Source organism: Micromonospora sp. CPCC 205558, from assembly GCF_036902955.1.
Lineage (GTDB): Bacteria > Actinomycetota > Actinomycetes > Mycobacteriales > Micromonosporaceae > Micromonospora.
Genome location: NZ_JBAKHR010000012.1, coordinates 170824 through 226366, shown reverse-complemented (window position 1 = coordinate 226366; position 55543 = coordinate 170824). Strand labels below are relative to the sequence as shown.

At 72.0% G+C, this 55543-nt stretch carries 48 protein-coding genes, 2 pseudogenes and 1 riboswitch (1 of these 51 cut by a window edge); of the genes and pseudogenes, 25 read left to right on the top strand and 25 right to left on the bottom strand.

Going from position 1 to position 55543, the window contains the following annotated elements:
• Window positions 1-227: HNH endonuclease (locus tag V6U86_RS17000; protein WP_334504334.1), on the top strand; the 227-nt coding region annotated here is incomplete at its 5' end.
• A gap of 50 nt (window positions 228-277) precedes the next feature.
• On the opposite strand, the gene V6U86_RS16995 is transcribed toward V6U86_RS17000, so the two are convergent.
• Window positions 278-1432, bottom strand: a complete 1155-nt coding sequence (locus V6U86_RS16995) for a helix-turn-helix domain-containing protein (protein WP_334504352.1) — start codon at window positions 1430-1432, stop codon at window positions 278-280.
• 31 nt (window positions 1433-1463) lie between these two features.
• On the bottom strand, window positions 1464-1661 hold the full coding sequence (locus V6U86_RS16990) for a hypothetical protein (protein ID WP_334504331.1): 198 nt from the start codon (window positions 1659-1661) through the stop codon (window positions 1464-1466).
• 207 nt (window positions 1662-1868) lie between these two features.
• Between V6U86_RS16990 and V6U86_RS16985 the strand changes: the two genes are divergently transcribed.
• From V6U86_RS16985 to glgB, 4 genes are all read left to right on the top strand, one after another.
• Entirely contained in the window at window positions 1869-2141 is a 273-nt protein-coding gene (locus V6U86_RS16985; RefSeq protein ID WP_334504329.1) for a winged helix-turn-helix domain-containing protein, read from the top strand.
• Window positions 2142-2198: 57 nt separating this feature from the next.
• Window positions 2199-2612, top strand: coding sequence for a hypothetical protein (locus V6U86_RS16980; protein ID WP_334504327.1), 414 nt, complete (start codon window positions 2199-2201; stop codon window positions 2610-2612).
• A gap of 177 nt (window positions 2613-2789) precedes the next feature.
• Window positions 2790-4955 (top strand): alpha-1,4-glucan--maltose-1-phosphate maltosyltransferase, encoded by a 2166-nt coding sequence (locus V6U86_RS16975; protein WP_334504325.1) that lies wholly within the window; start codon window positions 2790-2792, stop codon window positions 4953-4955.
• Window positions 4943-7045, top strand: a complete 2103-nt coding sequence (gene glgB / locus V6U86_RS16970) for a 1,4-alpha-glucan branching protein GlgB (RefSeq protein WP_334504323.1) — start codon at window positions 4943-4945, stop codon at window positions 7043-7045. The genes V6U86_RS16975 and glgB overlap by 13 nt, the downstream gene beginning before the upstream one ends.
• 27 nt (window positions 7046-7072) lie before the next feature.
• Here the strand turns inward: glgB and V6U86_RS16965 are convergent, their stop codons facing one another.
• Window positions 7073-8113, bottom strand: a complete 1041-nt coding sequence (locus tag V6U86_RS16965; RefSeq protein WP_334504321.1) for an App1 family protein — start codon at window positions 8111-8113, stop codon at window positions 7073-7075.
• 168 nt (window positions 8114-8281) lie between these two features.
• Here V6U86_RS16965 and V6U86_RS16960 point away from each other — a divergent pair, with 168 nt between their 5' ends.
• The 4 genes from V6U86_RS16960 to V6U86_RS16945 all read left to right on the top strand — a co-directional run bounded on the left by V6U86_RS16960 (window position 8282) and on the right by V6U86_RS16945 (window position 12706).
• Complete coding sequence (locus V6U86_RS16960) at window positions 8282-9964, top strand: ArnT family glycosyltransferase (RefSeq protein ID WP_334504319.1); 1683 nt, start codon at window positions 8282-8284, stop codon at window positions 9962-9964.
• A gap of 65 nt (window positions 9965-10029) precedes the next feature.
• On the top strand, window positions 10030-10827 hold the full coding sequence (yaaA, locus tag V6U86_RS16955) for a peroxide stress protein YaaA (RefSeq protein WP_334504317.1): 798 nt from the start codon (window positions 10030-10032) through the stop codon (window positions 10825-10827).
• Between the two features lie 107 nt (window positions 10828-10934).
• Window positions 10935-11687, top strand: coding sequence for a hypothetical protein (locus V6U86_RS16950; protein WP_334504315.1), 753 nt, complete (start codon window positions 10935-10937; stop codon window positions 11685-11687).
• Window positions 11688-11749: 62 nt separating this feature from the next.
• Window positions 11750-12706: a TAXI family TRAP transporter solute-binding subunit gene (locus V6U86_RS16945; protein WP_334504313.1), complete on the top strand. Its 957-nt coding sequence runs from the start codon at window positions 11750-11752 to the stop codon at window positions 12704-12706.
• A 9-nt stretch (window positions 12707-12715) separates the two neighbouring features.
• Here V6U86_RS16945 and V6U86_RS16940 read toward each other — a convergent pair whose 3' ends face one another.
• The 3 genes from V6U86_RS16940 to V6U86_RS16930 all read right to left on the bottom strand — a co-directional run bounded on the left by V6U86_RS16940 (window position 12716) and on the right by V6U86_RS16930 (window position 15210).
• Complete coding sequence (locus V6U86_RS16940) at window positions 12716-14146, bottom strand: sensor histidine kinase (RefSeq protein WP_334504311.1); 1431 nt, start codon at window positions 14144-14146, stop codon at window positions 12716-12718.
• A 9-nt stretch (window positions 14147-14155) separates the two neighbouring features.
• Window positions 14156-14812: a response regulator transcription factor gene (locus V6U86_RS16935; protein ID WP_334504309.1), complete on the bottom strand. Its 657-nt coding sequence runs from the start codon at window positions 14810-14812 to the stop codon at window positions 14156-14158.
• A gap of 86 nt (window positions 14813-14898) precedes the next feature.
• Complete coding sequence (locus V6U86_RS16930; protein ID WP_124778196.1) at window positions 14899-15210, bottom strand: hypothetical protein; 312 nt, start codon at window positions 15208-15210, stop codon at window positions 14899-14901.
• A gap of 113 nt (window positions 15211-15323) precedes the next feature.
• Between V6U86_RS16930 and V6U86_RS16925 the strand changes: the two genes are divergently transcribed.
• Window positions 15324-15662: a DUF952 domain-containing protein gene (locus V6U86_RS16925; RefSeq protein ID WP_334504305.1), complete on the top strand. Its 339-nt coding sequence runs from the start codon at window positions 15324-15326 to the stop codon at window positions 15660-15662.
• A gap of 142 nt (window positions 15663-15804) precedes the next feature.
• On the opposite strand, the gene V6U86_RS16920 is transcribed toward V6U86_RS16925, so the two are convergent.
• From V6U86_RS16920 to V6U86_RS16910, 3 genes are all read right to left on the bottom strand, one after another.
• Entirely contained in the window at window positions 15805-17562 is a 1758-nt protein-coding gene (locus tag V6U86_RS16920; protein ID WP_334504303.1) for a CDP-glycerol glycerophosphotransferase family protein, read from the bottom strand.
• 229 nt (window positions 17563-17791) lie between these two features.
• Window positions 17792-19909: a DUF6077 domain-containing protein gene (locus V6U86_RS16915; protein WP_334504300.1), complete on the bottom strand. Its 2118-nt coding sequence runs from the start codon at window positions 19907-19909 to the stop codon at window positions 17792-17794.
• Window positions 19910-20032: 123 nt separating this feature from the next.
• Entirely contained in the window at window positions 20033-20671 is a 639-nt protein-coding gene (locus V6U86_RS16910) for a TetR/AcrR family transcriptional regulator (protein ID WP_334504298.1), read from the bottom strand.
• Window positions 20672-20851: 180 nt separating this feature from the next.
• Between V6U86_RS16910 and V6U86_RS16905 the strand changes: the two genes are divergently transcribed.
• The 4 genes from V6U86_RS16905 (at window position 20852) to V6U86_RS16890 (ending at window position 25920) form a co-directional block, all read left to right on the top strand.
• A complete protein-coding gene (locus tag V6U86_RS16905; protein WP_334504295.1) occupies window positions 20852-21745 on the top strand; it encodes an ABC transporter permease in 894 nt (297 codons plus the stop codon).
• Between the two features lie 34 nt (window positions 21746-21779).
• The gene (locus V6U86_RS16900; RefSeq protein ID WP_334504350.1) at window positions 21780-22556 is read left to right on the top strand and encodes an ABC transporter ATP-binding protein; all 777 of its coding nucleotides are present in this window, start codon (window positions 21780-21782) and stop codon (window positions 22554-22556) included.
• A gap of 145 nt (window positions 22557-22701) precedes the next feature.
• Entirely contained in the window at window positions 22702-24219 is a 1518-nt protein-coding gene (locus V6U86_RS16895; protein WP_334504292.1) for a bifunctional cytidylyltransferase/SDR family oxidoreductase, read from the top strand.
• 30 nt (window positions 24220-24249) lie between these two features.
• The gene (locus V6U86_RS16890; RefSeq protein WP_334504290.1) at window positions 24250-25920 is read left to right on the top strand and encodes a CDP-glycerol glycerophosphotransferase family protein; all 1671 of its coding nucleotides are present in this window, start codon (window positions 24250-24252) and stop codon (window positions 25918-25920) included.
• A 4-nt stretch (window positions 25921-25924) separates the two neighbouring features.
• On the opposite strand, the gene V6U86_RS16885 is transcribed toward V6U86_RS16890, so the two are convergent.
• From V6U86_RS16885 to V6U86_RS16865, 5 genes are all read right to left on the bottom strand, one after another.
• Window positions 25925-26671, bottom strand: coding sequence for an alpha/beta fold hydrolase (locus V6U86_RS16885; protein WP_334504288.1), 747 nt, complete (start codon window positions 26669-26671; stop codon window positions 25925-25927).
• A gap of 127 nt (window positions 26672-26798) precedes the next feature.
• Window positions 26799-27641 carry a C39 family peptidase gene (locus tag V6U86_RS16880; protein WP_334504285.1) on the bottom strand — a complete coding sequence of 281 codons (843 nt, stop codon included), beginning with the start codon at window positions 27639-27641 and terminating at the stop codon, window positions 26799-26801.
• Window positions 27642-27873: 232 nt separating this feature from the next.
• Window positions 27874-28015, bottom strand: a riboswitch (cyclic di-AMP (ydaO/yuaA leader).
• A 285-nt stretch (window positions 28016-28300) separates the two neighbouring features.
• Window positions 28301-29071 carry a hypothetical protein gene (locus tag V6U86_RS16875; protein ID WP_334504283.1) on the bottom strand — a complete coding sequence of 257 codons (771 nt, stop codon included), beginning with the start codon at window positions 29069-29071 and terminating at the stop codon, window positions 28301-28303.
• Window positions 29072-29204: 133 nt separating this feature from the next.
• Window positions 29205-29663 carry a hypothetical protein gene (locus V6U86_RS16870; protein WP_334504281.1) on the bottom strand — a complete coding sequence of 153 codons (459 nt, stop codon included), beginning with the start codon at window positions 29661-29663 and terminating at the stop codon, window positions 29205-29207.
• Window positions 29664-29756: 93 nt separating this feature from the next.
• A complete protein-coding gene (locus V6U86_RS16865) occupies window positions 29757-30989 on the bottom strand; it encodes an acyltransferase family protein (protein WP_334504279.1) in 1233 nt (410 codons plus the stop codon).
• A gap of 299 nt (window positions 30990-31288) precedes the next feature.
• On the opposite strand from V6U86_RS16865, the gene V6U86_RS16860 reads away from it, so the two are divergent.
• Together V6U86_RS16860 and pseI are read left to right on the top strand one after the other, a co-directional pair.
• On the top strand, window positions 31289-32452 hold the full coding sequence (locus V6U86_RS16860; RefSeq protein WP_334504276.1) for a glycosyltransferase family 2 protein: 1164 nt from the start codon (window positions 31289-31291) through the stop codon (window positions 32450-32452).
• Window positions 32453-32585: 133 nt separating this feature from the next.
• The gene (pseI, locus tag V6U86_RS16855) at window positions 32586-33638 is read left to right on the top strand and encodes a pseudaminic acid synthase (protein WP_334504274.1); all 1053 of its coding nucleotides are present in this window, start codon (window positions 32586-32588) and stop codon (window positions 33636-33638) included.
• Between the two features lie 77 nt (window positions 33639-33715).
• Here pseI and V6U86_RS16850 read toward each other — a convergent pair whose 3' ends face one another.
• The 4 genes from V6U86_RS16850 to V6U86_RS16835 are packed head-to-tail and all read right to left on the bottom strand — an operon-like array spanning window position 33716 to window position 36461.
• A complete protein-coding gene (locus tag V6U86_RS16850; RefSeq protein WP_334504272.1) occupies window positions 33716-34132 on the bottom strand; it encodes a hypothetical protein in 417 nt (138 codons plus the stop codon).
• 52 nt (window positions 34133-34184) lie between these two features.
• A complete protein-coding gene (locus V6U86_RS16845; RefSeq protein ID WP_334504268.1) occupies window positions 34185-34940 on the bottom strand; it encodes an SDR family NAD(P)-dependent oxidoreductase in 756 nt (251 codons plus the stop codon).
• Window positions 34933-36213, bottom strand: coding sequence for an AMP-binding protein (locus V6U86_RS16840; RefSeq protein WP_334504266.1), 1281 nt, complete (start codon window positions 36211-36213; stop codon window positions 34933-34935). Before V6U86_RS16840 ends, V6U86_RS16845 begins: the two co-directional genes overlap by 8 nt.
• On the bottom strand, window positions 36210-36461 hold the full coding sequence (locus V6U86_RS16835; protein ID WP_091401397.1) for an acyl carrier protein: 252 nt from the start codon (window positions 36459-36461) through the stop codon (window positions 36210-36212). The genes V6U86_RS16840 and V6U86_RS16835 overlap by 4 nt, the downstream gene beginning before the upstream one ends.
• Window positions 36462-36504: 43 nt before the next feature.
• Between V6U86_RS16835 and V6U86_RS16830 the strand changes: the two genes are divergently transcribed.
• On the top strand, window positions 36505-37071 hold the full coding sequence (locus tag V6U86_RS16830) for a GNAT family N-acetyltransferase (protein ID WP_334504260.1): 567 nt from the start codon (window positions 36505-36507) through the stop codon (window positions 37069-37071).
• 103 nt (window positions 37072-37174) lie between these two features.
• On the opposite strand, the gene V6U86_RS16825 is transcribed toward V6U86_RS16830, so the two are convergent.
• Window positions 37175-38911, bottom strand: a complete 1737-nt coding sequence (locus V6U86_RS16825) for a hypothetical protein (RefSeq protein WP_334504257.1) — start codon at window positions 38909-38911, stop codon at window positions 37175-37177.
• 359 nt (window positions 38912-39270) lie between these two features.
• Here V6U86_RS16825 and pseB point away from each other — a divergent pair, with 359 nt between their 5' ends.
• The 7 genes from pseB to V6U86_RS16790 all read left to right on the top strand — a co-directional run bounded on the left by pseB (window position 39271) and on the right by V6U86_RS16790 (window position 46743).
• Complete coding sequence (pseB, locus tag V6U86_RS16820) at window positions 39271-40254, top strand: UDP-N-acetylglucosamine 4,6-dehydratase (inverting) (RefSeq protein WP_334504254.1); 984 nt, start codon at window positions 39271-39273, stop codon at window positions 40252-40254.
• A complete protein-coding gene (locus tag V6U86_RS16815) occupies window positions 40251-41408 on the top strand; it encodes a DegT/DnrJ/EryC1/StrS family aminotransferase (protein ID WP_334504252.1) in 1158 nt (385 codons plus the stop codon). Before pseB ends, V6U86_RS16815 begins: the two co-directional genes overlap by 4 nt.
• A 10-nt stretch (window positions 41409-41418) precedes the next feature.
• Window positions 41419-42267 carry a hypothetical protein gene (locus V6U86_RS16810; protein WP_334504249.1) on the top strand — a complete coding sequence of 283 codons (849 nt, stop codon included), beginning with the start codon at window positions 41419-41421 and terminating at the stop codon, window positions 42265-42267.
• Window positions 42257-44083: a class I SAM-dependent methyltransferase gene (locus tag V6U86_RS16805; protein WP_334504246.1), complete on the top strand. Its 1827-nt coding sequence runs from the start codon at window positions 42257-42259 to the stop codon at window positions 44081-44083. The genes V6U86_RS16810 and V6U86_RS16805 overlap by 11 nt, the downstream gene beginning before the upstream one ends.
• Window positions 44080-44841, top strand: coding sequence for a glycosyltransferase family protein (locus tag V6U86_RS16800; protein WP_334504243.1), 762 nt, complete (start codon window positions 44080-44082; stop codon window positions 44839-44841). The genes V6U86_RS16805 and V6U86_RS16800 overlap by 4 nt, the downstream gene beginning before the upstream one ends.
• A complete protein-coding gene (locus tag V6U86_RS16795) occupies window positions 44838-45950 on the top strand; it encodes a PseG/SpsG family protein (RefSeq protein WP_334504347.1) in 1113 nt (370 codons plus the stop codon). Before V6U86_RS16800 ends, V6U86_RS16795 begins: the two co-directional genes overlap by 4 nt.
• 157 nt (window positions 45951-46107) lie before the next feature.
• Complete coding sequence (locus tag V6U86_RS16790; protein ID WP_334504241.1) at window positions 46108-46743, top strand: alpha-ketoglutarate-dependent dioxygenase AlkB; 636 nt, start codon at window positions 46108-46110, stop codon at window positions 46741-46743.
• A 64-nt stretch (window positions 46744-46807) separates the two neighbouring features.
• Here V6U86_RS16790 and V6U86_RS16785 read toward each other — a convergent pair whose 3' ends face one another.
• Complete coding sequence (locus V6U86_RS16785; protein ID WP_334504238.1) at window positions 46808-47380, bottom strand: peptidoglycan-binding domain-containing protein; 573 nt, start codon at window positions 47378-47380, stop codon at window positions 46808-46810.
• Window positions 47381-47469: 89 nt separating this feature from the next.
• Window positions 47470-47808 (bottom strand): peptidoglycan-binding domain-containing protein, encoded by a 339-nt coding sequence (locus V6U86_RS16780; RefSeq protein WP_334504236.1) that lies wholly within the window; start codon window positions 47806-47808, stop codon window positions 47470-47472.
• A 371-nt stretch (window positions 47809-48179) separates the two neighbouring features.
• On the opposite strand from V6U86_RS16780, the gene V6U86_RS16775 reads away from it, so the two are divergent.
• Complete coding sequence (locus V6U86_RS16775; RefSeq protein WP_334504234.1) at window positions 48180-50924, top strand: AfsR/SARP family transcriptional regulator; 2745 nt, start codon at window positions 48180-48182, stop codon at window positions 50922-50924.
• A gap of 46 nt (window positions 50925-50970) precedes the next feature.
• On the opposite strand, the gene V6U86_RS16770 is transcribed toward V6U86_RS16775, so the two are convergent.
• From V6U86_RS16770 to V6U86_RS16755, 4 genes and pseudogenes are all read right to left on the bottom strand, one after another.
• Window positions 50971-53670 (bottom strand): DNA topoisomerase (ATP-hydrolyzing), encoded by a 2700-nt coding sequence (locus V6U86_RS16770; protein ID WP_334504345.1) that lies wholly within the window; start codon window positions 53668-53670, stop codon window positions 50971-50973.
• A 30-nt stretch (window positions 53671-53700) separates the two neighbouring features.
• Window positions 53701-54516: pseudogene (locus V6U86_RS16765) on the bottom strand (LAGLIDADG family homing endonuclease); the annotation flags it as partial.
• Window positions 54502-54759 (bottom strand): annotated as a pseudogene (locus V6U86_RS16760) (DNA gyrase subunit A); the annotation flags it as partial. The pseudogenes V6U86_RS16760 and V6U86_RS16765, both read right to left, overlap by 15 nt.
• Before the next feature lie 47 nt (window positions 54760-54806).
• Window positions 54807-55543 carry the 3' end of a DNA gyrase/topoisomerase IV subunit B gene (locus tag V6U86_RS16755; RefSeq protein WP_334504232.1) on the bottom strand. 1321 nt of this gene lie beyond the right edge of the window, so only the last 737 of its 2058 coding nucleotides appear in the window; the start codon falls outside the window, past its right edge; it ends in the stop codon at window positions 54807-54809.

Genomic DNA, 55543 nt, shown 5'->3' with positions numbered 1-55543 from the left:
ACCGCCCGCCCCGCTGGTGCGACGGCCACCACATCCGGCACTGGGCCGACGGCGGCACCACCAGCCTCGACAATGCCGTCCTGCTCTGCGGCCACCACCACCGACACCTGCACCACGGCGACTGGGCCGTCCAACTCGGCCGCGACGGCCACCCCGAGTTCGTCCCACCCGCCTGGCTCGACCCGGAACAACTCCCCCGCCGCAATCACTACCACCGACGCAGATAGCCAACGGGGCAGCTGCCCGTTTGCGCGGGGCGCGGGGCGCGGGGCGCGGATCAGGCGACACCGAGCGTGGCGGCGAGCTGGCCCAGGCCGACCGGCGCGTCAGTGGACCGCCACACGACCGCGACCAGCTTCCGGGCCGCCGGCCGGTCGTGCACCTCCCCATGGGCGGTGCGCTCCGCGTCGAGCAGCGTCCGACCCGCCCGGAGCATGTCGCCGACCTGGGCGTACGCGCGGGCCACGTCGAGGAGGTACGCGGCCCGATGTTCAAGCGGGATCCACCGCCACTCGTCTCCGGCCACCAGCCGCTCGTGCCGCGCCATCGCCGTTGGACTGTCACCGAGGGCCACCTCGACAATCACGCGGGCTGCCTCGACCGCCGCCCGGGAAAAGCTCCCGCCGCCGTCCGTGCCGAGGTCCCGGCTGATCGTCTCGGCCTGGTCGAGTGACTGGTGGGCGAGTTGTTCATCTCTTCCGCCTGCGGCGGCGAGGGCGACCTGAAGGAGCAGCGTCCCACGCAGCGCCACGCTGGCCGAGGACCCGACGCCGAGCTCGTGCGCTCCGATGCGGTCGGCGGCGGCGACCGCCGCGTCCAGGGCGGACCGTCGTCGACCCCGAGACCGCAGCGCCTGACTCAACGGCACGGTGGCGGTGCCGGCCAGCTGGGGGTCGTGGGTCGCCAGGGCGACACTCATGCCACGGTCGGCGGCCAGCCAGGCCAGCTCGCCCTGGTCGACCTTGATCAGCACCAGGGCGATGAGCGCGTACACCGACACCAGCAGCCCGTCCATCGTGCCGGGGTGAGCTGCCCGCGCTTCGCGCACGTCGTCGAGCAGGCCGGGCAACAACATCAGCAGTGCCGAGTACCGGGCATGCCGATAGCTCTGCTCGGCATGCGTCAGCCGGGTAGCCACCTCCTCGGCCAGTGGCGGTCGGTCCGTGCCCGGCAGGTGGTACCGGGCCAACGCCGTCCGGATCCCGTCCACCCCGGCGACGACCGGCGTCGGCCGTGTGGGCCGCGCCCCCAGCAGTACCTCCACGTCGATGCGCAGCGTCTCAGCGACCTCCCGCAGGTTGGACACCCGCTCCAACCGACGTACCCCACGCTCGACCTTGTCCACCCAACTCTTCGACTTGCCGAGCCGGTCGGCGAACTGCTGCTGCGTCATGTTCCGCCGCACCCTCCACTGCGCGACCCGGCGACCCACCGGCAGCTCGTTCACCGCCGGCCCGTCGCGCTCACCGCACGACCCCAACCACCAACAGCACGAGTACGACCACAGCGATCACGAGTCCGTAGGCGTACTGCCGCCGGGTGAGCGGTGCCCGCGTCGGCCGGGGCGGACCAGGCACCCGATCCCCGTCCGGCTGCGCAGGCCGCGCCCCGGCGATCGGGTACGCGGGCGGCAACGGCCCGTCCGGCAAACGTTCGTCCAACTGTGCCTCCTAGCGGCGCGACGGAATGGTGGCTGATGGAGGTGGTGGGTGCTGGATCGGCGGGTGACGGAGTGCAGGTCAGGGTGGGTGACACGGGGGTACCACCCACCCTGCCCACCTGGAGGTGCTCCGCTGCTGACGAGAGAACCTTCAAGGCCAACTTAGAGTGCAGTGAGTACAGAGTCAACACAGGATGCACAGAGTGTCATGTTCGATGACATGCTCAGTGGGCTGACGAGAGGTGGCCCCGCCATGCCGAGACAACCTGTATACGAGCAGGTCATCGATGACGTGATCCGCTCGATCCAGTCCGGCACGCTCCAGCCCGGCGACAAGTTGCCGTCCATCGCCGAACTCGGCGAGCAATACAAAGCCAGCGCCACGCCCATCAGACTGGCCCTGCGGATCTTGGATGAGCGGGGCTGGATCGAGGTGCACCAGGGCAAGGGGTCGTTCGTGGCACCGAACCAGCCCGCCTGACTCCCTGGGCGCCCACTCGCGGGTATTCGCTCGACGCCGGCATGGCCGGCTGCCACCATGCTGAGCGATGCTGGACGACAGGGCGAGCACGCCACTTCTCGCGACGTGGGCGGACGTCGATCCGGCGCGGCACCCGTTCGACCCGGTCGAGATGTCGGTGGCGGTCCGAACGTTGGCTCCCAGCTCACCCTGCAGTGGTTCCTCACCGCCGCCGGCATACCGTCGGAACGGGCGCAGGCGCTGGTCTTCGGTGCGCTCAAGCGTTTCGGCTGGTGGGCGCCGCTGACCGCGGTGGAGATCGGCGAGATCGCCGAACGGGTCGCCCGAGACGCGCTCAGCCCCACCGGGATCGTGCCGACCGGCCGAATCGACAACTGGCCCGACACGTGGCCACATGGTTGGCCGTCCTGGCGGGCGACGAACACCGGCTGGGGCGCCGGGTCCCCCTCCGACCGAGGGCACTCCGCCTGAAGTCACCTCGCCGGCACCGCGACGATCCGTACAACTTCGGGGAAGTTGCCGCGTCGACGAGGCCTTGAGGCAGCAACTTCCCCGAAAGTGCGCGGATCTTGCCGCGCGCCCCAGGGGGCGGGGCGGACCGGCGTGCTTGGCCGCGCGCGAACGGATCTCGCGCAGTAGGTTGGCGGGGTGACTGGACGGTTCCCGATCGAAGACGTCTCCCCCGTCGTCTCGTGCGGGCGGTACCCGGCAAAGGCGGTGGTCGACGAACCGGTTCCGGTGTCGGCGCGCGCCTACCGGGAGGGGCACGACGCGCTCGGCTGCAACGTGGTGTGGCGCGGCCCGGACGGCGAGCAACGGCCGTTCACCCGGATGCGTCCCGGCGAGCCCGGCCAGGACCGCTGGCACGCCACCATCGCGCCGGACGCCGTCGGTTCGTGGACCTTCTCCGTGGAGGCGTTCCAGGACCCGTACCTGACCTGGCAGAACGCGGTAACCAAGAAGATCGCCGCCGGGCAGGGGCCGGAGGACCTGGCCAACGACCTGGCCGAGGGCGCGCGGGTGCTCGCCGCCGCCCGGGACCTCGTCCCGGCCGCTGACCGGCCCCGGGTCGCCGACGCGCTCACCGCCCTGGCGGAGACCGACCTGCCGCTGCCGCAGCGGGTCGACCCGGCGCTGGCCCTGGCTGACCTGCTCTGGGAGCACCCGGTGCGGGAGCTGGTCACCGCCGGTGACACGTACTCGATCTGGGTTGACCGCAAGCGGGCGCTCTACTCGGCCTGGTACGAGTTCTTCCCCCGTTCCGAAGGGGCGGCGGGTGGCCGGTCCGGCACCTTCGCGACCGCCACCGAGCGGCTGCCGGGTGTCGCCGCGATGGGCTTCGACGTGCTCTACCTGCCGCCGATCCACCCGATCGGCCGAGTCAACCGCAAGGGCCGCAACAACGCGCTCACCGCCGGGCCGACCGACGTGGGCTCGCCGTGGGCGATCGGCGCCGCCGAGGGCGGCCACGACACGATCCACCCCGATCTGGGTACGCCGGCGGACTTCCGGGCCTTCATCCAGGCGGCGGCGGCGCACGGCCTGGAGGTGGCGATGGACCTGGCGTTGCAGTGCGCGCCGGACCACCCGTGGGTCACCGAGCACCCGGAGTGGTTCACCACCCGGGCCGACGGCAGCATCGCGTACGCGGAGAACCCGCCGAAGAAGTACCAGGACATCTACCCGGTCAACTTCGACAACGACCCGGAGGGCATCCGGGCCGAGGTGCTGCGGGTGGTGCTGCACTGGGTCGGCGAGGGCATCCGGATCTTCCGGGTCGACAACCCGCACACCAAGCCGTTCGACTTCTGGCACTGGCTGATCGCCGAGGTCAAGGCGGTCGATAAGGACGTGCTGTTCCTGGCCGAGGCGTTCACCCGGCCGGCCATCATGCACGGCCTCGGCAAGATCGGCTTCACGCAGTCGTACACCTATTTCACCTGGCGCACGACGGCCGCCGAGATGCGGGCGTACTGCGAGGAGCTGATCGAGGCGGCCGACTACATGCGGCCGAACTTCTGGCCGAACACCCCGGACATCCTGCACGAGTCGTTGCAGCACGGCGGCCCGCCGATGTTCAAGATCCGGGCGGTGTTGGCCGCGCTGCTCTCCCCGTCCTGGGGTCTTTACGCCGGCTACGAGCTGTTCGAGCACGTGGCCCGGCCGGGCGCCGAGGAATACCTGGACAACGAGAAGTACGAGCTGCGCCCCCGGGACTGGGCCGGCGCGGAGGCGCAGGGCCGCTCGCTGGCGCCGTTCCTGGCCACCCTCAACCGGGTACGCAACGACAACCCGGCCCTGCACCACCTGCGCAACCTGCGCTTCCACGAGATCGACAACCCGGCGCTGCTCTGCTGGTCCAAGCACGACCCGGAGACCGGCAACACGGTCATCGTGGTCTGCTCGTTCGACCCGCGTGTGGTGCAGTGGGGCAACACCACCCTCGACATGCCGGCGCTCGGCTTCGACTGGCACGAACGGTTCACGGTGCACGACGAGCTGACCGGCACCAGTTACGACTGGGGTCAGCGCAACGCGGTACGCCTCGACCCGTACCTGCAACCCGCGCACGTGTTGACCGTGCGTCGCCCGACCCCGCCGAGCGTGCCGCAGCCGGCGGGCAGCGAACCGGCTGACCTCACCGTCGCCGAGGTGCCGGACGACCTCTCCGGCGGCACCGCGCCGACCGCCCCGGTGCCGACGCCGCCCCGCCGCGCCCGCCCCGTCCCGACCCCTCCGCGCCGGTCCACCGCCGGCCGGTCCGCCCCGGCGCCAACCGACGCCGCACCGAAGGACGCCCGATGGACCAGCTGATCTCCGGCGCGACGCACGACCCGCACGCGCTGCTCGGCGCGCACCCCGCCGACTCCTCGACGACGATCCGCACCCTGCGCCGGGGCGCCGGCGACGTGGTGCTGCTCGTCGGCGACGAGCGGCACCCGATGAAGCGGGTACACGACGTGGGCGTCTTCGAGGCGCAGGTCGACGCCACCGTGCTCGACTACCGGGTGGAGGTCGACGGCACCACTCACGACGACCCGTACCGCTACCCGCCGACCCTCGGCGAGCTGGACGTGCACCTGATCCGCGAGGGCCGGCACGAGCGGCTGTGGGAGGCGCTCGGCGCACGGGTCTTCGACGAGGGCGTGGCGTTCAGCGTCTGGGCGCCAAACGCCCGTGGGGTGCGGGTGGTCGGCGACTTCACCGGCTGGGGCCCCGACGACGGCTGGCCGATGCGGTCGCTCGGCTCCAGCGGCGTGTGGGAGCTGTTCGTCCCCAACGCCCGGGTCGGGGCCCGCTACAAATACCGGGTGCTCGGCGCCGACGGCCAGTGGCGGGACAAGGCCGACCCCCTGGCCGCGTACGCGGAGGTGCCGCCGGCCACCGCCTCGGTGGTGCACCACTCGACGTACCGGTGGAACGACGCCGACTGGCTGGCCCGGCGGGCCGAACGGCAGCCGCACCAGGAGCCGATGAGCATCTACGAGGTGCACCTCGGCTCGTGGCGGCCCGGCCTGGGCTACCGCGAGCTGGCCGAGCAGCTCACCGCGTACGTCACCGAACTGGGCTTCACGCATGTGGAGTTCCTGCCGGTGATGGAGCACCCGTTCGGCGGCTCCTGGGGTTACCAGGTGACCGGCTACTACGCGCCGACCTCCCGGTTCGGCGACCCCGACGACTTCCGCTTCCTCGTCGACCGGCTGCACGCCGCCGGCATCGGCGTACTCCTGGACTGGGTGCCCGCGCACTTCCCCAAGGACGAGTGGGCGTTGGCCCGGTTCGACGGCACCCCGCTCTACGAGCACCCCGACCCGCGGCGCGGCGAGCACCCCGACTGGGGCACGTACGTCTTCGACTTCGGCCGCAACGAGGTCCGCAACTTCCTGGTCGCCAACGCGCTCTACTGGTGCGACCAGTTCCACGTCGACGGGCTGCGGGTCGACGCGGTCGCCTCGATGCTCTACCTGGACTACTCCCGCAAGCACGGCGAGTGGGCCCCCAACCAGTACGGCGGCCGGGAAAACCTGGAGGCCATCGCGTTCCTGCAGGAGGTGAACGCGACCGTCTACAAGCACCACGCCGGCGTCGTCATGATCGCCGAGGAGTCCACCGCCTGGCCGGGCGTCACCCGCCCGACCGCCGAGGGCGGGCTGGGCTTCGGCTTCAAGTGGAACATGGGCTGGATGCACGACACCCTGCTCTACACCTCGAAGGACCCGATCTACCGCCAGCACCACCACCACCAGCTCACCTTCTCGCTGGCGTACGCCTGGAGCGAGAACTACGTGCTGCCGATCAGCCACGACGAGGTCGTGCACGGCAAGGGCTCACTGGCCGGCAAGATGCCCGGCGACACCTGGCAGCGGCTGGCGAACGTGCGGGCGCTGCTGGCGTACAAGTGGGCGCACCCCGGCAAGCAACTGCTCTTCATGGGCTCCGAACTGGCCGACGACCGGGAGTGGAGTGAGGAACGCGGCCTCGACTGGTACCTGCTGCACGACCCGGCCCGCGCCGGCGTGCAACGGCTCGTCGGCGACCTCAACCGGGTCTACCGGGACACCCCGGCGCTCTGGGCACAGGACACCGATCCGGCCGGCTTCCGCTGGATCGCGGGCGACGACGTCGCCAACAACACCGTGTCGTTCGTCCGGATCGCCCCGGACGGCTCGACGCTGGTGTGCGTGGCGAACTTCTCCGCCCAGCCGCTGCACGACTACCGGATCGGCCTGCCGGCCGGCGGGACGTGGACCGAGGTGCTCAACACCGACGCGCACCACTACGGCGGATCGGGGGTGGGCAACCTGGGCGAGGTGCGGGCCGAAGACGTGCCGTGGCACGGGATGGTCGCCTCGGCGGCCCTGCAGGTGCCACCGCTGGGCGTCGTCTGGCTCCGTCGAAGCTGACGCGGCCGGGCCCCACGAGGGGCGCGGTCAGACCAGGCCGGCGTCGCGCAGCAGCTGCCACAGCCCGGCGCCGTCCGGTGCGGAGAGCCACTTCTGCCCCACCGGCCCCGACGAGGGGCGGCCGGCCGGGGCGGGCAGGCTACCGGCCAGCACCGACTGGGTCGGGGAGAGCCTGCGGATCGCCACCCCGGCGACGTTCTCCGGGTGGGCGGCGGCGAACTCCCGGTAGATCTCCTGGTCGTGCTGGCCGTCGTCGCCGACCAGCAGCCAGCGCACGTCGGGGAACTCCTTGGCCAGCCGGGCCAGCGTGGACCGCTTGTGTTCCATGCCGCTGCGGAACCAGCGGTCGGCGGTCGGGCCCCAGTCGGTGAGCAGCAGCGGCCCGGCCGGGTAGAGGTGCCGGGACAGGAAGCGGGTCAACGTGGGCGCCACGTTCCACGCGCCGGTGGACAGGTAGAAGACCGGGGCGCCGGGGTGCGCGGTGACCAGCCGCTCGTAGAGCACCGCCATGCCGGGCACGGCCGCGCGTGCGTGCTCGTCGAGCACGAACGTGTTCCAGGCGGCGAGCAGCGGCCGGGGCAGCGCGGTCACCATCACCGTGTCGTCGATGTCGGAGAGGATGCCGAACCGAACGTCGGGGTCGAGGATGCGCACCGGCGCGTCGACCGGCTCGGCGTCCGGGACGCAGAGCCGGACGGTGCCCCAACCGGGTGGCAGGTCGGCCTCGACCAGCGTGTCGACGAAGCCGCTGCGGTCGGCCCGCGCCTCGTGGCACACCCCGCCGGCCTCGATGGTCACGGTGACGTGCTTGGCGGGCAGTGTGGTGAAGCTGCGCCAGCCACGAACCTTGTCCAGCCGACCCCGCTGGCGGGTGTCCGGACGACCCAGCAGCACCCGACACATCACCCGCACCCAACCCGGCGCGCCATAACCGGTGTACGCGACGATGTTGATCCGCCAGCCGGTGCGCCGCAGCCGGCGCTCCACGAGCTGGTGCACGGCGTCCTCGATCCGCGCTGCCCGGTGCAGGTTCGGAACGGCCAGCTGGCCGGCGGGAGTGGGTGGCACGCGCCAACCCTGCCACACGTCGACAGCCACGGCCACGCGAGCCGACGCGGGCGATCCGGCCCGGCCACCGTTGCGCTGGTCCCGCTTCACCCGGGCTGCGCCGATCCACCTCGGCGGCCCGGCCAGACGTGAAACACTCCGGTCGGGACGACGACGGGGGCGTTGGTCGTGTCGCATCCAGAGCAGCACCGCGGGCGACGGCGTCCGCGACTCGACCGGCCGGCGCTCGTCGCGCTGCTGTTCGGGCTCGCCGGTGTCGGCTACCGGCTGGTCCTGACGTTGTTCACGGTGCCGGTGTCGAACAGCGACGAGGCGACCTTCGGCCTCGCCGCCCTGCACATCGCCCAGGGCCGGGAACACCCGATCTTCCTCTACGGCCAGCACTACATGGGGGTGTTGGAGTCGTACCTGGCCGCTCCCCTAGTGGCGGTGGCCGGGCCGAGCTGGCCGGTGCTGCGGCTGCCGATGCTCGTGCTGTACGCGGTCTTCCTCTACCTGATCCACCGGTTGACCCGCCGGCTCTGCACACCGTGGTTCGCGGCCTTCGTGGTGGGTCTGCTCGCGCTCGGCCCGGAACGGGTGGTGCGCGACCAGCTCACCGTCGTCGGTGGGCGGCCGGAGGTGAAGCCGGCGGTGCTGCTGATGCTGCTGATCACCGTGGGCTTGGCCGCCGGCACGGTCCACCGCCGCCGGCTCGCGATCGGCCTGTTCGGGCTGCTCGTCGGGGTTTCTGTCTGGTCGGACTGGCTGATCCTGCCGTACCTCGCAGCGGCCGGGCTGGCCCTGGTCTGGGCGGTACGGCGGGAGCTGTTCGGCTGGGCCGGTCTGCTGCTGGTGGCGGGGGTGATCGTCGGCGTGGCCCCGATGATCGTCGACAACCTACGGGCCGGGCCCGGTGACGACTCGCTGTCGGTGTTCCGGGAGGTCAGCACGAAGGCCGGACCGCAACCGCCCTGGTCCGACCGGATCCGGGGCGGCCTGCTGGAGGGGGTGCCGCTGGCGCACGGGCTCTGCCCGGTGGGCGGCTGCGGACGCTGGCAACAGTGGTTCGGCGTGCTGTACCCGGTGCTGCTGGTGGCCGGCGCGGCACTCGCGGTGCTCGCGTACCGCCGCGCCGCCGGAACGCGCGGGGAGCGGGTCGGCCGCGCGGCCGAGTCGCGCGGGGAGCGGGTCCGCCGCGCCGCCGGAGCGCGCGGGGAGCGGGTCGGGCCGGTCGTGCAGCTCGCGCTGATCGCCGGCGCGGCGTTGACACTGCTGTCGTACGTGCGTACTCCGCTCGCCGCGACCAGCCCGCTGGACAACGCCCGCTACCTGTCGGTGCTGCAACTGTCGCTGCCGGCGGTGCTCTGGCCGCTCTGGGTGGCGGCGCTGACCGCCTGGCGGGGCACCAGCAGCGTGCTGGGGCGACTCGCCGGCGCGCTCTCCGCCGCCGTGTTGGCCGCGCTGACCGTGACCACGTTGGTGATCACCGTGCTCTTCGCGGCCACCGGGACCGCGGCGTCGCGGACCGAGGAGCGCCAGGCCCGGGAGTTGGCCGCCGCGCTGCGCGCCGACGGACCCCACGAGGTGTACGGGGACTACTGGACCTGCAACCGGTTGATCTTCAACACGGATGAGTCGGTGGTCTGCGGGGTGCTCGACGGGGACCTGTCCCCCGGGCAGAACCGCTACCGGCCGTACTGGCGGCAGGTGGGGCGGGCCGAGCGGCCGGGCTACGTGGTGGCTGTCGACTCGCCGATGGACCGGCGGTTGCGGAGACTGCTCGCCGACCGGGGTGACGCCGCACCGGTGCGGGAGGTCGGCGGCTATCGCGTGTACCACCCCGACACCCCGGTACGGCCCTGGCGGTAGGGGCTGGTCGTACGCTGGCCGGGCCGGCGCGTGGGGCGCCGCCGTTTCGCCCGTCGAGGAGACCCATGCTCATCCTGCTGCCGCCCTCGGAGGGGAAGGCCGATGCCGGCACCGGACGCCGCTGGGCCCCGGACCGGCTGTCGTTGCCCGAGCTGAACCCGGCCCGCGAGCGGGTGCTGGACGCCCTGGTGGCGTTGAGCGCCGGCCCGGACGAGGAGGCCGCGCGGGCGGCGCTCGGCCTCAGCGAGGGCCAACGGGGCGAGCTGCGGCGCAACGCCCGACTGCGGGAGGCAGCCACCGCGCCGGCCGAGCGGCTCTACACCGGGGTGCTCTACGAGGCGCTGGATCTGGCCTCCCTGCCGGTCGCGGCGCAACGGGCGGCCCGCCGGTCGATCCTGATCAGCTCCGGGCTGTGGGGCGCGGTCCGGCTGGCCGACCGGATCCCGCCGTACCGCTGCCCGATCGGCGCTCGCCTGCCCGACGTGGGGGCGCTGTCGACGTACTGGCGCAGGGAGTTGACGCCGGCGCTGGACGGGGCCGCCGGGCGGGGCCCGGTGCTGGACCTGCGCTCCGGCGCGTACGCGGCCACCTGGACGCCGCGCGGGGGGCTGGCCGAGCGCACGGTCACCGTGCGGGTCCTGCACGAGCGGCAGGTCGACGGAGTGCCGGTCCGCTCCGTGGTCAGCCACTTCAACAAGGCCACCAAGGGGCGGCTGGTCCGCGACCTCCTCGTCGCCGGCGCCCGCCCGCGTACCGCCGCGGAGCTGGTCGGCACCCTGCGGGAGTTGAAGCACACCGTGCTGGAGCAGACCACCGCCGCGGGCCGGGTGCGGCAGGTGGATCTGGTGGTCACCGACCTGTAGCGGGCTCGGCAGCCGCAAGATTTGCTCAAGGCTGGGCCGGATCGGTTCCCTAACGGCGTGGCAGAAGCCACGGTAGGGCAACCAAGACTCCGACAAGGGAGCCTCCGTTGACCCGCGAACCCGCTCTGCTCGACCGGCCCCACCCCTCGACGCCCCCCTCCCCGCTGGACTGCTTGACGCTGGGCGACGCGTTCGAGGCTGCCTGCCTGCAACGTTGCACACCACCGCCGACCGCCGCCCGACCGAGCGCGGTACGGGCCGAGCACACCCCCGGGGTGGAGTTCAACCGGGAGGACGCCGCGCAGCGGATGCGCCAACTGCTCGCCCGGCTGGACATCCCGGTCACCCACGAGGTGGCCGTCGGCGGCCTGCGCCGCCGCTACGAGCTGCACCGGCTGTGGGTGCCCCGGGAACACCAGGTCGCGTACACCCGGATGTTGGACGCGGGCTGGTGGCAGGGGCGACGTGAGTTGCTCAGCGGGCCACTGCCCGGCGCCTCGCCGGCCCGCCGCCGGTTGGTGACCCGGCTGGCGGAGTCGGCCTGGCGCTCGGCGCTGCTGGCCGCCGGGCGGCACGTGCGCCGGCACATCCTCGGTGTCCGACTCACCGACCGGGAGCTGGCCGCGGTGCTGATCCGGAGCGCGGCCGTGCTCGACGTGCCGGCCCGGCTCCGCCCCGGCACCGGCTGCTTCCTGGTCAGCGTGGCCGACGGCCCGGACCGGCAGCGGATCCTGCGCAGCGCGGCGTTGGAGCCGGCGCGCAGCCCGCTGGCCCCACCCGGGATGGCGACGGCGCGCGGGGTGAACCCGGTGTCGGCGCGGGACGCGGTCAGGGTGCCGGCAGGCCGCGCCGCCTGCTGACCGGCGCCGACCGTCCGGACGTCGCCGACCCGGGCTTGCGCGCACCGGTCCGACGGCGCACAGTGCAGCGCGTGAGTCGTACCTCGTCCAGCCGCGCCGGCCTGGCCGCCCTGTGGACGGTGCTGCTGATCGCGAACCTGGCCATCGCCAGCTGCCGGGACACCCCGACGCAGCCGACGACGATCCGGATCGCCACCGGCAGCCCCACCGCGGTCTACTACGCGTTCGGGCAGTCCCTGGCGGCCATCCTCAACCGGGAACTGCCCGACGTACGGGCAAGCGTGGTGATCACCGCCGCCTCGGCGGAGAACGTCCAACTCGTCGGCTCCGGCGGGGCCGAGCTGGGCTTCACCCAGGCCGATGTGCTGCCCACCAGCACGGCGGGAAGTTCCAAGGTCGACGCCATCGCCCGGGTGTACGACGACCAACTGCACCTGGTCACCACGAGCGGCGGCCCGGTCCGCACGGTCGCCGACCTGCGCGGCCGGCGAGTCTCCGTCGGCGCGCCCGGCTCGGGCACCGAGATCACCGCGACCCGGGTGCTGGAGGTGGCCCGCCTCGGTGGCGACGAGGTGCTCCGCGAACGGCTCGGTCTGGACGACTCGGTGACGGCGCTGCGGTCCGGGCGGATCGATGCGTTCTTCTTCTCCGGCGGGTTGCCCGTCCGGGGCATCGAAAAGTTGGCCGACGCCAGCGCCGTCCGGATCGTGGACCTCAGCGAGTGGACCGAGCCCCTGCGCGCGCGCTACGGCCAGGTCTACGTCTCCCGGGACATCCCCCGCTCCGTGTACGGGGTGGACGCGGTGACCACGGTGGCCAACCCGAACTACCTGATCGTCCGGGCCGGCCTGCCGGAGCCGTTGGTCCGTGAGGTGACCCGGCTGCTGATGGACCGCCGCGCCGAACTGGCCGCCGCACATCCGGCGGCGGGACGGATGAGCCCCCGCTCGGCGATCGTCACCGCACCGCTGTCGCTGCACCCGGGCGCAGCCGCCTGGTACCGCGCCACCAAACCGTGACGGCCGGGCTCAGCGCGCCGGACTGGGCCGTAGGTCGGCGGCCGGTTCCTCCTCCGCCGGCTCCTCCGGGAGGGCCGGCGCCGGAAACCACAGGGCGGCGATCAGCCCCCGCGACTCCCCCGGGCGCATGGTGAGCCGCCCGTCCGACGCGTCGACCAGCACGGCGGCGATGGTCAGGCCGAGCCCCGCGCCGTCCACGTTCTGCGCGTCCGGGGCCCGCCAGAACCGCTCGGTCGCCTGGCCGAGCTGACTCTCGGTCATGCCGGGGCCGGAGTCACGAACCTCCAGCGCCACCCCGCCGTCGCGGCGGGCCACCGTCACCGTCACCGCCCCGCCCGCCCCGCTGAACTTCACCGCGTTGTCGATGAGCGCGTCCAGCGCCTGGTCGACGGCGGTCGGCACGGTCTGGGCGTACACCGGGGCGTTGGTCGTGGCCAGCCGCAACGCGACCGACCGGTGCCGGGCCAGCGGCGCCCAGGCGGCCACCCGGGAGGCGGCCACCGCGGCGGCGTCCACGGTGACCCGCTCGTTCTCCTCCCGTTCGGCCCTGGCGAGGGTGAGCAGCGCGTCGAGCACCAACGCGAGCCGGTCGGTCTCCTCCAGGGCCAGGCGGTGCTCGGACCGACCGTCCGGGTCGGTGAGGCTGGGCCCCAACTCCTCCACCCGCAGGCGCAGCGCGGTGAGCGGGTTGCGCAGTTGGTGGCTGGCGTGCGCGACGAAGGCGCGCTGCCGGTCCATCACGTCGGAGACCACGTCGGCCATGTGGTTGAAGCTGGCCGCGAGGCGGCGCAGCTCCGGCGGCCCCAGCCGGTGCTGCACCCGGGCACCCCGGTCGCCCTCGGCGATCTCGTGGGTGACCGCGTCCAACTCGGTGACCGGGCGCAGCACCCAACCGGCCAGCCCGAACGCGGTGAGCACACACGCCAGCACGGCGAGCAGACCGGCCAGGGCGAGCAGCAGCCACCACGCGACGACAACTCGGCGGATCGGGTCGGCCGGGGTCACGATCACCACCGCGCCGAGCACCTCACCGCCGTCGTTGATCGGTACCGCCACCACCACCGGGTCGGTCGTCCAGGGCCACACCGACTCCGGGGCGCTGGTCTGCTGCCCGGACAGCGCGACGTCCAACACCGTGGTGGTCCCCGGGCTGGGTTGCCACCTCGGCGACGAGACCGGGATGTTCCGATCCCGGTCGACGATCGCGGCGCCGATCGCGTACAGGTCGTCGTAGCTGTCCAGCTCCGACTCGATCGGGCCGGGCCCGCCATCGCGCAACGCCGGCCCGGCCAGCGAGGCGAACCGGGTGGCGTCGGCGAGCCGGTCGGCGCGGACCCGTTCGGTCTCGCGGCTGGCCATGGTGATGGCGAGTGGGGTCTCCAACGCGATGAGGACGAGGACCATCAACAGCAGATAGCTGATCACCAGGCGGCGGCGCACGTCAGCACCTCACGCGTCGCGCAGCCGGTAACCGACGCCGCGCACCGTCTCCACCAGGCGGGCGTCGCCGAGCTTGCCGCGCAGCGACCCGACGTGCACCTCGACGGTGTGCCGGTCGGCCCAGGTGGTGCCCCAGGCGTCGAGCAGGATCCGATCGCGGGGAACCGCCACCCCCGGCTGGCGGGCCAGGGAGAGGAGCACGTCGAACTCCTTGCGGGTCAACGTGACGGCGCGGCCGTCGACGCTCACCGTCCGCGCGGCCACGTCGATGCGTACCGACCCGGCCTCGATGAGGTGTCGCTCGGGCGCGGCGTTCGCGGCGCGGCGCAGCACCGCCTCGATCCGGGCCTGCAACTCCACCATCGAGAACGGCTTGACCACGTAGTCGTCCGCGCCGAGGCGCAGACCCAACACCCGGTCACGTTCCTCACCCCGGGCGGTCACCGCGATGATGCCGAGTTGGCTGCTGCGCCGACGCAGCTCCCGGCACAGGTCGGTGCCGTCCCCGTCGGGCAGGGTCAGGTCGAGCAGCACCAGGTCGCACGGGGCGGCGGAGAGCGCGGCGGCGACGGTGGCCGCGTGCTCGACCTCGTACCCCCGGCGGGTGAGAGCGGAGGACAGCGCGGCGGCCACCCGGCGGTCGTCCTCCACCAGCAGGATGCGCACCCGTGCCCCCGTCCATCGCAGCGCTGTTCTGCGAATGGTGGCAGAAGCGCGCGCGAACCGGGAGACCGCCTGCCCGTGCGCGCGGGCTACAGACCGAAGACGTCGTCGGCGGTGGCGTCCCGGACGCCGTCGGTGAACCCGCGGAAACCCGGGTCCTCGTGGCTGGCCGGCACGCTGGTGACGGTGACCCCGCTGGCCTGGGTGACCGCGTCGACCAGCGGCGGGTAGTCGATCTCGGCGTCTCCGAAGGCGTCGTCGTCCGCCTCGGCCAGGTTGATCACGTGCTGTACGTCGTCGGACGGAGTGTCCGGGTCCTCGGCCCACTCGCCGCCGGCCCGGTAGCACTCGTCGTACAGCGCACGCTGGCTGTCGGTCCAGTCATCGTCGTAGCTCTGCATCGCCCATCCCTCCGCGGCCTCTGACCTGAGCATGCCCGGCGGGAGGCGACGGGCGCGGCGGTACCGGCGAAAACCGGGCGAGCGCGCCGACGGCGGCCCCGTACGCTGCTCTGGTGATCTACAAACTGCTGCCGAGCACGGAATGGGACGACGCCCTCGCCGCCGGCGCCTTCACCGGCTCCGCCGTGGACCGGCAGGACGGTTTCATCCACCTCTCCGCCGGCGACCAGGTGGTCGAGACGGCTCGGCGGCACTTCACCGGCGCAACCGGGTTGACCCTGCTCAGCGTCGACGAGGAGCGACTGGGCGACGCGCTGCGGTGGGAGCCGTCGCGCGGCGGTCAACTCTTCCCGCACGTCTACGGCCCGCTACCGGTCACCGCGGTGGTGGCGGCGCGGGTGTTGCCGGCGGATCTTCCGGCCGCCGACGCGGTGGCCGCCCTGCTCGGCTGACGCGGTGGCCGCCCTGCTCGGCTGACGCGGTGGCCGCCCTGCTCGGCTGACACGGACGCGCCCGACCCGACAGTGTCGGGCCGGGCGCGATGCCGTAGAGACGGGGCTCAGCGGCAGAGCCGGTCGCTGCCGTACGCGGGGCTCAGCGGCAGAGCCGGTCGATCTCCTGCTGGAAGCGGTCCATCGGGTTCGCCTCGGCGGGGCCGAGCAGATAGGTCTTCAGGTCCCGGCGGGCCTCGGTCATCGGGTCGTCGCCGGCCCGGGTGACCGTCACGATCTTCTCCAGCTCACCGCAGTCCTTGGAGAGCAGGTACGCGGCCCGAGCCGTCGGGTACTCGCGGCGGAAGTCGTCCTCCGACAGACCGGCCGGGTTGGCCACCACGTACGGCCGCTGGCTCTGCACGAAGTCGGACACCACACTGGACACGTCGCTGATCAGCAGGTCGGTCTGGTTGAAGCAGTCGAACAGCGCCGGCGTGCGGCCGGTGACCACCAGGTGCGCGGTACCGTCCAGCGAGGACGCGTCCGGGTCGCCGCCGGCAGCCCGGATCGCCGTGACGATCCGCTCGTGCACGGCCTTCGCCGCCTTCGACCGCGACCCGGTGAGCGGGTGCGGCTTGTAGATCAGGCGAACCCGGGGATTCGTGGCGAGCAGCCCCTTGACGATCCGCTCACCCATCAGCACCAGCGAGGTGTGGTACGGGTCGTCGTCGAGCCAGCCCTCCCAGGTGGGCGCGTAGAGCACAGTGAACGGCCGGTCCACCGACTCGGCGCCGAAGGTGTGCACCCCGGCGAGCTGCGGCCGACCGATCTCGACGATGTCCGCGTCGAGCACGCCCACACCGGCTCGCGCGTAACGCTCCCGGCCGGCGAGACCGGCGACCCAGACCTCGTCGTACACCTTGCTGTAGGGGTTGACGCTGGCCTGCTTGTCGCTGTCGCCATGCCCGACGAAGACGTGCTTCGTACCCGGCTCGCGGAGCATGTGGATGTTCGCGCCGACGTTGGCGGAGTAGAGCGCCGCGCGGATGCCGCCGAGGTCGAGGTTCATGAAGTCGACCCCGGCCGGTACGCAGATCACCGGCAGCCGGGTGTCGGCCAACTCCAGGAACGCCTCCCGGCTGCGCATCAGCACCACCGCGCGCTGCTGCAACGCCTCGGTCGGGGCGAGCCACATGTTCGCCTGGTAGACGTCCTTGGCGGGGCCGGCGAAGTAGAGCGCCACCTCCGGCCGGTAGTCGTCCATCCAACGCTGGACCGCCGGCAGCAGCGGACCCTGCCCCGCGCCCCGACCCCGCAGCCAGGTCAGCGCGACGATGGCGCCCACCAGACCGGTCGCCACGACCGCCACCGCACCGGCCACGAAGAACGGTGTCGGATCGTGTTGCACCGCAGCGGCCACGCCGGCCGGCACCAGCAGCAGGTTGAGCAGGGGCATCCGGTCACCGGCGACCGCCGCCGCCCAGGCTGGCGGCTGGGGTGCGCTCGACAGTGGACCCAGCTCGATGTTGCGCACCATGGCGGAGAGCGGGTTACGACGTTCAATCATTGTGGAGAACGCGCCGGCGAAGACCGACACGACCCACACCGCGGCCGGCAGCACGAGCAGCAGGGTCAGCTCGCCGCCGCTGAGCCGCACCTCGGCGACGACCAGCAGCACTGCGGCGAGGTCCCGGGTCAGCTGTCGGTACGACCAGTGCAGGCCCACCTTCTCCAGCAGGACCTGCGACTGCGGTGACCAGCGGGCGACGGCGAACTCGCCGATGATGGCGGCCAGCCCGGCGACGGCGAACAGGCCGACCCCGCCGAATACGCCAGCGACGAGCATGACCAGGTAGGCCAGTACCAGTAACGCACTCTGGGCGGCCACTCCGAGGCGTCCTGTCAACGTGCCGAACAAACGAGTTCGCTCCCTACGAGATTTCGTTGCGGGCGGTGCCCGTGATGGACCGACGTCACTCCCCCGTCGCGCAGCGGCTCAGTCGCGGCCGGCTGCGTGTGACTGCGACCTTAACGCGAGGGGACAGCTCGGTGTCGCTCGGGTATCCGGCATCATTTCGGGCAAAGTTCCGAACCGGGACCCGCCCGACCCCAGCGCGGGGGTCGGGCGTCCGGTGCGGGCAGAGCGCTCAGCCGGCCCGCCGGAAGCAGGTCATCGCGCCGGGCGAGTCGCGCGTGGCGAACTCCTGGTAGCCCAGCTCCGGCACGGTGTCGCGGGCGTACCGGTTGCCGTTGTAGACGCAGATGGTGCCCACGTCCAGGCGGTCCAGCGCCGGCGCCAGCTCGGCCGGCGCCGGGCTGGTGGTGCCGTCCGCGAAGTCGGCGAGCAACAGTCGGTCCTTGGCGAACTGGGAGTTGAGGTCGTATTCGACGAGGTAGAAGTCGCGGGGCAGGACAACCCGGACCTCGCTGGTGACGATCGGCGTGGTGCGCATGATCGTCTGAGGGGCGAGCAGCAGACCCGGCGGGCGGTCCAGATCCTTGATCCAGAACGCGATCGCCTGACGGTGCGGCAGGAGCTTCCAGGTGGGGCGGCTGCGCACCTCGACCCAGCTCTTCGACGACCACATCGGGGTGGCGAACAGCGCGAACGAGGCGACCAACAGCACCGCGATCCCGCCGGACGCCGCCCGGCGCAGCGCCGGGGTCGGTGCCGGCACGCGCACGGTGCAGAGCAGACCGATCAACGTCGGCAGGGCGAGCAGCCACGGCACGCGCCAGAGCACCACCGAGATGCCGCTCAACGCGCTCAGCACCTCCAGCACGCCGGGCACGAACATGACGCTCAACGCCAGGGTGCCACCGGCGGCGAGCAGCGCGGGCGTACGCCGGCGGGCGAGCAACGGACCGCACCACAGCGCGAGACCACTGATCACCCCGACCACACCGAACAGCAGGGTCCGCCGGTAGGTGTGCGCCGCGTCGAAGAATTCGTCGTCCGCACCGGTCGCGGCCATCCCGCCGAGCACCAGGCGGGAGACCACCAGCGAACCGATCGGGTACGCGAGGGCGGCGACCGCCGCGACGACGGCCGCCTTCCAGCGGCCGACCAGCATCATGGCGAAGCCGGCGGCGCCGACCAGCAGCGGCAGGATGATCGCCGCGGTGTTGGTGAGCCCGATCGCGGTGATCGAGAGCGCCACGATGAGCAGCAGGCTGCGCCGCGACCGGGTGTCGAACCACTCGGTCAGGTAGAGCCACATCAGCGGGATGACGGCCGAGACGAACACGCCCTTGCCCTCGTGCAGCCGGAGCAGGTGGAACGTGCCCAGCGCGGCGTCGCCACCGGCGACGAGGTACAGGTACGCGATCGCCACGGTGAAGGCGAGCAACGGACGGCGTGGGGCCCACCGGTGCGTCAGCCGCCACAGCGCCAACGCCGCGACCACCGCCATGATCGGCAGCAGCACGTACCAGAGAGCCGAGCTGGCGTGGATGCCGACCACGTTGGCGAACGCGCCGTCGAAGGCCTCGATCGACGGGATGGGTGGCTGCGAGCCCATGGCCGGCAGCACGTTGTCGGAGAAGAGGAAGTCGTTGAGCGGGATCAGGTCACGCTCGGCGATCCACACCGACTTGCCGACGTAGTAGACGTCGTCCGGGGTGTTGCGGGACATGAAGAACGAGGAGATGCCGACCAGGACCGAGACGACCAGCGCGTACGCCGACTGCGCCGTGGTGGGCGCCGGGGCGGCCGGGGTGGACACCGGGCCGCGCAGCCAGGCCTGACGGACCAGCAGGAGCCCGCCGACGGCCGCGACCAGACCGGCCACGGCCGGGATCCACCAGGAGAGGTTGAGGCGGGTGCCGGCCGCACCGGCGGAGACGGCGGCCACGGCGGCGGCGACCAGAACCCCGATCAGCAGACGACGGTCGGCGGCGGGCCGGGCGCCGACGGGCGCCTCCTGACCCGCCGGGGCGCTGTCGGTCGGAGTGCTGTCGGCCGGGGTGCCGGCGCGACGGCGGGCGCGCAACACGGCGACGACCGCGAGCACCACACACGCCAGCAGCCAGATCCGGAAGGTCACCGACGGGCGCAGGTCTCCCAGCAAGGCCAGGTGGTAGAGCACGGTGTAGAGCGCGAACGCGATCACGGCGCCGTCGGTGAGCACCGCCGGGGCGACGGCCACCAGCGCGCGTACCCGGGACAGCCCCACCCGAGCCTTGGCGGGCCGGGATTCCTGCCCGGTCGGGGACGTCGGATCCGGTTCGGCGGGCGCTACGGCGATGCTGTCGACGTTGGCCACGGGCGTCCTTACTCGTCAGACGGATGAGGGCCTCGGCACGGTGAGGGCCGGGTGTCAAGGGGGCAGCGTAGCGGAATCGGGCAGAGGGGCCGCTGCTACCGGCGGGCGGGTGTCGGGGGCCGGTCAACCCGATCTAGGAGCCGCCCGGGGGCGGGGCAGTGCGCTGTCGGCGCCGAGCCCGGCCGCCACGGAGTCGACGAGCTTGTCGAGGTAGCCGTCGGTGAGCGGGAGCCGGGCGATGGCGAGCCGCCAGTAGAGCGGCCCCACGATGAGGTCGATGGCGGCGTCCAGGTCGGTGTCGGCGGGCAGTTCGCCACGCTGCACGGCACGGGTGACCAGGCGACCGCCGATCTCCTGCTGCCGCGCGTGCAGCACCTGGCGCAGGGTCGCGTCGATCGTGGGGTTGCGAGCTGCCTCGGCCAGCAGGTCCGGGATGATCTGCGACGCCAGCGGGTGCCGGAGCGCGTGCGCCACCGCCTGGAACAGCAGCGCCAGATCACCGCGCAGCGTGCCGGTGTCCAGCGCGGGGAGCTTGCCGTGGGCCGCGGCGGCGACGATCTCCAGCACCAGGTCGAGCTTCGAGCTCCACCGTCGGTAGATCGCCGTCTTGCTGACGCCGGCCCGGCGGGCCACCGCCTCGATGGAGAGCCGGCCGTAGCCGACCGCGGCGAGCTCCTGCATCAGCGCGCGACGGATCGCCGTGGTGATCTCGCCGCGCAGCACCGCCGCGCCGGCCGGTGCCCGCCTCTTTTCAGCCGTCATCGAGGGCTCTTATCGCAGGTCACGCCGGATAGCGTAGCGCAACGACGGTACGGTTGCGTCCCGACGTGTTTCGGACTACTGTCCTCGCAGCGACGAGGCGGCGCCCCGCGCAAATTTCCCACTAGGATGCGATCGTCGCGAGCAACCCCCGTCTGCACGAAAGATCGGAGCGCCATTTCCATGGCCACCACCGCGCTGGTCGACCCCGACACGGGCCTGACCCAGGCGCAGCTGGCCGCTCGGCACGGGCTAAGGGTCGCCGGTGAGCGCCCCAGCCTCGTCGAGTACAGCCGCCGACTATGGGCCTACCGGCACTTCATCGCCGCGTACGCCAACGCCAAGCTCGTCGCCTCGTACAGCAACGCCAAGCTGGGTCAGCTCTGGCAGGTGCTCACCCCGCTGACCAACGCGGCGGTCTACTACCTGATCTTCGGGGTGGTGCTGGCGCAGAACAGCATCCCGAACTTCATCGCCTACCTGACCACCGGGTTGTTCATCTTCAACTTCACCCAGAGCGCGGTCCTGGCCGGCACCCAGTCGATCAGCAGCAATCTGGGGCTGATCCGGGCGCTGCACTTCCCCCGTGCCAGCCTGCCGCTGTCCACCACGATCACCCAGTTCCAGCAACTGCTGGCCTCGATGGTGGTGCTGATCGGCATCGTGCTGGTCACCGGCGAGCCGCTCACCTGGGAGTGGTTGCTGCTGGTGCCGGCCCTCCTGCTGCAGGCGGTGTTCAACGCCGGTGTGGTGCTGATCGTGGCCCGACTGGGCTCCAAGTCGAGCGACCTCAAGCAGGTGATGCCGTTCATCATGCGCACCTGGATGTACGGCTCCGGCGTCCTCTACAGCGTCAGCCTCTTCGAGCGGCTGCCCGGCTGGGCGACGACCCTCGTTCAATACAACCCGCTGCTGGTCTACATCGAGCTGGCGCGGTACTCGCTGCTTGAGGAGGCACCGTTGCTCAACGAGTCGCTGACCCAGCTCTGGCTGGTCGGCGCCGGTTGGGCGCTGGTCGCCGGCATCGGCGGTTTCATCTACTTCTGGCGCGGCGAACAGGAGTACGGCCGTGGTTGAGCACTTCGACGCCCGCCCCGAGGCGAGCGCGACGATGACCCAGACGCTGGAGCGCATCCCGACAGTGGTCGTGGACGACGCGCACATCATCTACCGGGTGCACCAGGGCGCCGCCGGTGGCACCACGCCGGTGGCCGCGCTACGCCGGCTGGTGAAGCGCACCCACGCGCCGAACGTCCGGGAGGTGCACGCGGTCAAGGGCGTCTCCTTCACCGCGTACCGGGGCGAGGCGATCGGGCTGATCGGCAGCAACGGCTCCGGCAAGTCCACCATCCTGCGGGCCATCGCCGGCCTGCTGCCGGTCAACCGGGGCGCCATCCACACCCAGGGGCAGCCGTCGCTGCTGGGCGTCAACGCCGCCCTGCTCAACGACCTCTCCGGGGAGCGCAACGTCGTCCTCGGCTGCCTGGCCATGGGCATGCACCCCGACGACGTGGCCAAGCAGGCCGCCGGGATCATCGACTTCTCCGGGATCAACGAGCGGGGTGACTTCGCCAGCCTGCCGATGCGGACGTACTCGTCCGGCATGGCTGCCCGGCTGCGGTTCTCCATCGCCGCCGCCAAGAAGCACGACGTGCTGCTGATCGACGAGGCGCTGGCCACCGGCGACAAGGGCTTCCGCAAGCGCAGCGAGCAGCGGGTGCGGGAGCTGCGGGAGGGCGCGGGGACGGTGTTCCTGGTCAGCCACCAACTCTCCTCCGTACGAGACACCTGCGAACGGACGATCTGGCTGGAATCGGGCGTCATCCGGATGGACGGCCCCACCGACGAGGTCATCCGGGCGTACGAGACGTACGCGAACAGCAAGTAGGGTTCCACGAACGTCCGGCATCGACACGGCACCTGAGGACCGCGTCGCCCGCGTTGGGGCGGCGCGGTCCGCGCGTTAAGGTTCATTCCGTCGCCGCTCGGGCGGAACTTTCCGTTAACGCATCCCTGAGAGTGAGGATCCGGCAATGACGCAGGACCAGACCACTGGCCCGGACGCCGAAGCGGAGACCCCGACGCCGTGGCGGCCCTCGCGGACAGTGGCGGTGGTCTTGGCCGGAGGCACCGGGACCCGGCTGGGCCTCGGCATCCCGAAGCAGCTGCTGAAGATCGCCGGTAAGCCGATCATCGAGCACACCCTGGCGGTCTTCGAGGCGGCCCCGGAGATCGACGAGATCATCGTGCTGATGGCCACCGGCCACGTCGACGACGCCCAGCAGATCGTCGAGAAGGCCGGCCTACGCAAGGTCACCAAGGTGATCGAGGGCGGCGACACCCGCAACGCCACCACCCGGATCGCGCTGGACGCGGTCGGCCCCCAGGACTGCAACATCCTCTTCCACGACGCGGTGCGCCCGCTGCTCAGCGGCCGGATCGTGCGCGAGTGCGTCAACGCGCTCTGGAGCTACGATGCCGTGGACGTGGCCATCCCCTCCGCGGACACGATCATCCAGGTCGACGAGAACGACTGCATCACCGACATCCCGGTGCGCTCCCGGCTGCGCCGGGGCCAGACCCCGCAGGCGTTCCGCTCCCCCACGATCCGTGCGGCGTACCGGATCGCCGAGGACGACCCGGACTTCGCCGCCACCGACGACTGCGGCGTGGTACTGCGCTACCTTCCCGGCACCCCGATCAAGGTGATCGACGGTTCGGACGAGAACATCAAGGTCACCCACCCGGTCGACGTGCACCTGGCGGACAAGCTCTTCCAGCTCGCCGCGGCGCAGGCGCCCCGGCTGACCGACCACCGCAGCTACAGCGAGGAGCTGACCGGCCGCACCATCGTGGTGTTCGGCGGCAGCTACGGCATCGGGCACGAGCTGACCGAGCTGGCCCGGCGCTACGGCGCTCAGGTCTTCCCGTTCAGCCGTTCCAGCACGGGCACCCACGTGGAGCGGGCCGAGGACGTCGAGGCCGCGCTGACGACCGCCTTCGAGGCCACCGGCCGGATCGACCACGTGGTGGTCACCGCCGGCATCCTGGAGAGGGGCGCCCTCGCCGAGATGGACGAGGAGACCATGGACCGGGTGCTCCAGGTCAACTTCGTCGGCCCGGTGACCATCGCCCGCCAGGCCCTCCCGTACCTCCAGCAGACCAAGGGTCAGCTGCTGCTCTACACCTCCAGCTCCTACACCCGGGGCCGGGCCCGCTACGCGCTCTACTCGGCCACCAAGGCCGCCCTGGTCAACCTCACCCAGGCGCTCGCCGACGAGTGGGCCGACGTGGGCGTCCGCGTCAACTGCATCAACCCGGAGCGCACCGCCACCCCGATGCGGACGCGGGCCTTCGGCGAGGAGCCGGAGCACACCCTGCTCGCCGCGGAGGCCGTCGCCCAGTCGTCGCTGGACGTGCTGATCTCCGACCTGACCGGTCAGGTCATCGACGTACGCCGGGCACCCGGTGACGGGCCCACGCCGAACGTGCCGGCCCAGCCCGGGTCGGGTCCTCTCGAGGCACCGACCGACGTGACGTCCGCGAACTGACACCGGCGGCGGAACCACGAACGGAGCTACATGCGCGGCGACCTGGTCCGAAAGCTGGCCGCCCGGTGCCTGACCATCGGGTTGGCCGTGCTGGCGTTTGTCGTGCTGGCGCTCACCGGCGCCACCGGCTGGGGGCTGGCACTGGCCGTCGCCGCGCTGGCCGCCACTGCCGCCGAGCAGCGGATCCGGCCCGGCGCTGACCTCGTAGCGGAGACCACGTTGATCGCCGCGGCGGTCCTGGTCGGTTACGCCCGGCGGCTGGACGACGGGCTCAACCTCGCGCTGGTCACCACCGGGCTGGTCCTGCTGGGGCTGGTGCTGCTGGTGGGGCCGCTGCGCACCGCCGGCAGTCTGGAGATCCGGGCGGCGAACCTGCCGGTACGCGCCTGGACGCCGCTGGTCGCCGACCATCTCGGCACGGCTCTGCTCGGGCTGCTCGCCGCCCTGGCGCTCGCCGCCGCGCTCGACCTGCCGGCCGGCGTGGCGCTGGCCGCCAGCCTGCTGGTCGGCGCGGGAGCCGGTGCGGTAGCACTGGACCTGGCCCGGCGGCGGTTCCGGCCGAGGGCCACCGGCGGGCCGGTGGCCGCCGCGCTGCGCCGGCACCAGCCGGAGTTCCTGCTCTACTTCTCCGCGCCTCCCGGGTCGGAATACCAGGTCACCATGTGGCTGCCGTACCTGGAACGGATCGGCCGGCCGTTCCTGGTCGTGCTGCGCGAGCCGGAGTTCCTGGCCCCGATCGCGGCGGCCACCGACGCGCCGGTGGTCTACTGCCCCACCCTGGGGGCGTTGGACGAGGCGTTGGTGCCGAGCCTGCGGGCGGCGTTCTACGTCAACCACGGCGCGAAGAACAGCCACTGCGTCCGCTTCACCCAGCTCACCCACGTCCAGCTGCACCACGGCGACAGCGACAAGGCGCCGAGCGCCAACCCGGTGTCGGGGATCTTCGACCGGATCTTCGTGGCCGGGCAGGCGGCGATCGACCGGTACGCCCGCGCCGGGGTGCAGATCCCGGCGGACAAGTTCGTGGTGGTGGGTCGCCCACAGGTCGAGTCGATCGAGGTACGCCCGGAGCCGGCGCGCGGGTTGGCGCACCCCACGGTGCTCTACACCCCGACCTGGACCGGGCACCACGCCGACGCCGACTACTGCTCGCTGCCGGTGGCCGAAGAGCTGTTGCACCGGCTGCTGGAGCGCGGCGCGACCGTGATCCTGCGGGCCCACCCGTACACCGGGCAGAACCCGACGTCGGCCCGCCAGCTGGGCCGCCTGACCGAACTGCTCGTCGCAGACCGGGCCCGCACCGGCCGCCAGCACGTGGTCGGCGCGGCGGCCCGGGAGCTGAGCCTGACCGAGTGCGTCAACTCCTCCGACGCGCTGGTCTCCGACGTGTCCGGCGTGATCTCCGACTTCCTCTACTCCGGAAAGCCGTACGCGGTCACCGACATGGGCGACGAGGGCGACCAATTCGTGGAACGGTTCCCGCTGGCCGGGTCGGGTTACGTGCTGCGCCGGGACATGTCCAACGTGGACGGCGTGCTGACCGCGCTACTGGACACCGACCCGCTGGCCGATGCCCGCTGGGCCACCCGCCGCCGCTACCTGGGTGACTTCCCGGCCGAGTCGTACGCCGAGGCGTTCCTGACCGCCGCCCGCCGGGAGCTGACGCCGGCCGCGGCACTGACCACGTCCACACCGGCGTAGCCGCTCAGCGGTACGGGTCGAGCAGCGCCAGCACCGCCGCCGGGTCCTCCACGTGCGCGTTGTGCCCGAGACCGGGCAGCGTGGCGACCGGTACGCCGTACTCCTTGAGCTGTTCGTCGGTGACCATCGGGTCGTTCTCCCCGCGCGCCAGCACCACCGGCACGTCGGTCGCCGCCAACAGCGCGCCCAGGTCGGGTTCGCCGACGGCGAAGGCGGTCGGGTCCATGGCCAGGCGCCACCGGCCGTCGACCTGGCGCAGACCGGCGTCCACCACCGGGTGGTCCGGCGGGAGCAGGCCGACCAGTCCGGAGACCCGCAGGTAGCGGCGGGCCGCCTCGGTGCGGCTGGCGAACCAGCTCACCGGGCGGGCAGCGACCTCGGCGGCGCGTTCCAGCTCCGCGGCCGTCCACTGTGCCTTGATGCCCAGCCCGACGACCGCGTCCACCGGCGTCCCGGCGGCGCGGGCGGCCAGCGCCAGGCCGACCATCCCACCCAGCGAGTGTCCGAACACGACCAGCCGGTCGTCGGGGGCGAGGGCCTGCGCGACCTGCTGGGCGAAGCCCGCGAAGGAGTACGACGGCAGCGGCGGCGCCCAACCGTGGCCGGCGAGGTCCGGTGCCAGCCACCGCCCGGGCCAGCGCTGCTCAAGGTACGGCGCCCAGGGCAACCACACGTCCCCGGTCGCCCCCATGCCGTGCAGCAGCAGCAGGACCGGCCCACGGCCGGCGTGACCACCCGATGTCTCCACCACGGCCGCAGTCTGTCACGGTTCACGGCCCGGTACGAGAGTCGTCGACGCCCAGCCGCGACATGCGAAGACGCCACGGGCGCCGGCCCCTTGTGGGGGACGGCGCCCGTGACGGTTCAGCGTGCCTGGGTCAGGCGGAGTAGCCCCGGCTGGTGATCCAGTTAGCCAGGTCGATGGTGGTGATCCAGTACGACGGGTCGGCCGGGTTCGCCGAGTCGGCGATCCGCACGGTGCGACCGTTGTCCTTGTAGCCCACGACGGCGATGTAGTGCCCACCACCGTAGGAGTGCCAGCCGCCGTCGGTGTCGGTGGCGTCCCCGACGACGTTGGCGACCACGCCCCGGCCGTCGGTGATGGCCTTCACGACGTCGGCCTGGAGCCGGTCCATCTGCGCCGGGCTGGGCGCGCTGGGGAACATCCGGGTCCGGTACGGGGAGCCCTTCACCTCAGCGTTGAGCACCCGGGTGGTGTCCTCGGCCGAGTTAGTGCCCATCTCGGTGGTGCCCAGCTCGGCGCCGAGCTCCTCCTGGGTGCGGTCGATGCCGGCGGCGCTGAGCGCGTTCCGGGTGGCCGCCGGGCCGCAGTTGTAGTAGGTGTTCTGCGCCTCGTAGTCGTAGTCGAGCACCTTGGTCGCGGGCGGCTTCGGCTTCGGCTTCCGGGTCAGGTCCGGGTTGGTCGTGGTCTTGGCGGCGGGCGACGCGGCGCTGCTGGCCGGGGCGGCCGTGGTCGGCACGGCGCTGGCCGAGGGGGACGCGTCCCGAACCTCGCTGCGGGAGGCGGCGACGTCGCTGCGCATCTCGGCGACCGTGGTCGCGGTGCGCTGGCCGGCCGGGGCGTCGTCGGCGGTGGTGACCAGGGCGCCGGTGGTGGTGGCGATCGCGAGGGCCGCGGCGGCGGCAACGATCTGGTACGGGCGCTCGGTGGCGAGACGGCGGAGCTGACGCTGCAGGGTGTGCTTCACGGGGTCCTCCACGGATCGGGGGGAGAGCGGCACACCGGGGCCGGACCGGTATCCGGGCAGGCGCCAGCGCGCGGACCGTGGTCCGCGGATGGTGAACCGCTCAGGGGAACGCCCGGCGTGGCCGGGCGGGGAAGGCGATGACCCGGGGGTCAGCTCACCGTCACTCGACGATTGAGCGGGTGCACCGCCGCGCCGTGGAGGCGAGGGAACAACCGAGGGGTGGAAAGGTGCTGCACGAGATTGGGACTCCTTCCGACACCGCCTACCGGGTTAGCTGACGGATTCGGGCGGGAAGATCGCCCTACCGCGGGCCGTGGCTCGCGGATTCACCCCGGACTTACTGATGGGTCCCCGGTTCGTTGATCACGATTAAGCGGGTCGATGCGGCGTCGCGTCTTGCGATCGGTTACCGCACCGGACGGGACGACACTACTGGTGGTCCACGTGCCCTGCCAAGCAAGGCTCACCTGCGTAAACCTCAATTGGCGCGGCAATTTCTGCGCGTATTGCCGATGACGTGACTCGATGGGACAACCGGTTACGGCCGCGCCTGCGGGCGACAACCGGACAGGCGGCAAAAAACGCAACCACAATCGTGGGAACGATGGCACCACTCGCGCCGGACGTCCGATTTCACAATTGCGTGACCGGCCTCACATCACAGATCGGGCTCAACCCACCCGCGCCGGCCGCCACCGTGCCACCACGGCGGGGCGCAACGCCTCCGCCACCGTCCGGCGGACGGGCACCGGGGTCGGGCGCAGCCGGGCCGCCGCCGCGTACGCCTCCTCGGCGAGGGTACGAGCCGACTCGGCGGCCAACTCCGCGTCGCGCCACGCGGCCCGCTCACGGCCGGCGGCCACCTGGTAGTCGGCCAGCCGCGCGTCCCGGATCACCCGGCTGATCAGCACCTCCTGCTCGACCGGGTGTCGTCGGGGATCCCAGCCGTGCCGGTGCCCGAACACGTCACCGAGCTGCGCCATGCTCAGGTCACCCCGCCAGTACGCCGCCATCGCCGCCCGGTGCAGATAGCGCTCCCGGGCCGCGTATTCGGCGGGGGTGTGCGGAGTGCGCGGGGTGGGCAGCGCCCCGGCACCGGCGAAACGACGCGCGGCGTTGTCCGCCTCGTCGTACTCGATCCAGGCCCGCTCCAGCTGCTCCTGAGCGGTCAGCCAGGCGGCGCGTCGCCGCTTGGCGGTCGTCGACGCACCGGCTGCGGCGACGGCCACCTCCTCGGCGTAGCGACGCCTGTCGACGGCCTCGGCGGCGGCCAGCTCCCGAGCGGTGGGCGCGGCCGGGGGCGGGTCGTCAGTGGGCCGGTCCCGTTCGGGGCGGGCGGCCAGCACGGTGAGCAGGCCCAGGGTCAGCAGGAACAGCGTCGACCAGATGGCGGCGGCCTGCGGCACCTCGGTCACGAACTGGTAGAAGACGGCGGTCTCCATGGTCGGCACCTCGGGGAGAGAACAGTGCGGTGAGGGCCCGCACCGGCCAGCGGGCCACGGCGGGCCACCGGTCGGCGGGGTAGGAAGCGGGTGGGTCGACAGGGCGCGGCGACGGGACGGTCGTCCCGGTGGCTCAGCGCCGGGGTGGGGCTCGGGAGGCTCGACCACTCGCACTGTCGACGAGGGGCAGCCGGTCAGACTCGGCCGTGTGGACCGGCAGCACGCCGGCAGCGGTGGCGCCCTGATCGCCGGGGAACGTCACCGGCGTGTCGACCGACCAGGTCGGAACCGAATCCTCGGCGGCCTCCGGCGGTATCGCCGGGGTCGAGCGCGCCACACCCTGCGCTTCGGCGTGCCGGCAGGAGGCCGCCAGTGACCCGACAGCGACGGCGGCCGGCATCGCGCTCGACGTTGGCACCGCGCTCGACGTTGGCACCGCGCTCGACGTCGGCACCGGCCTGGGCGTCGGCGCGGCGGCCGTGGCCGGGCCTGCGCCGAGCGCCAGGGCCGCGACGACGGCGAGGCTGGTCAGCACCCGCGTCGCCCAGCGCGCCACCCACCACAGCGGACAGGTGAACGCGACCGGAAGCACGCGCCCACGCTACCGTCACACCGACCCGGACGCACCGACCACGGGCGTGTCGGATCGCGCCGCGCCGACCCCGTTTGACCAGGGTGGACGCTGTCAGCGCCGGTCGACGTACGGTGATCGACGGCTGGCCGGGCCGACGTCGTCGGCAGGTCCGTCGACCTCGCCGCGGGCGCTGCTCGCGGGGTCTTGTGCGTCGTCGTCGCCGGCCGCGCGTTGTCGGGGAACGGGCGCCGGACGGGCCGGACGGCGCGGCGCGAGCCGGCGCATCATCGGGGTCTCGACGAAGCGGTGCAGCAGCCCGGCGAGGATCAGGTTCGCCACCAGGAAGCCGAGCACCACGGCCGGGCCACGCCAGCCCGTGAAGCCGGTCCCCCAGTCCCCGCTCCAGCGCAGCACGCTCGTCATCACCAGCACGTGCACCAGGTAGAAGGCGAACGAGACCTCACCGAGCCAGACCAACGGCCGGGCCCGCCACGGCGAGCGCCGACCCCGCACGTCCGCGTCCGCGGCCGCGGTGATCACCAACAGGTACACGACCGCGAGCAGCGTGGTCCACAGCTCGGCGCGGATCCACTGCCCTGCCGCCACCCAGGTCACCAGGAAGATCCCGCTGGCCACGGGCAGACCGGGACCGCGCCAGAGCCCTCGGCGCATCAACTCGGCCCCCACCGCGCCCAACCAGAACTCCAGCGACCGCACCGGCGGGAAGATCTGGGTGAACCACCACCGACTCACCTCCGGCACCAACTCCTGCGCCGGCCAGAGCGCGAGGATCAGCAGCGGCAGTACGACGATCAGCGCCCAGAGCAGTTTCGGGCGGGCCCGGCGCAGCAGCGGCAGCGCGAACGGCAGGCAGAGGTAGAAGAAGAACTCGCAGGACAGCGACCAGCTGACGGTGTTGATGCTGTAGAACCAGCCCGGGCGGGGGTCCCACGCCTGCAGCAGCAGCACGTTCTCCAGCGCGGCTGCCGGCAGGACCGGGTCGGCGAACCACGCGGCGACCAGCAGCGTCGCCGCCCACAGCACCAGGTGGTTCGGGTAGATCTTGGCGATCCGTCGCCGCCAGAAGGTACGCCGGGAGCCGCCGTCGCGGGCCGACCAGACCAGCACGAAACCGCTGAGGATGAAGAAGAACTGCACCCCGGAGAGGCCCAGGGTGAACAGCGCGTCGACCACTGCCTTGTAGTCCGGCTCGGCGATGATCCGCATGGTGCCCGCGTGAAAGCCGAAGACCAGCAGGGCGGCGATCCAGCGCAGCCCGGTCAGCGACGGCAGCCGCGGCGGGGCGGATGCCGGCCGGGCGGTCGACGGCGCGGTGCTCGTCATGCCGGGATCCCGACGCTCGGCAGGCTCACCAGCACGGTCGTATCCTCCTCGGCACGGCGTCGGACGGCACGACGGCGACGCCCGCGACGACCCGGCAGGGCCGCACCGAGGCACCCTACCGGGTCACTCCCGGGTGAACCGGACGTGTCCCACCCGCCCCAGGAGCCCACGTTCCCCGAGCCACGCAGTCGCCCGCCGGCCGGCGTTAACCTTCCGCTGCACCGGAGTTCAGAGATTCCACAATCGGCGGCAACGTCAGGTTCCGGGGCCGGCCACCCGGGTCGTCGAAGGTGGCGGACGTGGTCAATGAGCCGACGCACGCACCGCTGCTGAGCATCGTCGTGCCCGTGTACGGCGTCGAGGCGTACCTGTACCAGTGCCTCGAGTCCATCCGGGCCGACATCCCGGCGGGCGAGTCGGACGCGGTTGAGCTGATCGCCGTCGACGACGCCTCCCCGGACGGCTGCGGCGACATGCTCCGCTCGTACGCGGTCGGCCGGGACGGCGTCCGCGTCGTGCACCTGAGCAGCAACGTTGGTCTGGGGCTGGCCCGCAACGCCGGGCTCGACGTGGCCACCGGCCGCTACGTCTGGTTCGTCGACAGTGACGACTGGTTGCCGCCGGGCACGATCGCGGCGGTGCTGGACCGGCTACGCCAGCACCAACCCGACGTGCTGATGCTCGACCACCTGCGGGTGCACGAGGACGGCCGGCGGGAGGTCGACGCGAGCAGCCCACTGCTGCGCGGGATCACCGGTGTCACCCGGCTGGCCGACCAGCCACGGCTGCTGCGGGTGCAGCACACCGCCTGGAACAAGGTGGTCCGCCGGGACTTCATGCACGAGCTGGAGCTGCGCTTCTTCCCCGGCTGGTACGAGGACATCCCGTTCAGCCACCCCCTGCTGATCGGGGCCGAGAAGATCTCCGTGCTGGACCGGGTCTGCTACCTGTACCGCCAGGGCCGTCAGGGCGCGATCACCTCCACCCGCAGCGGCCGGCACTTCGACGCCTTCGCCCAGTACGAGCGGCTGATGGACTGGGTCGCCCGGAAGCACCCGGACGAGCGGTTGCGGGCCGAACTGTTCGAGCTGATGATCAGCCACTACCTGGTGGTGGTGGGCAACGACGGCCGGCTACACCCGCACCTGCGGCGCGACTTCTTCCACCGGGCCGCCGCGCACTACCGCCGGTACCGGCCCCCCGGCGGCTATCCGGTGCCCCCGGGCGCGACCGGGCTCAAGCACCGCCTCGTCGGACGCGGTGACTGGTTGGCGTACTCGGCGCTGCGCCAGGCCCACCGGGTCACCGGTCGGCTGCGTCGGCCCGGCCCGGTGGGCGGCGCCGACAGCGGTTCGCCCGCCGTCGACGAGGACCCGGGCCGACGGACGGACGCCGCGCCGACGCGCGACTGTGGGCTCGCCCCGGAGCGGCGGGACGCGCTGGCCGCTGGCCGGCTGCCGTGATCGACCCCACCGCTCAGCAGACCGGGCGCCGGGGCGACTCCAGGTGTCCTGATTTTCCAGGTCGTCCGCCCGCCGGGTGGACGACGACAGCACCACCGCACCCCGGTGCGGGCGTACCGGAGCAGAGGTCGGAATGACGGCGACAATCAAGATCGGACCGCACGCGGCCGGTGCCGGGGAGCGACCGTTCGTGGTCGCCGAGATGTCCGGCAACCACAACGGCGATCTGAACCGGGCGCTGGCCATCGTCGACGCGGTGGCCGACAGCGGGGCGCACGCGTTGAAGCTCCAGACGTACCGGCCGGACACGATCACCATCGACGTCGACACCCCGGCGTTCCGGATCTCCAGCGGGCACGAACTGTGGGGCGGGGAGAACCTGTACCGCCTCTACGAGCGCGCGCACACCCCGTACGAGTGGCACGCCCCGATCTTCGAACGGGCCCGCGAGCGTGGCCTGACCGTCTTCTCGTCACCGTTCGACGCGACCGCTGTGCAGCTGCTGGAGTCGTTGGACGCGCCCGCGTACAAAATCGCCTCGTCGGAGCTGGTCGACCTGCCCCTGATCCGGCTGGTGGCCAGCACGGGCAAACCCATGGTGATCTCCACCGGGATGGCGACGGTCGCCGAGATCGACGCCGCCGTGCGCACCGCCCGCGCCGGTGGCGCGGCGGGCATCGTCCTGCTGGCCTGCACGGCCTCCTACCCGGCGCCGGCGGCCGACAGCAACCTGCGCCGGCTGCCGGTGCTGGCCGGTGCGTTCGACGTGCCGGTGGGCCTCTCCGATCACACGCCCGGCATCGGGGTGGCGGTCGCCTCGGTGGCGCTCGGCGCCTGCTTCATCGAGAAGCACGTGACGCTGGACCGGGCCGACGGCGGCGTGGACTCGGACTTCTCCCTGAACCCGGCGGAGCTCACGGCCCTGGTCGCCGAGTCAGGCCGGGCGTACGCGGCACTGGGTGGCACCGCGATCGGCCCCACCCCCGCCGAGCGCGAAGGGCTGCGGTTCCGCCGGTCGCTCTTCGTGGTCGAGGACGTCCGGGCCGGCGACCCGGTGACCGCGGACAACGTCCGCTCGATCCGCCCAGCCGGCGGCCTGCCCCCGGTGGAGATCGACCGGGTCCTGGGCCGCACCTTCACCACCGACGTCCCCCGCGGCACCCCCCTAACCTGGAACCAAATCTGACCCACCCCACCCCCACCCCAACCCCGCGATCTTGCAGTTACTGTCCCGACGAAAGGCGCGAAAGCCGCGGTTCGGCGTCAGAAAGTGCAAGATCGCGGGGCGGGGGAGGTCGGGGCGAAGCCGACGGTGACCACCAGGTCGGCCACCCGCAGGGTCCGCCAGATCGCCGACCCGTCGGCCGGGGTGCCCAGCCCGTGGCGCCGCCACCAGACCGCCACCGGCACGTCGGCCAGCTTGCAGCAGCACTCGGCCCGGGTCCACCGGGCCCAGAAGTCAGCCGCGCCGAACCGGCGGGCCAGCGCCGGGGGCACCGGGGCGTCGGCGCGCTCCGCGTCGATGGCCACCCGCCAGCCGGGCGCCGGCGGGCCGTACCAGCCGACGCACCGTCCATCGTCGAGGTGACTGCGGGTCACCGCGTCGGCCATCGCGGCCGGTGACCCGATGCGCAGATGCCGCTCGGCGGCGACGAGCAGCCCCGGCACCGGACGCGGCATGGCGGCCCCGCCGTACCGCGCTGGTTGCACCGGGAGAGGAGCCGGCCGCAGGTCAGATGGCGGCGGCACCGTCCACCACGATCACCTGGCCGTTGATGTTGGTGTGCTCCCGCAGCAGCATCCGCACCACCGGGGTGACCTCCACCGGTTCGGTCAGGTGACCGGTCGGGGTGCGGCGCACGATCTGGTCGAGCTGGGTCGGCCCGAGCACCGCGGACATCTCCGAGGCGAAGAAGCCGGGCGCGACCGAGTTGACCAGCATCCGGCCGCCCAGTTCCCGGGCGAGCGAGCGGGTGGCGGCGTCCATGCCGCCCTTGGTGGCCGAGTACGCGACGAGGCCGGGAAAACCGCGCTGCCCGCAGATCGAGGTGATGTTGACGATCCGCCCGCGCAACCCCTTGGCGAGCATCCGACGGATCACCAGCCGGGTCAGCTGCAGCGGGGCCGTCAGGTTGGTCTCGATGATCCGGGCGATGTCGTCGGTGGCGGTGTGCGCATGCAGCGAGTCCTGCCCCATGGCGGCGTTGTTGACGATGCCGTCGATGGGGCCGAGGCGCTGCTCCACCTCGCGGATGAAGCTCTGCGCGGCCGGCAGGTCGGTGACGTCCACCGAGCCGACGTACACCCGGTCGGGGTGCTCGGCGGCGAGCTTCTCCAGCTCCGGGGTGATGGTGCGGGCGAACGCGGCCACCCGTACGCCCGCGTCGAGCAGGTCGGTGACGATGGCCAGGCCCAGGCCACGGGAACCGCCGGAGACGAGGACCACGGAGCTGGGCGGGACGAGCTGGGTGTCGACGGGCTCAGACATCGCTCTTCAGGGTTTCCTTCACGGGAATGTCGGTCAGGACGCGGATTCGGCGCGGCACCGCGTGCTCGGGAAGTCGGTCGGCACACCAGCGGACCAGCGCGGCCTCGTCCGGCACAGCGGTGTCAGCGGAGGCCGGCACAGCGGGGGCGAGGACCACCTCGGCCACCACCATCCGCCCGAGCACCGGGGCGCGGCGACCGGTAACCCGGGCCCAGGCCACCGCCGGATGACCGGCGAGCACACCGCGGACCACGCCCGCGGAGACCTTGCTGCCACCGACGTTGATCTCGTCGGAGTCCAGTCGGCCGGTGATCAGCACCCGGCCGTCGAGCACCTGCACCCGGTCGCCGGTGCGAATCGGTCCGGCGAGACCGGCACCGTGGTAGGGGGAGGTGATTACCAGCTCGTCGTCCTGCACGGAGAGCGTCGGCCGGCTTGGGGTTTCCCGGTCCAGCCAGTCGACCGGGAACCCGGCCCGTCCATCGTGCACCACAATGGACGCCCCCACCTCGGAGGACGCGTAGATCCAGGAGATCCGGGCCGCCGGGAAGACCTCCCGCAGCTGGTCCAGGATCGCCTGGTCCACCGGCTCGCCGCCGAGGGTTATCTGACGCAACGGCACCCGGGCCAGCGCGTCGGCGTCGCGGTAGAGGGTGCGCCGCCAGAAGGTCGGGGTGCCGGAGGCCGCATCGACCCCGTGCGCGGCCGCGACCGACGGCCAGTCGTCCAACTCGTCGGGCTCGACCACCACCAGGTGCTGGCCGGGCTGGGTCAGCGACAGGGTGACCACCTGCCACCAGGCGTACGTGCCGGGGGCGTACGGGCAGAGCCAAATGCGGGCGGGCTGGTCGGCCCGCACGGTGGTCAGCGTGTCGAGGGTGTGCCCGACCCGCTTCGGACGCCCGGTGGAGCCGGAGGTCAGCAGCCAGAGCCGGCCCGGCTCAGCGGCTCGCGGCCGGGCCGGCGCGCTCGGGTGCGCGCCGTCGTCGTCGAGGACGCTGACGGTGAACCCGGCTTCCAGCAGCTCCGTGCGCATCGCCGCGTCGACCCGACTCGCGGTGCTGAGCAGCAGCTCGGTGCCGTGCACGGCGTGCTGCCGCGCCGCGGTGAGCGCGTGCACGGCCGAGTGGGCGAGCACCGCCGCCGGGTCGGGCAGGGCGGGCGTCGGCAGCGAACGCCAGGTCAGCGCGGCGCCACCGACGACGAGCCGGTTGTCCACACCGGCCGGCTCCGGGGGCGCCGGGGCGGGGTGGCGCGGCGTCGCGACGGTCACTGGTGTTGCAGCTCGACGAGGAAGTCGAGGACGTCCCCGACGGTGGCGATGCGACGGAGCCCGGGGGCGTCGAAGTTGAGCTCCTCCCCCGTCTCGTCCTCCACCCGCAGAGCCAGCTCGGAGAAGTCGAGCGACCGGAAGCCGATCTCCCGCAACTGCGCCGCGTCGTCCGCCGGCAGCTCCTTGTCCTGATTCTTCAGCACCTGAGCCATGAGGTCGCGGATCTGCGCGCGACTCAATTCGTTCATGCGCCGCAGTCTACAACCCAACGAATGCATATCCCATTTCCCGGTGGGCCCGGGTAAGGTTCCGGGACCCGACCTGAACGGCAAGGAAAGAGAGACGCACGTGCTGCGCGAAGCGACGGCGGACGACGTTCATCTGATGTTGTCCTGGCGTAATCAGGAGACCAATCGGCAGGTCAGCAAGACCAGTCACGAGATCACCGCCGAGGAGCACGCCCGGTGGTGGTCGGCGGTCCGCGAAGACCCGTCCCGGCGGGTCCTGGTGTTCGTCCAGGACGACCAGCCCTGCGGTGTGGTCACCTTCTTCGACCTGCGGCTGGACGGCCCGCGCACCGGCGCGTGGGGCTTCTACCTCGACGCTGACGGGCTGGCCGTGCGGGGTGCGACGCTGCCCGCCTGGCTGGGCGTCATGCGGGAGGCCGTCGAGTACGCGTTCGACGGGCTGCACCTGGACCGGCTCGACGGCGAGGTGCTCGGCAACAATACCGCCGTACGACAGATGAACCGACGTTTCCGATTCGTCGAGGGCACCCCGAGACAGGAGCTGTCCGACGGCCGGGAAATCACTGTCATCCCGATTTCCCTGGCTCGGGCGGACCGCCGTCAGCGCTGATTGTCAGCCACTTTTCCGCGTATGGACCAGAATCATTAACCGGCCGTGCTCCCGGTGGACATCCGCCGTTCACGAATAGCGGTGTCCATCGGGGCGTGGCGGGTCAGGCCCGCCGCCAGGCCGCCCACTGCTGCTCCGGGTTGCCGCCGAGGCGGACGAAGCCGTACGCCGTGCCGTCCCAGTCGTCGGCCTGCCCGGGTGCCCAGCGGGCGAAGACCACCTGCGCCGCGGCCGGCGGTTGCCCGTCGCCGAACCACCGGACGTCGGCCCAGGTCACCTGGTGGCTGAGGTTGAACCGGAGGGTGTACTGCACGCCGGTCGAGGCCCACACCCGCTCGCCGGGGCGTACGCCGACGTCGGCCACCCGGGGCGTCGGCGCGGTGCGCTCGGCGCTCGGCCGCACGATCCGCTGGTCGATCACCTGCATCGTGACGAGGTTGGCCACCACGAGGGCGCCGAGGATCGGCAGCCGCAGGCGGGGCACCCGGACCGTGGCGACGAGCAGCACGCAACCGGCGATGCCGACCAGCGACCCGACCACCGGTCGCAGCTCCCGCCAGCCCCCGGTCAACGCCATCAGGTCCGGCGCGCTGAAACCGCCGTACCGCAAGCGGTGGCCCTGACTGGTCACGTAGGCGAGTCGAGCGGCGATCAGCGCCCCGCCCCCGATCAGCAGCGCCACCGCGACGGCCGCCCGGCGCAGCACCACCCGCCACCCGGCCGTGAACAGCACCCCCAGCCCGACCAGCAGCCAGAACGGCGCCAGCATCTGCACGTACCGGCCGTAGATCGCGTCCAGTGGCTTTCCGGTGATGCCGGACAGGATCACCGACGCCCCGCCGGCCACCCCGACGGTCACCACCAACGCCACGCCCATCGTCCAGCGGGCCGCGTCGCCGTGTCGGGGGCGCCACAGCTCGCGCACGGCGCCGGCCCAGGCCACCCCCGCCAGCCCGAACGTGATCACCACGAGGTACCAGAGCTGGGTGGTGACGGCCGCGCTCGTGCGCAGCACCCCCTGGGCCGACGCGAGCGCCTCGAACGTGTTGCCGTCGGGGGTGCTGCCGAGCAGGTAGACCTTGCCGCCGAGGTAGCGGATGGCGGCCTCGTTGACGAGCGCCAGGGCGAGCACCGGCAGCAGCGCCGCGAGCACCACCGGCGGGCTGATCCGGCGGCGGATGAACAGCAGCAGCACCAGCCCGGCGTGCACGGCCACGATCACCAGGCCACGGGAGTGCAGCAGATGGAACCCACCGACCAGCAGGCCGACGGTGGCGGCGGCGAGCGGGCCGGGCCGGGCGATCCAGCGGTGCACGGCGAGCAGCCAGGCCACCACGAGCGGCGCCAGCACCGCGTCGATCATGGCGACGCCCGCGTAGAAGGCGGTGGCCGGCAGGGTCGCCGCCGCGACCGCGCCGAGCAGCGCGTACGACCGGCGCAGCCGCAACAGGCGGCGACCGAGCAGGTACGCCAGCGGCAACAGCGTCGAATTCACCATCGCGTTGATCAGCTGGACGATCCGGTAGCTGTCGGTGAAGTCCCGGTCCCCGAGGAACGCCGGCGAGATCAGCATCGGGTAGCCGACCCGGCGCAACAGGTCGTTCTCGCTGCTGAAGCCCCCCGGGCCACCGGCCAGCGCGCGGGCGGTGTTCAGGTAGCTGTCCTCGTCGGTGTGCGCGATCGGCAACACGACGTGCCGGGACAACCACATCCGCCAGGCCACGCTGAGCACCCACCCGACCGCCAGCAGCAGCGGCACCAGCCAACGCCGGGCGGACGGGCCGCTCGGCGTCTCGGCCACCACCACCGGCCGTTCGATCACGTCACTACCGGGTGCCATCAACGCCTCCAGAATTGCCGGCCGGACCAGGCCCGCGCCGATCCGTCAGGCTCGTCGGCTGGCGTGCTGCCCTGGGTGCCCCGCTCGCACCGAACTGGTGTGGATGTCGGGTGAACGCGGGACCCGGCTGCGCGCAGGGCCGCCGGTCGTTCGCGCGGCCACTGTAGCGGCCGAATCCGGCCAGGTCAGCCCACATCCGCAGCGGTTGGAAGTGTTCGTCTACGCGGTGTCCGGCATTCACAGGAGCAGAGGTTGTGGTTCACCCGCGAGCGTCGGGGAGTTAACCCGCCATGGCTAGCGTGTCACCCCGGTCGGCCGGCCCAGGGCCGCTCGTTCATCCACGAAACGGGAGCACCACATTGAGTGAGTTGAACGGATCGTCCATTCTGATCACCGGGGGAACTGGTTCCTTCGGCAGGACGTTCCTCCGGCACATCCTCAACGAGGCCGACCCCGCGCGCGTGGTGGTGTTCTCCCGCGACGAGCTCAAGCAGTACGAGCTGCGCCAGCAACTCGGCGACGACCCGCGGCTGCGCTGGTTCATCGGCGACATCCGGGACCGGCACCGCCTCACCCGGGCCATGCACGGCGTGGACCACGTGGTCCACGCCGCCGCTCTCAAGCAGGTGGACACCGCGGAGTACAACCCCTCGGAGTACATCGCCACCAACATCACCGGCTCGCAGCACGTCGTCGACGCGGCGATCGAGGCCGGCGTCAAGAAGGTCATCGCGCTCTCCACCGACAAGGCGTCCAGCCCGATCAACCTGTACGGCGCGACGAAGCTGGTCGGCGACAAGCTGTTCGTCTCGGCCAACCACTACGCCGCCCAGCACCCCACCCGGTTCGCTGTGGTGCGCTACGGCAACGTGGTGGGTAGCCGCGGCTCGGTCGTCCCGCTGTTCCGTCGGCTGGCCGCCGAGGGCAAGAGCCTGCCGATCACGGACAAGCGGATGACCCGCTTCTGGATCACCCTCGACCAGGCCGTGCAGTTCGTCATGGACTCGTTCGACCAGATGCAGGGTGGCGAGCTGTTCGTGCCACGCATCCCGAGCATGCGCATCCTCGACCTGGTCGAGGCCGTGGCCCCGGACGCCACCACGCACGAGGTCGGAATCCGGCCGGGCGAGAAGCTGCACGAGGAGATGATCGCGCCCGACGACAGCCGGCGGACGCTGCGCGCCGACGGCCGGTTCATCGTCCAGCCGACCATCGCCACCTGGGGCTACCAGGCGCCGGTCGACTGCGATCCGGTGCCGGACGGCTTCGCCTACCAGTCGGACACCAACGACGAGTGGCTCACCGTCGAGCAGTTGCGCGACATGCTCGGCATCAACGGATGACGGGGATGCTCCCGTACGGCCGGCACTCGGTCACCGAGGACGACGTCACGGCAGTGTCCGCCGTGCTGCGCGGTGACTGGCTCACCACCGGTCCGCAGGTCGACGCGTTCGAGGCCGACCTCGCCCGGTGGACCGGCGGGGTGGGAGTCACCACCGTCTCCAACGGCACCGCGGCGCTGCACGTGGCGTACGCGGCCGCCGGGGTGGGCCCGGGCGACGAGGTGGTGGTCTCGCCGATGACGTTCGTGGCGACGGCCAGCAGCGCCGCCGCCCTCGGCGCGAAGATCGTGTTCGCCGACGTCGAGGACGAGACCTTCTGCCTCGACCCGGCGGCGGCCGCCGCCGCGGTCACGTCGCGGACAAGAGTCGTCGCGGCGGTCGACTACGCCGGCCACCCGGCCGACTACGACGTCCTGCGCACGTCGATGCTGGGCAGCGACGCGCTGCTCCTCGCCGACGCGGCGCACTCGATCGGCGGCACGTACCACGGCCGGCCGGTGGGTTCGCTCGCCGACCTGACCACGTTCTCGTTCTTCCCCACCAAGAACCTGACCACCGCCGAGGGCGGCGCCGTCGCCGCACTCGACCCGCAGGTCCTGGAGCGGGCGCGCCGGTTCCGCAGCGTGGGCGTGGTCCGCGATCGTGACGAGCTGCGCTTCGAGGACGAGGGCGGCTGGTACTACGAGGTCCACCAGTTCGGGCTGAACTACCGCCTGCCCGATGTCCTCTGCGCCCTGGGCCGCAGCCAACTGCGGCGGCTCGGCGAGTTCACGGCCCGCCGCAGCGCACTGGTCGCCCGCTACGACGAGGCACTGGCCGACCTGGACGGCGTGCTGCTGCCAACCCGCAAGCCGTGGGCCGACCCGGCCTGGCACCTCTACCCGATCCGGGTGCTCGACGGTCGCCGCCGCGAGGTGTACGACCGGATGCGGGCGGCCGGCATCGGGGTCCAGGTCAACTACATCCCGGTGCACTGGCACCCGGCCTTCGCGGACCTGGGTTACCGACGTGGATCCTGCCCGGTGGCCGAGTCGTTCTACGCCCAGCAGTTGTCGCTGCCGCTCTACCCGGGGCTCAGCGACGCCGACCAGGACCGCGTCATCGACGCGCTGACCGCCGCGGTGCGGGTCGGCTCGGTGCGTTCCGCCGCCTGATGGGAACCTGATGCACCACGCCAACCACTTCTACGGCCACGCCCACGTGCTGGCCCGGTACGCCGGCCTCGGCGACCGGCACCCACCACGGATCAACGGGTACGTGCAGCACGGCTGGAACATCGGTGACGGTCTGGCCCCCGGGCACCCGTACGCCGAGCGCACCCCCAGCCTGCTCTGGTCGGAGCAGACCCGCCGTCGGGCCTGGTCGGTGGGGCGACGCAACGTGGTCGTGATCGGCGCGCCGTTCAGTTACCTGCTCGCCATGCGACCCGAGGACCCACCGGCCGAGGATCGGGAAGGCACCATCTGGTACCCGTTCCACGGCTGGGAGGGTCAACACGTCAAGGGCGACCACCGCAAACTGATCGCCCTCATCAGGGACACCGAGCCCGGCCCCGTCACCGTCTGCCTCTACTGGCACGAGTACCGGATGCGTAACGTGCGCCGGCTCTACGAGCGCGCCGGGTTCCGGGTGATCTGCCACGGCTACCGGGGGCACTGGTGGAAGGACACCGACCCGGAATTCCTCGACCGGCAGCTCACCGAGCTGCGCCGTCACCGCCGGGTCGCATCCAACCGCCTGACCAGCGCGATCTTCTACGGCATCGCGGCGGGGTGCGAGCCTGCGGTCTACGGCGACCCGATGATCCTGTCCAACGAGGACCCCACCTTCGGCGGTACCGCTCGGATCCGGCGGCAGTGGCCGCAACTGCACGGCACCACGGTCGACCTGACCACCGCGGTCGAGATCGCCCGCGCCGAGCTGGGCACCGGCCACCGCTGCACGCCGGCCGAGCTCCGCGAGCTGCTCGGTTGGGCGAACCTCCAGGAGGAAGAGGAAGACCGTGACGACTGAGACGGCACCCGCCGACTGGATCACCCTGCCGGGCGGCGAGATGCTGGCCTGGTCGGACCTGCCGCAGGACCGGCTCGCCAACGGTGGGCCGCTCGCCGCGCTGGCCGCCCGGTTGGTGCCGCCCGGCGCCCGGGTGCTGGTGGCCGGCCCCCACGACCCGGCATTGCTCGACCACCTCGGCCACGCCGAGGTGACCTGCCTGCTGCGCAGCCACCCGGACGCGGTGGCACTGGCGCACCGGGCCGCCCGCGTGGTGGTGGGTGGCCCGGCCGGGCTGCCCGACGACGAGACGTACGACGTGGTGATCGCGGCAGCCGGCCTGGACCCGGTGGAGTCGGTGGAGGGCGCCCGGCTCGGCTGGGACGCCGTGCTGGCCCGACTCGTCGCGGCGGTGCGACCGGGTGGCGCGTTGCTGCTGCGCGTGGACAACCCGCTGGGCCTGCACCGGCTGGTCGGCACCACCCCCTGGTACGCCCGCCGGGACGATTCCGCCTGGGCGATCGGCGGTGTGCTGGACCGCGCCCACCCGGCCAACCGGGACCAGTTGCGCGAGCGGCTCAGCGTGGCGGGGCTGCTGCCGGCCACGTGCTGGGCCGCGTACCCCGATGTCAGCACCCCGACGGCGCTGTTGGACGCCGACCACCTCGACCGGGACGCCGGCTCCGGCCTGTTCGACGCGGTCCTGCACGGCGCCTGCGCCGAGGGTTTCACCAGCGCCACGGTGCTCCAGGACCCGGCCCGGCTGGCGGTGGACGCGCTGCACGCCGGGCGGGCCGCCGACCTCGCGCCGGGCTGGCTGACCCTCGCCCACCGTCCCGCCGATCCCACGGGCCCGAGCACGCCGACGGCCGACCGGGACCTGCCGGTGGCTCTCGTGCAGACCGGTCGTCCCGGGATCGGCGTGCTGGAGGTGCTGCACGGCCCCTCCGGTTGGCGCTGGGGGCTCATCCCCACCAACGACGCGAGGACTCCGGCCGTCGCGCCGTTCGCCAGCCGGGAGGCCGCGTACCGGGACGCGGACGCGCTGTCCGGGCCGGTGCCGTCCGGCCGGCTGCTGCGTACCCTGCTGCTCGACGCGGCCCTGCGCCGCGACCTGACCACAGTGCGCGCGTTGCTGCACGGGTACGCGGGCTGGCTCGCCGACCAGGCCGACACCGACGGCCGCATCGCCGGCGCGGCGGCGCTGGCCGGCACCGACAACGTCGTGTTCGACGGCGAGCGGTACGCGGTGCTCGACCCCAGCTGGCGGGCCGCCGCCGCGCTCCCCGCCGACGTGGTGCTCGCCCGCGGGCTGTGGCGCTTCGCCGCGGGCCTGCTCACCGGCGGGTACGCCCATCCGTGGTCGTCCACCCTCGACGTCGCGGGCCTGACCGTGGTGCTCGGCGGCCTCGCCGGCCACGACCTCGACCGGGCGACCGTCGGCGAGGCGGTCGAGGCCGAGGCGGCCATCACCGCCGCGCTGCACGGGCTGGACGCCGGTGGCACTGTCGACCTCGCCACCGAGCTGCACGCCGTCGCGCCGACCGATCCGCCGGTCGGCGCGCACAGCTACCAGCAGCTGCGCGAGGCGTGGCTGCGCCAGCGCGAAGAGCTCACCCGGTTGGCCGCGCTGACCGCGTGGACCGAGGAACTGCTCACCTCGCGGGAACGGGCGCTGCGCCGGGCCGAGGCGACGATCGGCCTGCTCAGCGGGTCGCTCAGCTACCGGGTGGGTCGACTCGCCATCACCCCGGCCCGGCTGGCCAAGCGGGGCGCCCGCGCCGCCAAGCGCCGGGCCGTCGCGGTGCTCGCCCCGAAACAGGAGGAGCAGCAGTGACCGGTGTACCCGTCACGGACACCACCGGGCCACGGATCGTCGGCATCGTGCAGGCGCGCATGGGTTCGTCCCGGCTGCCCGGCAAGGTGCTCCGCCCGCTCGCCGGACGTTCCGTGCTGGGCCGGGTGGTCCGCGCCGCCCGGGACAGCGGCGTCCTGGCCGACCTGGTGGTCGCCACCAGCACCGACGCGGTCGACGACGCGGTGGCCGTCGAGTGCGCGCGGCTGGACGTGCCGTGCCACCGCGGGCCGGTCGACGACGTGCTGGACCGATTCGTGGGCGCCCTCGCGGCGCACCCGGGGGACGCCGTCATGCGGTTCACCGCCGACTGCCCGCTGCTCGACCCGGAGATCATCAACCTGGTCGCGTCGGTGTACCGGGCCGTCCCCGGGCTGGACTACGCGAGCACGTCGATCGCCCGGACCTTGCCCCGTGGGCTGGACGTCGAGATCATCCGAGCGGAGACGCTCCGTACCCTGGGCCGGCTCGCCACCGACCACCACCGGGTGCACGTCACCTCATACGCGTACACCCACCCGGAGCTGTTCCGGGTGCTCGGGGTGACGCTCACCCCGGACCGCTCCGCGCTGCGGCTGACCCTCGACACCGAGCAGGACTGGGCACTGGTCAGCGCGATCGTCGACCACTTCGGTGACGTCAGCGTGCCGCTGGCCAAGCTCGCCGACTGGCTCGACGGTCAACCCCGGCTACGCGCGCTCAACGCCGACGTCCGACAGAAGCAGCTGGAGGAGTCCTGAACACCCTGCGGGTCGGGTTGCGGTGCGACGCCGGGCCACGGCGCGGCGTCGGCCACCTCGTCCGCTGCCTGGCGCTCGCCGAGGAGTTCCTCGCCCGGGGCGCCGACGTCACCGTGTTCGGCACCGTCGAACGGCTCGACTGGGCCACCGCGCAGCTGGCCGCGCGGGGCATCCCGCTGCTCCCCGGCCCGGAGTCGGCGGCCGAACTGGTCGAGGCCGCCCGCCGACACGAGCTGGACGTGCTGGTCCTCGACTCCTACGACCTGGACCCGGCCGGGGCCGGCGCCCTGCGCGCCGCCGGCGTGTACACACTCGCCATCATCGACGGCGACACCCGGGGCCAGGTCGCGGACCTCTACCTCGACCAGAACTTCGGAGCGGAGCTGCCCGGCCTGGGCTCCGGAACGGAGCCGCCGGGCCTGCCGACCGCAGCGGAGCCGCCGGGGCTGCCCGGCCGGCTGCTCGCCGGTAGTGGCTACGCCCTGCTGCGCGACACCGTGGTCAGCGCCCGGCCACCGGTCGCCCCGCCCGCCACGGCGGTCAGCCGCCCCCGGGTGCTGGCGTTCTTCGGCGGCACCGACGCGGTCGGCGCGGCCCCGGTCCTGACCCGGGTGCTGGTGGCCACCGGTCACCCGATGGACCTCACCGTCATCGTCGGACGACCCGAGATCGAAGCGGAGGTCGAGGACGTCACCCCCGGCCGGGGGCAGATCATCCGACCGGTCCCGCCCACCACCGAACTGCCGGCCCTGATCACCGAAGCCGACCTGGTGGTCAGCGCCGCCGGCACGTCCACCTGGGAACTCTGCTGCCTCGGCGCACCCAGCGCCCTGGTCTGCGTGGTCGACAACCAACGCGAGTCGTACACCCGGGTGGTGCGGCACGGCTTGGTCGCAGGCCTCGGCGAGCTGCCGGAGCTGACCGCCGGCGGCGTCGCCGGACGAGCCGCCCGCGCGACGGCGGCACAGACCCTGCACGGGCTGCTCAGCTCGCCGCAGCGGCGCGCGACACTCGCCGCGCGCGCCTGGTCCACCGTCGACGGGCAGGGCCGGGCACGGGTGGTGGACGCGGTGCTCAACGCCGTCCGCGCCGCCACCGCCCCCGGCTGACCGCGGCAGATCAAGGTCACGCTCGATCCTGGAAACAGTCCCCTCGAACGCGCGGGAGGCCACTACATCCAGGATCGAGCACGATCTTGCCGAGCGGCAACGGGCCGGCACCGTTCGCGCTAGCACGGGTGTACGAAAGTGCTGCTAGGGTGGCCGCATGACGCAGGCCGCCTACCAGCCGTCGATGCTCGACCTGGCCGACGCCGGGCCCACCCTGGGGCCACTGCCCGGCCAGATCCGCCGGCACCAGCTCAGCCGGGGCGCCTGGGTCGACCACCTCCCCGGCTGGGTGCGCGGCTCCGACTCGGTCCTCGACACCCTGCTCACCGAGGTGCCCTGGCGTGCCGAACGGCGCACCATGTATGACGCCGAGGTCGACGTGCCCCGTCTGCTCTGCTGGTACGACGGCGCGAGGCAACTCCCCCACCCCGTGCTCACCGCCGCGCGGGCCGCACTGAGCAGTTACTACGCGCCCGAGTTGGGCGAACCCTTCGTCACCGCCGGGATGTGCCTCTACCGCTCCGGGCGCGACAGCGTGGCCTGGCACGGCGACACCATCGGCCGCTCCGCGCACACCGACACGATCGTCGCGATCGTCTCCTTCGGAGCACCCCGACCGCTGCTGCTACGCCCACGCGGCGGCGGTGAGAGCCTGCGTTTCCCGGTGGGCCACGGCGACCTGATCGTCATGGGCGGCTCGTGCCAACGCACCTGGGAGCACGCCATCCCCAAGACCACCCGCCCCGTAGGCCCCCGGGTGAGCGTCCAGTTCCGCCCCCACAACGTGGCCTGACCCTGGCGTCGCGGGGTAGGTCCGGACGCCCCCCCACGTCCGGACCTACCCCGCGAGTCGCTGGTCAGCAGGTGCGCGAGTTGTAGGTGGCCCAGTAGGGGCCGCCGCCCTGAGGCGGGTAGAACCGGTAGTTTCCGTCGGGCGACCGCTGCAGGACGAATTCGTGCGAGCCGTAAGAGCTCCTGGAACCCGTCGCCCCGCGGTACACCACGTACCGCCACCCGCTCTGGTCATCGCGCTGCGCCAGCCTGTCGCCGGCCTTCGTCCAGCTGTTCCGGCCTGCGGAACCGTCCGCCGAGAGGCCCTTGTCGCGCTGGAAGTTCCTCGTCGCGGCATCGGTCTGGTCGCCGAAAACGCCGTCGATCCCGGACGAGGGCAGGTAGCCGTTCGCCCAGAGAATGGTCTGCCAGAGACAGGCGACGTTCGAGTTGCGGTGCGTGCTGACGTTCGTGACGCCTTCGTCGTCGAAGTCGTCGGACACCGCGCCGGTGCCGTGGACGTACGCCCGGCCCGTGTAGGAGCCGCTGGCCGCGGCCGGCGTGGCGATGGTGACGTTGATGCCGACGGCCAGTGCCGCGCCGACGGCGGGCACCGCAACTGTCTTGAGGAGGCGGCGGATGGAGTAGAGCGACGACATGCGTCTCCTTGGGTCGGGAACCATGAGGGGGTAACAGTGCGGGGGTTCGTGCCAGCCTGCGTTGTCAGACCAGGCGGCCGGTGGGCGGCTCAACAGGCGTACGACTTCGCCCAGCGGTAGTCGGCCTTGGCCTGCATGTCATGTCCCCAGAACGCGCCGTGGTAGCAGAGCGTCGCCCAGGTCTGCGGGCCGACGTACCCGTCGACAGAGATGCCGGCCGCACGTTGGATCTTGATGATCGCGTCCCGCGTCTTGGCGCCGTAGTGGCCGTCCCGGGCGACCGGACCTGCCTCGGACCGGGCCGAGTTGGTGATCGAGAGTACGTTCGCGATTCCCTGGATGGCCTTGACGCAGTTACCGGTTCCGCCGTAGCCGTAGCTGTACTGACGGCATGGGGCCGTGGCGGCGGAGGCCGGACCTGCCGTCACGACCACTGCCGTGGACACCAGTGCGACAGCCGTCAGTAGCGCACCAAACCTGGATTTCATTGACTGATCCAATCAGCGTTGCGGTTGTCGGAACGATGAGAACGACACACGGTCCCGTTTGGACTCACACCATCGTCGTGCTGCCAGGCCGGACAGCTGGATGCTCTTGGATGGGATGGTGAGGACGGTACGGTGGGGCCCGTACAACCGCCGCACAAGTGGCGTATAGATGATCTACTCGCCCGCGTTGTCCGGGTGTGGTACGCGTGGCGGCACATGGCAGTGCCCACATGTGAGGTGCCTGGTTGCGTTTCGAACTCCTTGGCCCGTTCCGGGTGTACCACGACGACCGGTCGGTTCCACTGGGCTCGGTGAAGCAGCGTCTCCTGTTGGCGACCCTGCTGCTGCGCCCGAATGAGGTGGTCGGCACCAACGAGTTGACCGCGATGCTGTGGGGCGACGAAGAGCCGCCGTCGGCAGCCGCGAACCTGCGCACCTACGTGCGCGGGTTGCGGCGGGCGCTGGGCGGTGGGGCGACCTGGGATGGGATAACCGCTGCGGGCGGCGGCTACCTGCTGCGGGTGGGCCCAGGCGAACGGGACCTGGACCTGTTCGACGCCGCGGCGGCGCGGGGCCGTGAGGCGTTCACCGCCGCCGATCTGGACCGGGCCGAGACCGAACTCTCCGCCGCGTTGGGCCTGTGGCGCGGCACGCCCCTGGCCGACCTGCCGCTGCGCTCGACCCTGGCACGGCGGGCGGCGCAGTTGGAGGAGCGCCGGCTGCTCGTCGAGGAGGACTACGCCGAGGTGGTGCTGGCGCTCGGCGCGTCGGCCGACGTCGTGCACCGGTTGCGCGGCCTCCTCGACCGGCACCCGTTGCGGCAGCGGGCGTGGGGCCAGCTGATGGTGGGCCTGTACCGCATCGGAGACGTGGCCGGCGCACTGGATGCCTTCCGGCAGGCCCGACAGACGCTGGCGGAGGAGACCGGCCTCGACCCCGCACCCGAACTCGTCACGCTGTACGACGACATCCTGCACCACCGCCCGGGGCTGGCAGCGCAACCTCCGACGGGGCCGGACCGGCCGGCGCCGGACACGACGGTGGGCCCGCTCCTTCAGCGCCCCGAGCAACTGCCGCGTGCGGTCCCGGAGTTCGTCGGACGCAGTGTGGAGCTGGCGGCCCTCGACGGGCTTCTGCACGGTGCGGCTGAGGGGCCGGCGAGCGTGGCCATCTCGGTGGTTTCCGGCATGGCCGGAGTCGGCAAGACGTCCCTGGCGTTGCACTGGGCGCACCGGGTTGCCGACCACTTCCCGGACGGCCAGCTCTATGTGAACCTCCGCGGCTACGACGAAGCCGGTGTGGTGTCCCCGGCCGACGCCGTGTCGGGATTCCTCGAGGCGCTCGGCGTGCCCCCCGCCCGGATACCTTCCGCGATGGAGGCCCGCACGGGCCTCTATCGCAGCCTGCTGGCCTCTCGCCGGATGCTCCTCGTGCTCGACAACGCTCGCGACTCCGCCCAGGTGCGTGCCCTGCTGCCCGGTGCGGGCGGCTGCATGGTCGTGGTCACCAGCCGGGACCGGCTCGGCGGGCTGATCGCCGCCGAGTGGGCCACGCCGTTGACACTGGACGTGCTCACCACGGATGAGTCGATGAGCCTGCTCGCCAGACGCCTCGGGGCCGGTCGGCTCGCCTCCGAGTCGGTGGCGGTGGCCGACATCATCGAAACCGCTGGGCGGCTCCCGCTGGCACTGTCGATAGTGGCGGCCCGCGCCGCGACCCATCCCACGTTTCCGCTCGGCGCGATCGCCGCCGAACTGCACTCCGCCGAGGCGAGGTTGGACGCGTTGGCCGACGGCGACGTCCGACGCGTCTTCTCCTGGTCGTTCCTGGCCCTGGGCAAGGACGCGGCCCGGCTGTTCACCCTGCTGGGGCTGCATCCGGGCCCGGACCTGACCGCCGCCGCGGCCGCGGCGCTCGCCGGTGTGTCGGCCGCCGCCGTCATGCCGCTCCTGCGGGAACTGACCCGGCTCCACCTGCTGGCGGAGCACGCGCCCGGCCGGTTCGCCTTCCACGATCTTCTGCGCGCCTACGCGGCCGAGCTCGCCCAGTCGTCGGAGCGCGGCGACGAGCGCGGTGCAGCCCGACAGCGCCTGTACGACCACTACCTGCACGCCGCCTATCCGGCCGCCCTGCTGCTCCAGCCGCAGTGGGCCCCGATCGAGCCGGTGCCGCCGCTGCCCGTACCCGCCAGGCAGCCGGTGACCCACCACGACGGCGCGCTCGCCTGGTTCACGGCGGAGCATCGAGTGCTGGTCCGGGTGGTCCGGCAGGCCGCCGAGAACGGCTTCGAAGCGTACGCCTGGCAGATGGCCTGGGCGTTGAACACCTTCGTGGCGCCGCGCGGTCTCTGGCAGGACCAGCTCGCGATCCAAGGGGTCGCGCTGGAGGCCGCCGAGAAGATCGAAGACCTCGCCGGTCAGGCCGTCGCCAACCGGCTGCTCTCCCGCGCGCTGACCCGACTGGGCGACCGCACCATGGCCGAGTACCGGCTCCAGCGCGCCCTTGAGCTGCACGAACGTCTCGGCGACCCGATCGGCCAGGCCCAGACGCTGCACAACTACTGCGAACTCTGCTACCTGGACGGCCGGCTCGACGAAGCGCTCGCGCACGGTCGCGAGGCCCTGCGGCTCTACCGGCTGGCCGGCAATCAGGCGGGCGAAGCCCGGACGCTCAACGCGATCGGTTGGCTGCTCGCCACCACCGGCGATTACGTCCAGGCCATCGCCAGCTGCACCGAGGCCCTCGACCAGCAACGACGGACCGACGACCGCAATGGTCAGGCCGCGACGCTGGACAGCCTCGGCTTCGCCTACGACCGCCTCGGTGACCGCGACCGCGCGGCCAACTGCTACGAGCAGGCGATCAAACTCTTCCGCGACTCCGCAGACCGGTACCACGAGGCGGAGACCCTCATCCGACTCGGGGACACCCGGGAAGGGATGGGCGACCGGAACGCTGCCGCTGCCGCCTGGCGCCTCGCCGCGAGGATCTACCAGGACGTGGGCGACCCCGCAGCCGAGGAGGTCCGCCGCCGCCTCGAACGTCTGGTTCCGTGACAGTGGATCGAGCGCGATCAGGCGGCGGCTCGATCGACAGGATCCGTCAGTCGCGTTCGATCAGGTGGCCTACCACCGTTGGGCCGAGCATCACCGCGAATCCGCTGCCGTCGCGGCGGGGGTCCGCCGCCGGCAGCTCCACCGGGTCGCCGGTGGCGGTCGCGCCGACCGGTCGCGGGCCCACCCAGGCAACAGCCACGTCCGTCTCACCCTTGAGGAAGCGGTGCGCGCGCACGCCGCCGGTCGCCCGGCCCTTCGCCGGGTACGCCTTGAACGGCGTCACCTTGACCGTCGCGCCGGTGGAGGTGACCACCATCGGATCGCCATGCCCCGGGTCGTCGGTGCGCACCGCGCCGAAGAACGCGACCCGCGCCCCGGCCGGCAGGTTGATGCCGGCCATACCGCCGCCCTTGAGGCCCTGCGGCCGGACCAACCCGGCGGGGAAGCGCAGAAGGGACGCCTCCGAGGTGACGAAGGTCAGCGTCTCGGTGCCGTCGGTCAGCCAGGTCGCCCCGACCACCTCGTCACCGTCGCGCAGACCGATCACCTCGAACTCGTCGGAACGCACCGGCCACTCCGGCGCGCAGATCTTCACCGCGCCCTGCCGGGTGCCCAACGCCAGCCCCGGTGAGCCCTCCGCCTGACCGCCGAGCGGCGCCAGGCCGACGACGGTCTCCCCCGCCGCCAACGGCACCAGCTCGGCCGCGGACATGCCGCCCCGCAGCGACACCGTGCCCGCCTGCTCGGGCAGCACCGGCAGCGGCAGGACGTCGACCTTGAACGCCCGACCGGCGCTGGTCAACAGCAGCACCCGGCCACGGGCGGTGGAGTGCACGATGGCGCGTACCGTGTCGTGCTTGACCCGGCCGTTGCGACGGCGCCCCTCGGCGCTCTCCTCCGACTCGGCGGCGGTCCGGGCGACCAGCCCGGTCGCGGAGAGGATCACCTGGCACGGGTCGTCGGCGACCTCCAGCGGGCCGGCCGGCGCGGACGCGGCCAGCACCTCCTTCAGGTCACCGTCGACAAGCGTGGTGCGACGTTCGCTGCCGAACTGCTTGACCACGGACGCCAACTCGTCGGAGACCACCTTCCGGAGCACCCGCTCGTCGTCGAGGATCTTGCTCAGCTCGGCGATCTCGGCGCGCAGCCGCTCCTGCTCGGCCTCCAGCTCGATCCGGTCGAACTTGGTCAGTCGACGCAACGGAGTGTCCAGGATGTACGTGGCCTGGATGTCGGAGAGGCCGAACCGGCTCATCAGCCCGTCCTTCGCGGCCTGCGCGTCGTCGCTGCCCCGGATCAGCCGGACCACCTCGTCGATGTCCAGCAACGCGATCAGCAGACCGTCGACCAGGTGCAGCCGCTCCTGCCGCTTACGTCGACGGTACGAGGTGCGCCGGGTGACCACCTCGTAGCGGTGCGACAGGAAGACCTCCAGCAGCGCCTTGAGGCCCAGCGTGCGCGGCTGCCCGTCGACCAGGACCAGATTGTTGACGCCGAACGACTGCTCCAACGGGGTCAGTCGGTAGAGGTCGGCGAGCAGCGCCTGCGGGTTGACCCCGACCTTGCACTCGACGACGAGCCGGGTGCCGCTCTCCCGGTCGGTGAGGTCCTTGACGTCGGCGATGCCGGTCAGCCGCTTGGTCTTGGTGACCTCGTTGGTGATCGCCGCGATGACCTTCTCCGCGCCGACGCCGTAGGGCAACTCGACCACGGTGATCGCCTGACGGCCCCGGCTGCCCTCGATCGGGCCGATCTCCACCTTGCCGCGCATCCGCACCACGCCGCGCCCGGTCTCGTACGCCCGGCGCACCTCGTCCAGGCCCAGCAGCACCCCACCGGTGGGCAGGTCGGGGCCGGGGACGAACTCCATGAGTTTGTCCAGAGTGGCGTCCGGGTGGTTGATCAGCCAGCGGGCCGCGGAGACGACCTCCGCCAGGTTGTGCGGGATCATGTTGGTGGCCATGCCGACCGCGATCCCGGACGCGCCGTTGACCAGCAGGTTGGGGAAGGCCGCCGGCAGCACCGTCGGCTGGGTCAGCGACCCGTCGTAGTTGGGCTCGACGTCGACGGTGTCCTCGCCCAGCTCACCGACGAGCAGCATGGCCTCGCGGGACATCCGTGCTTCGGTGTAACGGCTGGCAGCCGGGCCGTCATCTGGGGAGCCAAAATTTCCATGCCCGTCGATGAGCGGCACGTTGAGGGAGAAGTCCTGCGCGAGGCGGACCATGGCGTCGTAGATCGCCGTGTCGCCGTGCGGATGGTACTTTCCCATGCAGTTGTGAACGACGTAGCCCTCGGCAACGAACGCGTGCTCGTCACTGCCAACCTGGATGTCGTACGTGGCATCGGGCGACACCGCCTCGACCGAGGTGACCCGCAGGAACGCACTACCGATCAGCGCCTCCAGACGGGCAGCGAGCGGTGAGCCGATGCGGTGGAGCTTGTCGATCCAGCCGTCTCGTACCGCACGCTCCAGTTGGAATGATCTGTCGGCGAGCAGGGCCCCGTTACGGTCCTTGCCATACCGCACCCTCGGTCCACCGCTCGCCGAGAGCGAAGCGCGAAACGCCTGTCCGGCCTGATCGCGGAACCATCCGCCGCCCTGGTGCGCTGCCGTGAACTCCGCTACCACAGGGCCGTACGGCAACCGGTCATTGCCCTGTTTGCCGCTGTACTGGTAGTCGATATCGGCAACCCGTTGCAGACCATCGCGCTTGTAGCCGATCCGAACCCACGGCAGCAGCATCCGAGCGAGGACCGCAGCGTCTCGCCCGGATACGGAGAGCCCGTGAAGCGGATTTCCGTCCGAGTGACGACCGCTGGTCCAGTAGTGCCCGTGTAGCCCCAGGTCGGCGAGCATGGCGTATATCTGCCGTACCAGCACCTCGCTGGTACTGACGAAGACCATCTCTCGGAACCGCTTGCGGACGTAGCCGTCGCCGTCGAAGAATCCAGCGAGAAACGGCGCCCACGCTGAACGGCTGGCCATGATGTCGCGCGGCACGTGCTTGTCGCGGCTGAGCGGCTCGGTGACCTCCAACAGCCCCTGGTTTCGGCTGAAAGTCAGAATGTGCTGGTCACGATGGCGAGGATTGGCAGCCTCACGCTTCCCGCGGGAGACGTTCACTCCACTGGCGATGGCCCAGCCATGAGCGACGTCAAGCGGTTCGATGTCACACATGTGGATTCGGACCCGGCCGTCCGCCGCGCGGTTCCGATCGACCGGGAAGCCCTCGGCTACCAGCAGCCCGCGCACGTAGTCGTAGACGTCGCCAGCGCGCGGCGACACCTCATTGCGGCGGCTGCCGTAGGCCAGCGCCAGGCATCCCGCAAGGTCGCGAGCCTCGACCCACTGCACCGAGAGGTCATCCGCGACCACCCGGAAGCGCTGGCCCGGGGTGACGAGCATCGTGTGCCCATTGCTCCAGGTGACGCGAACGAGGTCAGAGGTCGGGTTCCGATAGACGGTGCTAACCGGCACCGACACGCCCTGGCCGTCCAGCACGAGGTCGCCGACCTCGATCTCCTCGATCGGCCGCAGGCCGTCGGGCGTGGAGACCAGCGTGCCGGCAACGAAGCAGTCCCCGACAATTCGGGCAGACTTCACGTGCCCGCGATCCGGGCGGTAGCCCTGCTCGTACATCGACCAGAGGATGCGCCGGTGCACGGGCTTGAGGCCGTCGCGGGCGTCGGGCAGGGCGCGGGAGTGGATGACCGAGAACGCGTACTCCAGGTAGGAGTCGGAGACCTCGGTGACCAGCGGGTTGTCGAAGACCCGGGCGCCGGCCTGGTCGAACGAGGAGAGGTCGACCTTGTTTTCCTTACGGCGTGCCATGACTCAGCTCTCCACTCGAACGGAACGCGTACCGAAGATTCGCTCGCTCATGCGTCGATCGCATCCCGGTCGACACGGTCGGCGGAGTCGATCAGCCAGTTGCGGCGCGGCTCGACCTTCTCACCCATCAGCAGTTCGAGGATGCGTTCGGCGGCGTCCACGTCGTCGAGGGTGATCCGGCGGACGGCACGGGTGGCCGGGTTCATCGTGGTGTCCCACAGCTCGTCGGCGTCCATCTCACCGAGACCCTTGAACCGTGGGATGGGGGTGACGATCTGCTTGCCGGCCTTCTCCAGCTTGCGGACCGTCGTCTCCATCTCGGCCTGGGTGTAGGTGTAGACGGTCTGCGGGTTGCGCCCCTTGGTGGTGATCTTGTGTAGGGGCGGCATCGCGGCGTAGAGCCGACCGGCCTCGATCAGCGGCCGCATGTACCGGGCGAACAGGGTGATCAGCAGCGTACGAATGTGCGCGCCGTCCACGTCCGCGTCGGCCATGATCAGCACACGGCCGTAGCGCAGCGCGGAGGGGTCGAAGGTGCGCCCCGAGCCGGCGCCGAGGACCTGCACGATGGCCGCGCACTCGGCATTGTCCAGAACCTGCTGGAGGTTGGCCTTCTGCACGTTGAGGATCTTGCCGCGGATCGGCAGCAGCGCCTGGTATTCCGAGGAACGGGCCATCCGGCTCGTCCCCAGGGCGCTGTCGCCCTCGACGATGAACAGCTCGCTGCGGTCGATGCCGGTGGCCCGACAGTCGACCAGCTTCGGCGGCATGGACGCGCCCTCCA

Bases quoted from the DNA above. Each gene is read 5' to 3' on its own strand.
- V6U86_RS16985 (WP_334504329.1), top strand. From the start codon at position 1,869: ATGTTCGATGACATGCTCAGTGGGCTGACGAGAGGTGGCCCCGCCATG.
- V6U86_RS16980 (WP_334504327.1), top strand. From the start codon at position 2,199: ATGCTGAGCGATGCTGGACGACAGGGCGAGCACGCCACTTCTCGCGAC.
- glgB (WP_334504323.1), top strand. From the start codon at position 4,943: ATGGACCAGCTGATCTCCGGCGCGACGCACGACCCGCACGCGCTGCTC.
- yaaA (WP_334504317.1), top strand. From the start codon at position 10,030: ATGCTCATCCTGCTGCCGCCCTCGGAGGGGAAGGCCGATGCCGGCACC.
- V6U86_RS16930 (WP_124778196.1), bottom strand. From the start codon at position 15,210: ATGCAGAGCTACGACGATGACTGGACCGACAGCCAGCGTGCGCTGTAC.
- V6U86_RS16910 (WP_334504298.1), bottom strand. From the start codon at position 20,671: ATGACGGCTGAAAAGAGGCGGGCACCGGCCGGCGCGGCGGTGCTGCGC.
- V6U86_RS16905 (WP_334504295.1), top strand. From the start codon at position 20,852: ATGGCCACCACCGCGCTGGTCGACCCCGACACGGGCCTGACCCAGGCG.
- V6U86_RS16900 (WP_334504350.1), top strand. From the start codon at position 21,780: ATGACCCAGACGCTGGAGCGCATCCCGACAGTGGTCGTGGACGACGCG.
- V6U86_RS16895 (WP_334504292.1), top strand. From the start codon at position 22,702: ATGACGCAGGACCAGACCACTGGCCCGGACGCCGAAGCGGAGACCCCG.
- V6U86_RS16890 (WP_334504290.1), top strand. From the start codon at position 24,250: ATGCGCGGCGACCTGGTCCGAAAGCTGGCCGCCCGGTGCCTGACCATC.
- V6U86_RS16875 (WP_334504283.1), bottom strand. From the start codon at position 29,071: ATGGAGACCGCCGTCTTCTACCAGTTCGTGACCGAGGTGCCGCAGGCC.
- V6U86_RS16865 (WP_334504279.1), bottom strand. From the start codon at position 30,989: ATGACGAGCACCGCGCCGTCGACCGCCCGGCCGGCATCCGCCCCGCCG.
- pseI (WP_334504274.1), top strand. From the start codon at position 32,586: ATGACGGCGACAATCAAGATCGGACCGCACGCGGCCGGTGCCGGGGAG.
- V6U86_RS16850 (WP_334504272.1), bottom strand. From the start codon at position 34,132: ATGCCGCGTCCGGTGCCGGGGCTGCTCGTCGCCGCCGAGCGGCATCTG.
- V6U86_RS16845 (WP_334504268.1), bottom strand. From the start codon at position 34,940: ATGTCTGAGCCCGTCGACACCCAGCTCGTCCCGCCCAGCTCCGTGGTC.
- V6U86_RS16835 (WP_091401397.1), bottom strand. From the start codon at position 36,461: ATGAACGAATTGAGTCGCGCGCAGATCCGCGACCTCATGGCTCAGGTG.
- V6U86_RS16825 (WP_334504257.1), bottom strand. From the start codon at position 38,911: ATGGCACCCGGTAGTGACGTGATCGAACGGCCGGTGGTGGTGGCCGAG.
- V6U86_RS16815 (WP_334504252.1), top strand. From the start codon at position 40,251: ATGACGGGGATGCTCCCGTACGGCCGGCACTCGGTCACCGAGGACGAC.
- V6U86_RS16810 (WP_334504249.1), top strand. From the start codon at position 41,419: ATGCACCACGCCAACCACTTCTACGGCCACGCCCACGTGCTGGCCCGG.
- V6U86_RS16790 (WP_334504241.1), top strand. From the start codon at position 46,108: ATGACGCAGGCCGCCTACCAGCCGTCGATGCTCGACCTGGCCGACGCC.
- V6U86_RS16785 (WP_334504238.1), bottom strand. From the start codon at position 47,380: ATGTCGTCGCTCTACTCCATCCGCCGCCTCCTCAAGACAGTTGCGGTG.
- V6U86_RS16770 (WP_334504345.1), bottom strand. From the start codon at position 53,670: ATGCTGCTGCCGTGGGTTCGGATCGGCTACAAGCGCGATGGTCTGCAA.